Consider the following 49,391-nt stretch of genomic DNA (forward strand, 5'->3'; position numbering starts at 1 on the left):
GCTCGCCCCCGACGGCCACGAGAACCTGCACCTCATGGCGGGCCCGCCGCAGGGCGGCCGAGCGGACGGCGGCCGAGCGGACGGCGGGTGACCGCCTGAACCGCCGCCGGGCGCTCCCGGCGGCTGTTCAGGCCCCGGTGCAGCCGCAGGAACGGCGGACCACCATCCGGGCCGGGAACATCCGGGCCCCGGGGGCCGGCGGCGTCGCGCCGTCCGTGCCCGCACCCAGCACCAGGTCGACGGCGGCGCGGGCCATCTCCGTCTGGGCGGTGGCCACGCTGGTCAGCGGCGGCCCGGCGATCACCGCCTCGGCGATGTCGTCGAAGCCCGCCACCGCGAGGTCCTCCGGTACCCGGATGCCCAGGTCGTCGGCGGCCCGCAGCAGGCCGATCGCCTGGTCGTCGGTCGCGCAGAACACGGCGGCCGGCCGGTCGGCGCGCGCCAGCAGCGCGAGCGCCTCCCGGTGCGCCCGCACGCGGTCGAACGGCGCCGGTGTCAGCCGGCCCTCGGCGGACAGCCCGGCCTCGGCGAGCGCGGCGGCCCAGCCCGCGGTGCGGAAGGTCACCGGGTCGGTCGGGCTGAGGGCGAAGGTGCCGCCGAAGCAGTGCACTTCGGCGTGCCCGTGGCCGAGCAGGTGGCGGACGACGTCGCGGGCGCCGCCCTCGTCGTCCGCGACCACCGCGATCCCGCGCTCCGTCTCGGCGCGGTGGTGCAGCAGCACGACCGACGTCCCCTCGGTGGCGTCCACGCCGGTGAGGCCGGGGGCGGAGGGGTCCTGGGTCACCAGGATCAGGCCGTCCACCTGCATGCCGAGGAAGGCGCGGATGTAGTGGGCCTCGCGCTCGTCCGCGTAGTCGGAGTTGCCGATCAGCAGCAGCCGCCCGCGCTCGGCGGCGGCGCGCTCCACGGTGTGCGCGAGTTCGGCGAAGAAGGGCTGGCGGGCGTCCGGCACGACCATGCCGATGAGGTCGGTGCGCCGCCGGGCCATCGCCTGCGCGACCCGGTTCGGCCGGTACCCCAGCTCCTCGACGACCGCGAGCACCCGGGCCCGCGTCGCGGCCGCCACCGGGCGCGGTCCATCGTTGATCACATAACTCACGACCGCAGTCGACGTTCCCGCCGCCCTCGCCACGTCGTCCCGCGTCACCCTTGCCATGACCGCGAGCCTACACACCGCCACCGACCGTCCTCACGGTCATTTCACCGGATGGACGGGTGGCGTGGTGCCGGGTGCGGTGGCGGTGCGACGGCCGCACGGTGGCCGCACGGTGGCCGTGCGACGGCCGTGCGGCGGGGTGTCGCGGTGGAGGGGAAGGGTGCTTCCGGCCTTCCGGGGTGCGTTGACGGCCCGTCAGTAAGCGTGGTCGGCCGTGACGTCCGCCGACAGCCGCAGGGCGCGCTCGGCCGGTTCGCCGCGCAGGGCGAGCAGGGTCTGGGTGAGCGCGTCCACCACCGTCAGGTGGGCGATCCGGCTGGCGGTGGTCTCCAGGCCGAAGACGAGGTCCTGGCCGCCGGCGACCAGGGTGTGGGCGGCGGCGTCGGCGAGCGGGGAGCGGGCGTAGCTGGTGAGGGCGACCACGGTGGCGCCGTTGTCCCGGGCGAGGCGGGCCGCGTCGACCACGGTGCGGGTGGCACCGGTGTGGCTGACGGCCAGGCACGCGGCGGTGGGCGGCAGTTGGGCGGCGGCCAGCTGGGCGGTGATCGGGTCGGCGGGGGAGTCGGTGCGCAGGCCCAGCGCGCTCAGCCGGTACGCGGCGTCCACGACCACCGCGCCGGACAGGCCCGCGCCGAGGACCAGCACGTGGTCGGCGGCGTTCAGCGCCCCGGCCGCGGCCCGCAAGCGGTCGGGGGTGAGCGTGGTGGCGATCCCGTCGAGCGCCTCGCGGGCGGCGCGCACGGTTTCGGCGAGCGCCCGGGCGGCCGGGTCCCGGGTGTCGGCGGGGTCGGGCCCGGGGGCCGGGGCCTGCCGGACGGCGGCGATCTTCAGCTCCTGGTAACCCCGGAAGCCGAGCCGCTGGCAGGCGCGGACCACCGAGGAGGGCGCCGTCCCGGCCAGTTCGGCGACGTCGCTCACGCTGAGGCCGACCAGATCGGCGCCCCGGGCCAGGACCACCCGGGCGACCCGCGCCTCGCTGCCGCGCAGGTCGCCGAGCCGGGCGCGGATGTGCGCGGCCAGCTGGGACTCCAGCGGGGAAAAATCGGAATGCTCTTCCATGGGCTGAGTGTATCGTGGAATCCGATTCCGAGGGCGGGTGATCCGCCGGTCCCTCGGCCGTCCATCGGAGGGGAGCCCCGTCATGCCCGCCGCCGTCCCCGTGGCCGTCCTGACCGCCGCCGTGCTGCACGCGGTCTGGAACGGGCTGGCGCACCGGATCCAGGACAAGCTGGTCGGCTTCGCGCTGATCAACCTCGCGTACACCGCCTGCGCGCTGGTCCTGGTGGTGCTCAACCCGCTCCCGGCGGCCGCGGCCTGGCCGTACCTGATCACCTCCGTGGTGCTCCAGGTGGCCTCCCAGCTGCTCCTGCTGCGCGCCTACCAGCTGGGGGACTTCGGGCAGATGTACCCGATCGCCCGCGGTTCGGCGCCCCTGCTGGTGGCGGTGCTGTCGGTCACCCTCCTCGGCGACCGGCTCGGCACCGGGGAACTGCTCGGGGTGGCCGTGATCTCCTGCGGACTGGCCGGACTGGCCTTCGCCCACGGGATGCCGGGCCGGGCCCAGCTGCCCGCGCTCATGGCGGCGGCCGGCACCGGGGTGATGATCGCCGCGTACACCGTGTCGGACGGCGGCGGCGTGCGGCACGCGGGCACGGTCGGCGGTTACGTCGCCTGGCTGTTCCTGCTCCAGGGGCCGGTGCTGGCACTGATCGCCTGGGCGCGCCGGGGCCGGGGCCTGCTGGCCGGGGCCGGTCCGGCGGTCCCGTTCGGGCTGATCGGCGGGGTGCTGTCGCTGACCGCCTACGGGCTGGTGGTCTGGGCGCAGTCCCGGGGGAACCTCGCGACGATCGCCGCGCTGCGCGAGACCAGCATCGTGATCGCCGCGCTGATCGCCACCGTGGTCTTCCGCGAGCGCCTCGGGCGGCTGCGGATGGCGGCGAGCGCGACGGTCCTGGCCGGGATAGCCGTCCTGGAGCTGGCCCACCCCTGAGGGCCGGCTCCAGGACGGCGGCGGCCGACGCCGCGTGGCGCGGGCCGGGCTGCGGGCTGCCGGCCTCGGGCCGCAGGACTCAGGGGACGATGACCGTCAGCGAGCTGCTGGTCACCGAGAAACCCATCTCCTCGTAGAGCCGCTGGGCCCGGTTGCCCTCGGTCACCGCCAGCCCGATCTCGGTCCGGCCCCCGGCGACGAGGTCCGCGAGGACGCGCCGCAGCAGGTCGCGGCCGAGGCCGGGGTAGCCGAGCGCCGGATCGCGGAACACATGGGCGATCCAGGGCAGCCCGTCCCAGTCGGTCAGGACGGCTCCGGCCACCACCCGGTCGGCCTCGTCGACGACCAGGGCGCTGACGGGCAGCAGCGGCCCTATGACCTCCCCGGCGAGCAGTTCGGCGAGCCGCCGCACCGCGAGCCGGTCGCCGTCCGCCTCCTCCGGGCGGTGGTCGGGGTGGCCGGGGCCGAAGGCGGCCATCGAGGCCGCGACCAGCGCCTCGGCCGGGCGGTCGCACGGCACGGTCCGGAACCCGTCCCGCAGCGGCGTCCGGGCCCAGGCCTCCCAGCCCTCGGCGGGCGGGGCGCCGGTGAGCTCGCGGTGCATGGTGTGGCCGTGGCGCAGCACCGAGGCGCCCTGCCGCACCAGCTCCTGACCGAGCTCGACCGGTCCGGAGACCACCCAGCCCGCCATCTCCGCCCGCACGTACCCGGCCAGGGCGGGCAGGTCGCCGCGCGGGTCGACCACCTCCAGCTGGTCGGCCCAGGGGCGTCCCTCCCGCTCCCCGAGCCCGTACCGCACGAGGGCGACGCCGTCCGCCCCGTAGCCGTACCGCCAGTCGGTTTCCGTCTCCGCCACGCCGCTCGTCCGATCCTCGCCCGGCGGCACACCCCTCGCGTGCCGTCTACCCGTCATGCTCGGTGAACGATCCGTTCCGATCAACCGATTTGGCCGAGCAGGACCGAGCAGAGCAGAGTAGGACCGCGCGGGGCCGAGTAGGACGCCGGCTGACCTAATCGCGGCCTACCGTCACCGCATGATCAACGACGAGGAAGCCGTCCGCCCCTTCCGGCTCGCCGTTCCGCAGGACGAACTGGACGAGCTGCGCCTGCGGATCGCCCGCACCCGCTGGCCGGACGAACTGCCGGGGGCCGGCTGGTCCTACGGGGTCGCCGCGCCGTACCTGCGCGAACTGGCCGGGTACTGGGCGGACGGCTACGACTGGCGGGTGCACGAGGCGGCGCTCAACGCCTTCCCCCAGTTCACCACCACGATCGACGGGCAGAACCTGCACTTCCTGCACGTCCGTTCGCCCGAGCCGGACGCCGTCCCGCTGGTCCTCACCCACGGCTGGCCCAGCACCGTCCACGACTTCGCCCAGATCCTCGGCCCGCTCACCGACCCCCGGGCGCACGGCGGTGATCCGGCCGACGCCTTCCACGTCGTCGCCCCCTCACTGCCCGGCTTCGCCTACTCCGGGCCGACCACCGCACCGGGCTGGGGCACCCGTCGGATCGCCGCCGCCTGGACCGAACTGATGCGCCGGCTCGGCTACCGGCGGTACGGCGCGCAGGGCGGCGACTTCGGAGCCATCGTCTCGCCCGAACTCGGCCGGGTGGCGCCCGAGGAGGTGATCGGCATCCACCTCAACGCGCCACCGAGTGCCTCGGCCCCGCTCTCCGCCGCCGAGTCCGCCCTGCTCTCCGCCGACGAGCGGGCCAAGGCCGAGGCCAACACCCGGTGGTGGCAGGCGCACTCCGGCTACGCGACGCAGATGTCCACCCGCCCGCAGACGGTGGCCTACGCGCTCAACGACTCGCCGGTCGGCCAACTCGCCTGGAACCTCGAATTCTTCGTCGACCACGACCCGGAGGTGACCGGCCAGACCCTGCCCTCGTGGGACGCCGTGCTGACCGACGTCACCGCCTTCTGGCTGACCGGTACCGCCGGCTCGGCCGCCCGCCTCTACCGGGAGATCGCGGCCGACGGCTGGGGCCGCCCGGAACCCTCGGGCGTGCCCACCGGGGTGGCGCTGTTCCACGGCGACCGGGCGATCCGCGCCCTGGCCGAGCTCTCCAACCGGGTGACCCGCTGGACCGTCCACGACACCGGCGGCCACTTCGCCTCGCTCCAGGCGCCGGAGGCCCTGGTGACGGACGTCCGGGCGTTCTTCCGCACCCTGCGCTGAGCCGGCCCGGGTTGTCGGTGGCGGCGCCTACCGTTCCGGTATGAGCGTCCCCGAGGTCATCCCGATCGTCCACGAGCCCGGCTACCGCACCGACACCATCGGCCGCTTCCGGGGCGGCCAGTTCTTCGCCTCCGTCACCTACGCCGTCCCGGAGGGGGCGGTGAGGCACGAGGGCGGCGGCTGCTTCGCCGTGCTGCACCGGTTCGACGACGCCGGGCGCCACCTGGACTCCCGGATCGAGGCGGTGCCCGGCGCGGTCCCCGGTGCCGCCGAGGCCGCCGCCGAGCTGCTGGGGGAGTGGCTGGCGGCCCTGCCGGAGCGGGAGTTCGGGGACATCGCGGTCGCGCCCTTCGCCGTGCACGTCGACGGCTGCCTCTTCGGCCTGGTCGTCGAACGGCACGGCGAGGACGCGACGGAGGACGACTGGGCCGAGCTCTACCCCGACAACCTCGGTTTCCACGCCCCGTGGGACGGCGAGTACGACACCTGATCCCGCCGCCCCGGTCCGCTCCGGTCCGCCCCGACCGTCCCCCCGCCCCCGACGGTGCGTCAGTCGGCGATCACCGCCGCCCGGACGCAGAGCACGTCCGGCAGGTGGGAGACCAGCAACGCCCAGTGCTCGCCCTCGTCGTGGCTCGCGTAGACGTCACCGGTCCGGTTGCCGAAGTAGATGCCGGCCGGCTCGACGTCGTCGGTGCGCAGCGCGTCACGAAGCACGATGCCGTAGTGGTCCTCGCCCGGCAGGCCCTCGGCGAGCGCCTGCCAGCTCTCCCCGGCGTCGTTGGTGCGGAAGACCCGGCAGCGGCGCCCGGGCGGGATCCGGTCGTCGGCGCCGCCGAGCGGGAACACGTACGCGGTGTCGGCGCGGCGCGGGTGGGCGGCGATCGCGAAGCCGAAGTCGGCGGGCAGCCCGTCGGCGATCGAGCGCCAGCTCGCACCGCCGTCGTCGCTGCGGTACACGCCGCCGTGGTTCTGCAGGTAGAGCCGATCCGGGTTGACGGCGTCCCGGGCGATCTTGTGCACGCACTGGCCGAACTCGGGGTACTGGCTCTCCTGGGGCAGGAACTCGGCCCGCAGGCCGGAGTTGGACGGCTGCCAGCTGCCGCCGCCGTCCTTGCTGCGGTAGACGCCGCCGCTGGAGACGGCGATCAGCAGCCGCTGCGGGTCGCGCGGGTCGGTGAGGATCGTGTGCAGGCCCTGGCCGCCGTACCCGGCGCCCCACTCGCTGCGCTGCGGGTGCTCCCAGAGCGCTTCCACCAGCGCGAAGTTCTCGCCGCCGTCCTCGGAGCGGAACAGCGCGGCGGGCTCGGTGCCCGCGTAGACCACGCCGGGTGCCTCCGGCCCGGCCGGCTGGAGCTGCCAGACCCGGGTGAGCGCGGCGCCGGTGTGCTCGGGGAAGCGGATCGCGGGCGTGGGCGGCTCGAACCAGCTCGCGCCGAGGTCGTCCGAGCGCCAGACCGACGGCCCCCAGTGGCTGCTGTCGGCACCCACCAACAGCCGGACACCGCCGTCCTTCCGGGGCCCGCCGTCCGCGTGGTCCCGGCGGTCGATCGCGACGGAGTAGATCGCGTTCATCCGGAAGTGCGGCCCGCTGAACTCCCAGTCCAACCGGTCGCGGCTGCGTCCGAGGAAGAGGCCCTTCTCGGTTCCGACGGCCAACAGCACTTCGCTCATTGCCACACACCACCTGCTCGGCGAAACGGCCCCGCCCGGACACCCTCCCCGGGCCAGTGTCCCGCCGTCGGACGTCCGCCACATCTCGCCGCGCCGGGTCGCGCCGGGTCGCCGCGCAGGCGCGGGCGCAGGCGCGGGCGAGCAGGGCGGGGCCGGGGACGGCCCCGCCCTGGCGGGGCTCAGCCCCGGCAGCCCTCCAGCAGCCGCAGCCAGACCTCGCTGATCGTCGGATAGGCGGGCACCGCGTGCCAGAGCCGGTCGATCGGCACCTCGCCGACCACCGCGACGGTCGCCGAGTGCAGCAGCTCGGAGACGCCCGGCCCGACGAACGAGACGCCGACCAGCACCTCCCGGTCCAGGTCGAACACCGCACGGGCCCGGCCCCGGTAGCCGTCGCCGTAGAGCGAGGCCCCGGCGACCGCGCCGAGGTCGTGGTCGATGGCCTTGACCCGGAGCCCGGCCCGCTCGGCGGCGTCCAGGGTCAGGCCGACGGCCGCGACCTCCGGGTGCGTGAAGACCACCTGCGGCGCACCCGCGCTGTCGGCGGACGCGGCGTGCGCGCCCCAGCGCGCGGTGTCCAGCGAGTGCCCCTGGGCGCGCGCGACGATCGCCGCACCGGTGATCCGGGCCTGGTACTTGCCCTGGTGGGTGAGCAGCGCCCGGTGGTTGACGTCCCCGGCCGCGTACAGCCAGCCACCGTCGACCCCGAGCACGGTGCAGCTGTCGTCCACGTCGAGCCAGCCGCCGGGGTGCAGGCCGACCTGCTCCAGGCCGATGTCCGCGGTGCGCGGGGCACGCCCGGTGGCGTACAGCACCTCGTCCACGGTCAGCCGCTCGCCGTCGTCCAGCACCAGGGTGACCTCGGAGGGCCCGCCGTCCGCCGCCGGCCGCTCCAGCGAGGCGACCTCCGTCCCGAACCGGAGGTCCACCCCGGCCGCCCGCAGGCCCTCCGCCACCAGCTCGCCGGCGAACGGCTCCATCCGGGGCAGCAGCCCGCTGCCGCGGACCAGCAGCACCACCTCCGAGCCGAGCGCCCGCCAGGCGGTGGCCAGCTCCACGCCGACCACGCCGCCGCCGACCACCGCCAGCCGCCCGGGGACGGTCTGCGAGCCGGTCGCCTCCCGGTTGGTCCACGGGCGCGCGTCGGCCAGCCCGGGAACGCCCTGCGGCAGCACCGGCCGGCTGCCGGTGCAGACCGCCACCGCGTGCCGGGCCACCAGGACCCGCTCGCTGCCGTCCTCCGCCTCGACCGTCACCTGCCGCTCGCCGGCCAGCCGGCCGTGGCCGCGGACCAGGTCGATGCCGGTGTCGCGGAGCCACTGCACCTGGCCGTCGTCCTGCCAGTGCGAGGTGAACGCGTCACGCCGGGCGAGCACCGCGGCCGGGTCCAGGGCACCCTTGCCGACCGCCTCCCGGGAACCGGCCACCGCGCGGGCGTCGGCCAGCGCGGCCACCGGGCGCAGCAGCGCCTTGCTCGGCATGCAGGCCCAGTAGGAGCACTCGCCGCCGACCAGTTCGCTCTCCACGATCACGGTGCGCAACCCGGCGGCGGCCGTCCGGTCGGCGACGTTCTCGCCGGTCGGACCCGCGCCGATCACGATGACGTCGTACTCCTCGGGGGCGGTGGACTGGGGAGTGGTCATCCGTGTTCCTCCGTGCTCTCGCGGGTGTGCCGTGGTGCCGTGCCCATCCTGCGCCGCCCCGCCCACGTTGCGTGGCCGAACACGCGGGCGAGGCGGCGGTCGGCATCACCGTACCGTCGCCCCGCCCGTCGTCCGCCGGGTGCCCGCCGTTTCCCCGGCCGGGGCCCGCGCTACTCGGCCTGCGCCAACTCCGCCAGCACCGCCGCGGTTTCGGCCGGACGGGAGAACATCGGCCAGTGCCCGGTCAGCAGCTCGCGCAGCTCCCACTCCGCCCCGCCGAGCGCCGCGAAGTACGGGTGCCCGGCGGCGATCATCTCCCGGACCTGCGCCAGCGGGATCGAGCAGGAGACCAGGGCCTTCGGCAGCTTGTCGGCGGCGCCGGTCAGCCGCAACGGCTCGTGGAGCGTACGGACCGGCTGGTCGGTCGCCAGCGCGCGGAACCGGGCGAGACCGGCCTCGTCCACCCCGGCCACGGCGGCGCCGCCCGAGGCCAGCACCTCCCAGGAGGGCAGCGGCACCCGCCAGCCGTCGACCAGCGAGGCCTCCAGCGCGGCACGGTAGGCCGGGTCCCAGAGGTCGGCGATCGCGACGTCACCGGCCATCGGGCCGGAGTCGACCCACACCACCCGGCGGATCCGCTCCGGCACCCGGTCGGCCGCGCCGCTCACGGCGAGGGTGCCGCCGCTGTGCGCGACCAGGACCACGTCCCGGAGGTCCTCGCGGACCAGCAGGTCGACCAGGTCGTCGACGTGGGCCTGCGCGCCGGTCTCGGGCGAGGCCTCGCCGGCCCGGTCGGCGAGCCCGGGCAGGGTCACCGCGTGCACGGTGTGGCCGGCGGCGCGCAGCGGTTCGGCCACCGCGTCCCACGCCCAGCCGCCGAGCCAGAAACCGGGAACGAGTACGAAGGTGCTCATGGGGGAGGGTCCTCTCCTGGAGTTTCGTGTCCTGGGGTACCGGGCCGTGCGGCCGGGGGCAGAACGACCGGGGACGGGACGACCGGGGAACTCGCCCGGCTGCCCGTCGTCGGCTCCGAGCCTAGAATCGCATCCGGACAGAACTCGACCGGATTAATCGGCTCGTTGGCCGATCCGTCGATTCGGCCGACCCTCCTCCGGGCGAACCGTCGCCGCCCCGAGGAGCAAAGGACCCGTGGAACACCCGGTCAGCCGCGTGCTCGCCCTGCTCGAACTGCTCCAGGCCCGCCCCGGTCTGACCGGCGCCGAACTCGCCGCGCGGCTGGAGGTCGACGTCCGCACCGTGCGCCGGTACGCGGCCCGGCTCGCCGAGCTCGGCATCCCCGTCAGGGCCGAGCGGGGCCGCTACGGCGGCTACCGGCTGATGCCCGGGTACCGGCTGCCGCCGCTGATGCTCACCGGGGACGAGGCCGCCTCCGTCGTGCTCGGACTGCTGGCCGGCCGGCGGTCCGGGCTGTCGGTGGGGGAGCAGGCCGGCGAGTCGGCGCTCGCCAAGATCCAGCGGGTGCTGCCGCCGCAGCTGCGCGAGCGGGTCGAGGCCGTCGAGCAGACCCTCGGCCTGACCGCCGCGCCCACCGCCGGCCCCAGCCCGGCCGCCCCCGCGCTCTTCGCGCTCGCCGAGGCGGCCCGCCGCCGGCGCCGCGTCCGGCTCGACTACCGGGACCGCGCGGGCGCGCCCAGCGAGCGCGAGTTCGACCCGTACGGGCTGGTCTTCCACTCGGGACGCTGGTACACCACGGGCCTGGACCACCGCAGCGGCGAGCAGCGGACCTTCCGGCTGGACCGGATCCGCTCGGTCGACCCGCGGGAGACCGGCTTCGAACCGCCGGCCGGCGTCGACCCGGTGCAACGGGTGCTGGAGTCGCTCGCCGCGGTGCCGTGGACGCACGAGGTCGAGGTGGTCCTCACCACCACCCTCGCCGAGGCCCGCCACCGCATCCCGCCCACCGCCGGCACGCTCACCGGGACGGACGACGGGCGCGTCCTGTTCCACGCGCGGGCCGAACGGCTCGACGGCATGGCCGTGCTGCTGGCCGGCCTCGGCTGGCCCTTCACCGTGCGCCGACCCGACGCCCTGCGGGACGAACTGCGCGCGCTCGCCGCCCGCCTCACCACCTGGAGCGAGGACTGACCGCCGCGCCCGAACGCACGGCGGCGAGCCCCGCGGGTGGAGGAACCACCCCGGGGCTCGCCGTGACGAACGGGCCGGTCGAGCGGCCGGGCGTCACGCCTCCTTGGGACCGCCGTCCTGCTCCGCCGCGACCTTCCGCTTGACCTCCGCCATGTCCAGCCCGCGGGCCTGGCCGATCAGGTCCTCGAACACCGGCTCGGGCAGCGCGCCCGCCTGCGAGAAGACGAGCACGCCCTCACGGATGATCGCCAGCGTGGGGATCGACTGGATCCCGAAGGCCGCCGCCAGCTCCTGCTGCGCCTCGGTGTCCACCTTGGCGAAGACCAGGTCCGGGTGGCGCTCGGCGGCCTTCTCGTAGACCGGCGCGAACTGGCGGCACGGGCCGCACCAGCCCGCCCAGAAGTCGATGAAGACGAAATCCTTGCCGTCCGGTCCGGGGACGATCTCGTCGAAGTTCTCCTTGGTCAGCTCGACCGTGCTGCTCATGTCGCGGTTCCTGCCCTTCCGGTGGTGGCGGTCAAGGCCATGTGCCCCCGACAACGGCTGCTGTCCGCGCGCTATTCCGGGGACCCGACCGGGTCGCCCGTTGAGCGGACGGCGGCCCCCGTCCGTACCGGAGGGTGTCCGGCACCGATGTGCACCCCCATCGACCGGGGAGCGGTCACCATGCGCACCACCCACCGCACCGACGGCTCGACCGATGACCACACCAGCGGACCGGGCCGGCGACCCGGCCGCCGTCAGGGACGGCTCGCCGTGCTCGCCGCGGGCGGGCTGGCCGCGGCCGCCCTGGTGGCGGGCTGCGGCTCGTCGGGCTCCAGCAGCAGCTCGGCACCCGCCAACCCGCCCGCCGCGTCCAGCGCCCCGGCCTCGCCGGGCATGACCGCGACCACCCTGAGGACCACCGACGACCCGCACCTCGGCACCATCGTCACCGACGGTGCCGGCTTCACCCTCTACCGCTTCGACCACGACAGCGCCAACCCGCCCACCGCCACCTGCAACGGCGGCTGCGCGGCGCTGTGGCCGCCCGTCCCGGCCACCGGCACGACGGTCTCGGCGAGCGGCATCGACGCCAAGCTGGTCGGCACCGTCACCCGCGCCGACGGCAGCAAGCAGGTCACCCTGGCCGGTTGGCCGCTCTACCGCTACGCGCCCGACCAGAAGCCCGGTGACACCAAGGGCCAGGGCATCGACGGCATCTGGTTCGCGGCGACCCCCACCGGCGACCGGGCCGGCATGAGCGGCAGCGGCGGCAGTGGCGGCTCCGGCTACTGAGCCGGCCGTCCGGCCGTCCGTGACGACGTCCGACGATGCCCGATGACGTCCGTCGGCGCTCGACGACGACGCTCGACCCGGAGGCACGCGTGCGCGAGGATGTGATGGTGACCGAGGAGCCTCCCGGTGGCGGCCGCCCGGCCGTCCGGGGCGCGCCGGCACCGGACGAGGAGCTGATGCGCGCGCTCTACCAGGAGCACGCCGGGCCGCTGTTCGGCTTCGTCCTCCACCTCGTCGCCGGCGACCGCCAGCGCGCCGAGGACGTCGTGCAGGAGACGCTGCTGCGCGCCTGGCGGAACCTCCACCGGCTGGACCCGGCGGCCGGATCACTGCGGCCCTGGCTCGCCACCGTCGCCCGCCGGATCGTCATCGACGAGCACCGCGCCGAACTCGCCCGCCCGCGCGAAGTCGACGCCGGCCCCCTGGAGTTGCTGCCCGCCGAGGACGAACTCGACCGCGCGCTGCGGATGATGACGGTCGCCGACGCGCTCGGCGACCTCTCGGCCGCGCACCGTGCGGTCATCGTCGAGACCTACTTCAAGGGCCGCACCGCCAGCGAGGCGGCCGCCGAACTCGGCATCCCCGCGGGCACCGTGCGCTCGCGGGCCTACTACGCGCTGCGCGCGCTCAGGCTCGCGCTGGAGGAACGGGGAGTGACATCGTGACACCGTCCGAACCCGATCCCGCGCGGACCGTGCACCTGGACGTCGGCGCCTACGTCCTCGGCGTCCTGGACCCGGTCGAACGTGCCGCCTTCGACGCCCACCTGGCCGCCGGCTGCCCGCGGTGCGCCGGGCAACTGGCCGAACTCGGCCCGGTCGAGGCGCTGCTCGGCGAGTACACTGCCGCCGCAGACCCGGTCGACCCGGCCCCGGAGCCCGACCCGGCGCTGCTCGACCGGCTGATGGGGGAGGTCCGGGCGCGCCGGCGGCGCGGGCGCGTCCGGAGGCTGGCACTGGTCGCCGCGGCGGCCGCGCTGACGATCGCCGGCCCCGCGGTGACCGCCGCCGTGATCACCGCCGACTCCGCCCCCGGCGTGGTCGCCACCGCGGCCGCCCACCAGTTCGCCGCGACGGACCCGGCCACCGGGGTCCACGCCGTGGTCGGCGTGGACCCCGCACCCTGGGGCAGCCGGGTCACGCTCGAACTGTCCGGTGTCCAGGGCCCGTTGACCTGTGACCTGGTCGCGGTCTCCGCCACCGGCGGCCACCAGACGGTGACCACCTGGAACGTCCCCGCCACCGGCTACGCCCCCACCACCCCGCTCCGCACCACCGGCGGCACGGCCTACCCGCCCACCACCATCACCCACTTCGAGATCCGCACCCTCGACACCGGCGCCCTCCTCCTCACCGTCCCTGCCTGACCCACCCCACCGGCGGATCCTTGAACGCGTTCAACCGCCCCCCGGACGCCGCCCCGGCCGTCTGCTCTGGTGTTCACCGGGGGTACGGCGCACCCTGGAGGAGTAACCGGACGAGAAGCGACCGCCGGAGGTGATCCGCCATGCAGACTCTTGTCGGTTGGCACATCGAGATGGAATTCCGCGAGGAGGGGCCGCGGACGGCCGCCGCCGCCCTGCTGCGGCTGGGGGACGGGACCGAGTTGCGCGCCCACGGCTACACCAGCCGCCACCCCTCCGACCCGGAACAGCTGAGGGTCGGCGAGGAGATCGCGGCCGCGCGGGCGCTCAACGACCTCGCCTCGCAGCTGCTCACCAAGGCCCACGGGGAGATCCAGGAGGTCAGCCCGGTCCCGACCCACCCGCTGTCGTGACGCGACCGGACGCCGCCGCCGGCCCGGGCGCCCCCCGGTCGCGCATCCCGCTGATCTGCCCGCGCTGCGGCCGGGAGCAACGGGTGGTGCCGGGCGGTCCCGGCCGCGCGGTCAAGGTGGTGCACGCCGGGACCGGCCGGGAGGCCTGCGAGCCGGGGGACCTGGCCCGCGCGCCGGACGACGACGTGGGCGGCGACGCCGCCTGAGTCGACGACGGGGGTCGACGACGGGGCCCGGCGACTCAGTTCGGGCAGTACGTGGTCGGCACCTGCCACTCCGGCCCGATCAGCCGCTGCTCCAGCTCGTTGAGCGTGATCCGGATGCCGATCGTCCCGGCCAGTCCGAGCCGCATCCGGCTGCGGGCCAGGGCCAGGAACGCCGCCAGCCCGTACTTGTTGATCAGCGAGGCGCGGTAGCGGGCGGTGTCGTCCGCGTCGCAGACGGCGGCCCGGGCCGGGAGCTGACGCCCGGTCGGCCGCCCGTGCGCGTCGCACGGGCCGACCAGGACCTTGGGGTGGCGGCGGATCCGCTCGGCCTCGCCGGAGTGGGCGGGCGTCCAGATGCCGAGCGCCGTGCCGTCGGCCACGACCCAGCTCTGCGAGCGGACCTGGCGGCCGTCCTCGCCGAAGGTGGTGAGCAGGAGGTATCTGCTGTCGGCCAGCTGGTCGGTACGGTCGTGCACGGTGTCCTCCCTCTCCGTTGCGGCGGGTGGTCGCGGGCGGCGCGCGGCCTCAGTGGCCGCGCCCGCCGCCGTTCTCGTGGTGCTCGGTGACGGCGTGCTGTGCGGCGGGCGGTTGCTGTGCGGCGGTCGGGTGGTGCCCGGTGGCCCCGTGGTGTGCGGCGGCCCGGTGGAACTCCTCGGCGGTGGGCCCGGCGATCCGGGCCCCGTCTCCGTGGAACCCACGGGACAGCCTCGCACGGGCGCGGTCAAGGACCCCGGCCGGGTGGGCCACTCCATTGTCGTCCACGGCGGCGGGCAGTTCGAGGGCTCGCGGCTGCTCGTGCGCGGTGAGCCGGTGCAGTTCGGCCGGCGCGAGCGGGGCGTGCACCTCCACGAACTCGCCGTGCGGCAGCCGCTTGATGACGCCGGTCTCGCGGCCGTGCAGCACCTTCTCCTTGTCCCGCCGCTGCAGGCCCAGGCACCAGCGCTTGGTGATCACGAAGACGGCCACCGGGACGACGAGGAATCCCACCCGGACGGCGTAGGTGATGGTGTTGAGCGACAGGTGCAGATGGGTGGCGATGAGGTCGTTGCCGCCGCCGGCCAGCGTCACCAGGTAGAGCGAGATCCAGGCCGCGCCGAGCGCGGTGCGGACGGGGGCGTTGCGCGGGCGGTCCAGCAGGTGGCGTTCGCGCCGGTCGTTCGTCGCCCAGGCCTCCACGAACGGGTGGACGGCGATCGCGCCGAGGACGAGCGGGAAGAGTGTGAACGGGACCAGCACGCCGAGGTTCAGGGTGTGGCCCCACAGGCCGACCTCCCAGCCGGGCATCACCCGGACGAGCCCTTCGGCGAAGCCCATGTACCAGTCGGGCTGGGCGTCGGTGGACACCTGGTCGGGGCGGTACGGGCCGTACGCCCAGATCGGGTTGATCGTGGCGAGCGCCGAGACGGCGGCGATCAGGCCGAACACCAGGAAGAAGAAGCCACCGGCCTTGGCCATGTAGACCGGCATCAGCGGCATGCCGACGACGTTCTTCTCCGTCCGGCCCGGGCCCGCCCACTGGGTGTGCTTGTGGTGGAAGACCAGGATCAGGTGCGCCACCAGCAGGCCGAGCATGATGCCCGGGATCAGCAGCACGTGGATCGTGAAGAACCGCGGCACGATGTCGGTGCCGGGGAACTCGCCCCCGAACAGGAACATCTGGATGTAGGTGCCGACCAGCGGGACGGCGAGGATCGCGCCCTCGACGAAGCGGATGCCGGTGCCCGAGAGCAGGTCGTCGGGCAGCGAGTAGCCGAAGAAGCCGTCCAGCATGCCGAGGAAGAGCAGCAGGAAGCCGAACAGCCAGTTGATCTCACGGGGCTTGCGGAACGCGCCGGTGAAGAAGACCCGCATCATGTGCACGAACATCGCCGCGATGAAGACGAGCGCCGCCCAGTGGTGGATCTGCCGGATCAGCAGGCCGCCGCGCACCTCGAAGCTGATGTCGACCGTCGAGGCGTAGGCCTCGGACATCGGCACGCCCTTGAGCGGCACGTACGAGCCGTCGTAGACGATCTCGCCCATGCTCGGCTTGAAGAACAGCGTCAGCCAGACGCCGGTCAGGATGATGATGAGGAAGGTGTAGAGGCAGATCTCGCCCAGCATGAAGGACCAGTGGTCCGGGAAGATCTTCCGCAGGTTGGCCCTGGCCAGGGTGTAGATCCCCAGCCGGCCGTCGGTCCAGTCGGCGGCGCGTTGCCCGCGTCCGCCGCCGGTTCCCTGATTCCGGGTCATGTCCACGCACCTCGGTCGAAGTGAAGCGGGGAGTCATCCCCGCTTCGAAGTCCGACCAGAATAAGCGGGGATCATTCCCCAGTTTCATCGGGGGGTGCTCACCGGCGTCCTCGCCGCGTTCGTGCCGCGGTCCTCGCCGGTCCCGGAAACGGCGAACGGCCCGCCCGGCGTCGTGAAGACACCGGACGGGCCGTGGCGCACCGTCGCGCACCCCGCAGGGGTCAGTGCACCAGCACCGGGACCTCGTCGGCGGCCGACGCGTCGGCCGCCGCGCCCTCGCCGGAGCCGGGGCGACCTGCGTTGACCAGGGTGAACGCGGCCACCGACGCCAGCACCAGGATGCCGAAGGACCACCAGATCGCGGTGGAGAAGCCGTGCACCATGCCCTGGAACTGCACCGCCTGCGCGGCGGCCGGGGTGGTGGCGGAAGCCGCGTGGGCCGCCAGCCAGGTGGTGGTGGCGCTGGCCGCGATGGTGTTCAGCAGCGCGGTGCCGATGGCGCCGCCGACCTGCTGCGAGGTGTTGACCATGGCGGACGCCACACCCGCGTCGCGCGGCTGGACGCCGTGCGTGGCCAGGCTCATGGCCGGCATGAACGCGGTGCCCATGCCCAGGCCCATCAGGACCAGGCCGGGCAGGATCAGCGCCGGGTAGGAGCTGTCCAGGTCGATCTGGGTCAGGATGAGCATGCCGAGCGAGGCGACCAGGAAGCCGGGCGCCATCAGGAACCGCGCCGGGACGCGGGTCATCAGCCGGGCGCCGATCTGGGTCGAGCCGGTGATCATGCCCGCCACCATGGGCAAGAAGGCCACGCCGGTCAGGACCGGGCTGTAGTCGAGCACGATCTGCAGGTAGTAGGTCAGGAACAGGAAGAGACCGAACATACCGATCACGGCCATGCCCAGCGCCAGGTAGACGCCGCCGCGGTTGCGGTCCAGCACGACGCGCAGCGGCAGCAGCGGCGCCTTGACCTTCTGCTCGACCACGACGAACGCGGCCAGCAGCACGGCGGCGGCGACGAACAGGCCGATGGTCACGCCCGAGCTCCAGCCGTCCGACTCGGCCCGGGTGAAGGCGTAGACCAGCGAGACCAGACCGGTGGTGACCAGCAGCACGCCCGGGATGTCGAGGCGGTTGCGGTTGCGGCCGACGGCCGGCTCGCGGATCACCATGACCGCGCCGACGGCGGCGATCACGGCGAACGGGATGTTGACGAAGAAGGTCCAGCGCCAGTTCATGTACTCGGTCAGCAGGCCGCCGAGGATCAGACCGATCGCACCGCCACCGCCGGCGATCGCACCGTAGATGCCGAACGCCTTGGCGCGCTCCTTGGCCTCGGTGAACATCACAGCCAGCAGCGAGAGCGCGGCGGGGGCCAGCAGTGCGCCGAAGACGCCCTGCAGGGCGCGCGCGCCGAGCAGCATCGCGGTGTTGGCGGCGGCGCCGCCCAGCGCGGAGGCCAGCGCGAAGCCGGTCAGGCCGACCACGAAGGCCCGCTTGCGCCCCCACAGGTCGGCCACCCGGCCGCCGAAGAGCAGCAGACCGCCGAAGGCGAGCGCGTACGCGGTGATCACCCACTGGCGGTTGCCGTCGGTGATGCCGAGGTCCTTCTGCGCGGACGGCAGCGCGATGTTCACGATGGTGGCGTCGAGGACGACCATCAGCTGCGCGAGGCCGATGAATATCAGGGCCTTCCAGCGCCTCGGATCGGGCTGGAGGGCGGGTTGGGCGTCGGTTTGCGGCATGGAGGTACTCACTTCGGTGCGAGAGGTGCGGACGGTGCTGGGCGTGCGGAAGGTGCGAGAGGTGCGGGGCGGGCGGAACGCGCGGGCGTGCCGAAGGCGCGGCCCGGGGCACGGGCGGCAGCGGTGGGCACGCCGTGGCGGCCGTAGCGCGTCCCCGCGGTGAAGGGTGTTTCGGACGTCAGGTCACGCCGGTCGTCCGGCGCGGTGGCGGTGGGTCAGTGGTCGTCGTGGAAGTCCTCGAAGATCGCTGCCCGGCCGGGCAGGACGGAAGGGGCGGGCGCCCGCATGCCGTCCAGGAACAGTTGCAGGTGCCGGTGGACGAACTCGTCCAGGAGGTGGCACGAGGTGCCCGGCAGCGGACGCGTGAGCTGACTGAGGGCGATGAACAGGTCGCCGTGGCCGACGTCCGCCCGGGCCTCGCCCGCCGCCTGCGCCCGCTCCAGCAGACCGCCGGCGACGGACAGCAGGCGCTCGCGCGCCTCCGCCAGGTCGGGGTCGTGCGGGTCGACGTGGTTGGTGAGCATCGGGCAGAGCGCGCCGACCTTCTCGTCGACGGTCTCGTGGGCGAACCGCTCCAGGGCGTCGAACGGTCCGGCGACCTCGGCGGCCGCCCGTTCGGCGATCGCCACGATGCGGTTCTTGACGAGCAGCGCCACCTCGCGGATCAGCGCCGTCCTGGTGGGGAAGTTCCGGTAGAGCGTAGCGTTTCCGACGCCCGCCCGCTTCGCGATTTCGTCCAGCGGCGCGTCCGCGCCGTGCTCGACGAACGCGTCCCGGGCCGCCAGGACGATCCGTTCACGGTTGCGGCTGGCGTCCGCGCGCAGTCTGGGCGCGCGGGCCGGCCCCGCGGTGCGGGTCGGACGGGGGGCGACGGTGGTCACGGGTGCACTCCTCCCGGGATGCGATTGTGGGGAGTCACTCCCCGCTTAGTCCTACGGAAGGCTAAACGGGGAATCCGTCCCCGGAAATTTCGCACCCCGATGTGACCTGCATCACATTCGGTCGAAGCTCTCGCCGAAGCCCCTGCCGTGCCCCACCATGCCCGCCGCGGCCGTCGGCCGGTGCAGCGGGATCTCGAAGTGGACGGTGGCCACCCCCGGGCCGTGCTCGCCGGTCGGGCGGGCGTCGTAGACCTCCTCGGCGAGGCTGCGCCAGAACGGCTCGGCGCCGGGGATCGCGGTGTTGGTGTGCAGGTAGAGCCGGCGGTAGCCGCCCTCCTCGGCGGCGAACGCGCAGGCGCGGCGCACGAGCTCCCGGGCCAGGCCGTGCCGCCGGTGCTCGGCCCGGACGTAGACCCGGACCAGCTGCGCGGTGGTCCCGGACGGGAAGTGCCGGACGAGCTCGCGCGGGTGCGGCGGATGGGCCGGTCCGGTGGAGTGCAGCGCGGTGGTGGCCACCACCTCCTCGCCGAGCACGGCGACCAGGAGGGCGTGCCGGGGGTGGTCCAGGTAGTGCCCCTGGAGGTCGACGACGTCGGCGTGCCAGTCGGGCACATAGCCGTAGCCGAACTCGCGGTAGAAGGTGTCCAGGATCAGCCGGCGCGCTCCGGGCACGTCCTGCGGGAGTGCATGGCGGACGACGTAAGGAAACTGACGATCCATCAGGCAACTCCGGCGGGGCAGGGTCATGGCGGTCGAGGGCAAGAGTACATGAAAACCACTTTCATCTGACGCTTCGACGGAAACGCGGCCCCGGCGCGTTGAAAATGAAAACGAATGCCGTTACGGTCCTGCCTGTCGAGTCCGTCGAAAGGTCGAAAGGGAGATCCGTGGCACATCTGCTGGTGATCGAGAGCTGGGTCGGCTCCATGAGCAGGCTGTTGCCGCGGGCGTTGGGGGAGGGCGGCCACCGCTTCACCTTCCTCACCCGCGACCTGCACCACTACCTGCGGGCCACCGCCCCGGCCGACGGCCCGCATCCGCTGCTCGCCGCGGAGAACGTGCTCACCGCCGACACCAACGACCCGGAAACGCTGCTGCCGTACGCGCAGCGGCTGCACGCGCTGCTCGGCTTCGACGGCGTGCTCTCCTCCTGCGACTACTACCTTCCGCAGGTCGCCCTGGTGGCCCGCCGGCTCGGCCTGCCCGGACCGGCGCCCGACGCCGTCACCGCCGCCTGCCGCAAGGACCTCACCCGCCGCCGGCTGGCCGAGGCCGGCGTCCCCGGGCCCGCGTACGCGCTCTGCGCCGACCCCGGACGGGCCCGCGCCGCCGCCCGGGCGATCGGATACCCGCTCGTCGTCAAGCCGGTCGACCTGTGCGCCGGCATGTTCGTCCGCGCGGTCCGCGACGAGTCGGAACTCCTCGCGGCGATCCGGGCGTTGGATGCCTTCCCGGTCAACGCCCGCGGCCAGCGGCGGGAGCCGGCGGTGCTGCTGGAGGAGCTGCTCACCGGACCGGAGGTCAGCGTGGAGACGGTGTCCACGGACGGTGTCGCGCACGTCGTCGGGATCACCGACAAGAGCATCGGCGGCGCGCCCGCCTTCGTCGAGACCGGGCACATGTTCCCGGCCGCGCTCGACCCGGCCGAGGCCGCGGCGGCTGCCGGCACCGCCGTCGCCGCGCTGGGCGCGCTCGGCCTCGACCAGGTCGTCGCGCACACCGAGATCAAGCTCACCGCGGCCGGACCCCGGGTGATCGAGGTCAACCCGCGTCCGGCCGGGAACCGGATCACCGAGCTGGTCCGGCGGGTCACCGGGGTCGACCTGGCGGCTGCCGCCGTCGACGTCGCGCTCGGCCGCCGGCCCGACCTGGCCGTCCGCCCGACCGGGGTCGCCAGCGCCGCCATCGCCTTCCTGGTGCCCGACGGCGGGCAGGCCGGCCTGCTGGACGGCTTCGACGGCGAGGACACGGTGCGCCGCGACCCGGCGGTGGTCGAACTCGCGCTCGCCGGGTCCGGCCGCGAGGTGCGGCCCGCGACCAGCAACAACGAGTACCTCGGGCACGTCATGACCGCCGACACCGGCGGGTCCGGGGCGCGCCGAACGGCCGAGCGGCTGCTCACCGGGCTCGCCCCGCGTCTCGCGCCCGCGCCCGCGCCCGAGGCCGAGCCCGACCCTGAGCCCGTACCCGAGTCCGGGCCCGCGCCCGCGCCCGCCGACCGTCGGGACGAAGCCGCGGCGGTGTCCGCATGAGCACCCTCACCGCCACCGCCCCGCCCAGCTGGGCCGCCGACCCCGCCCCGGCCGGCGCCTTCCCCACGAGCCCCGGGATCACCACCCTCCCCGTGCTCGACCTGATCACCGGGCGGGCCCGTACGGGGGCGTACGGGCCCGACCCGGCCGCGCTGCGGATCGCGCTCGCCTTCAGCACGGTGCAGGCCGTGCGGCACAGCGGCCGGGCCCGCGGGTACCGCAACGAGGTGCTCAGCCTCCGGCTCGGCGCCGCCGTCGGCTCCTGCGCCGTCGAGCCCGGCGAACTGCCCGCCGACACGGTCACCGACTGCGTCGGCGCCGCCGTCGCCGACCTGCTCGACCACCCGTGCGGCGCCGTCCGGGTCGCCGCGCTCGACGCCTACCTCGGCCACTGCCTCCCGCACGCGCCGGCCTACGGCGCCCGGCGGTACGGCCTGCCCTCGGGCTCCTCGCTCACCAAGTCGCGGGTCCGCGCCTCCGCCGTGGTGGGGCTGCTGCCGCTCGCCGCCGTCCGCCGGGTCCTGGTCGTCGGCGTCGTCAACTCCCTGCTGGAACAGCTCCGTTCCCACGATGTCGGCTACCTGCCGTGCGACCTCAAGGGCGGTCGCACCGAGTGGGACGAGCCGGTGCACACCGACGCCCTCGCCCACCTCGACGACTGCGACGCGATCCTCGCCTCCGGCATGACCCTCGGCAACGGCACCCTCGATCCGCTGCTCGCCCACGCCCGCGCCACCGGCAAACCCCTGGTGCTGTTCGCGCAGACCGGCAGCTCCGTCCTGCCCCGCCTGCTCGGCGACGGGGTCACCGGCGTCAGCGCCGAGCCCTACCCCTTCTTCTGGCTCGACGGCGGCCCCAGCATCCTCCACCTGTACGGGGGTGCGGCCCGGTGACCGCCCTGCTCGACCCCGGCGCGGCGCCGGCCCGTCCGGTCCTGGGCAACCCGGCCCTGCTGCCGCTGCTCGGCGGCACCCCGCTGGCCCGGATCACCACCCCGCTGCCGGGGCCGCACCCCGGCTTCTGGGCCAAGCTGGAGGGGCTGAGCGCCGGCGGCATGAAGGCCCGCTCGGCCGTCGCCATGCTCCGCGGCGCCCACGCGCGCGGTGAACTGCGCCCCGGCGCCACGGTGGTGGAGTCCACCTCGGGCACCATGGGCGTCGGCCTGGCCTTCGCCGGACAGGCCCTCGGGCACCCCGTCGTGCTGGTCGGCGACAGCGAACTCGAACCGTCCATGCGGCAGTTGCTGCGCTCCTACGGCGCCCGGTTGGAGCTGGTCGAGCGGCCGGCCCGGCACGGCGGCTGGCAGGCCGCCCGGCTCGCCCGGCTGCGGGACGTGCTCGACCGGCTGCCCGACGCCTACTGGCCCGACCAGTACAACAATCCCGACAACGCGGCCGGTTACCGATCGATGGCCCGGGAGATCACCGCCGAACTCGACCACCTGGACGTGCTGGTCTGCAGCGTCGGCACCGGCGGCCACAGTTCCGGGCTCGCCGAGGCGCTGCGCCGCCGCTGGCCCCGGCTGCGGATCATCGGGGTCGACTCGGTCGGCTCCACCATCTTCGGCCAGCCCGCCCGGCCCCGGCTGATGCGCGGCCTCGGCAGCTCCATCCACCCGCGCAACGTCGCCCACCAGGCCTTCGACGAGGTGCACTGGGTCGGCCCGGCCGAGGCGGTCGACGCCTGCCGGCGCCTCGCCCGGGGCGCCTTCGTCAGCGGCGGCTGGTCCACCGGCGCGGTCGCCCTGGTCGCCGCCTGGGCCGCCCGGGCCGATCCGGGCGCGGCCGTCGCCACCGTCTTCCCCGACGGCCCCCACCGCTACCTCGGCACCGTGTACGACGACGCGTTCTGCCGGCGGCACGGCCTGGACGCCGGGCGGGCCGTGTCGCGCCCGGTCGAGGTCCCGTACCCGGCGGCCGTCGAGGTCACCGGCTGGGCGCGCTGCCGCACCGGCCGGTCCGCGCCCGGGGAACCGGCCGCCGCCCCGGTGGCCGCTGCCTTCACCGCCGCCACCGCCACCGCCGCCGCCACCGCCGCCGGGACCGCCGTCGGGACCGCCCCTGTTCGCACCGAGAAGGACCGATGAGACTCGACGTCCGCACCGTCCGGCTCCGCCTGGCCGAGCCGCTGCGCATCTCCCGCTCGGTGACCACGCAACGGGACGCCGTCCAGCTCTCCCTGGGGCACGACGGGGCGACCGGACACGGCGAGGCGGTCAGCAGCGTCCACCTGGACCTGCCCGCCGACCGGATCCGGCGCGAACTCGACGCGCTGCGCCCCGTGTTGGAGAACGGCCCGGACCCGGAGCAGGCGCTCGCCGACCTCCGCGACGGCACGGCCCCCTACGTGACGCTGCCGGCCGGGGTGCTGGCCGCCGTCGAGGCCGCGCTGCTCGACCTGGTCGGCAAACGGGCCGGCGAGCCCGTCCACCGGCTGCTCGGCCGCGCCGATCCGGTCGTCGCCGCCACCGCCCGCACCATCGGCATCGACCCGTCCGCCCATGCCGCCGCCCAAGCCGCCCGGCTCGCCGACGCCGGGTTCACCGTGCTCAAGGTCAAGGCCGGCGCCCCGGACCCCGGCCTCGACCTGGCCCGGGTCCGGGCCGTCCGGGAGGCCGCCCCGGAGGTCCGGCTGCTGCTCGACCCCAACGGCGCCTGGACCCCTGCACAGGCCCTGCGGCTGCTGCCCGCCTTCGCCGCCGCCGGCGTCGAGGCCGTCGAGCAGCCGATCCCGCCGGGCCGCCCCGACGCGCTGGCCGCGGTCGCCGAGCGTTCACCCGTCCCGGTGATCGCCGACGAGGACGCCGTCGACTACGAGGACGCCTGCCGGCTCGCCGGGCGGGTGCAGGGCGTCAACCTCAAGCTCGCCAAGTGCGGCGGCGTCCACCAGGTGCTGCGCATCGCCGAGGCCCTGCGAGGCAGCGGCACCGAGCTGATGCTCGGCTGCCTGGCGGCCAGTTCGCTCGGCATCGCGCCCGCCGTCCACCTCGCCGACCGGGCCCGCTGGCTCGACCTCGACGGCCACCTGCTGCTCGCCCACGACCCCTGGCAGGGCATCGGCGGCGCCGACGGCACCGTCCGCACCCCCGGCCGGGCCGGCCTCGGCGTGCTGCCCGCGCCCGCCGCCGTGCCGCTCCCCGGACAGGACGCCCGCCCCCTCCCCAGCGAGGCCCGATGAACCACCGCCCCCTGGCCGACACCCCCGCCGCGGCCCCCGCCACCGCCCACCGCAACCTGCTCACCGACCGTCCGGAACTCTACGAACTCCGCTTCCCCGACCCCGGGTTCACCGCCGCCCGATGGGCCGGGGCGATGCTCCGCGAACACGGCGCCGGGCCCGAGGTCCTCGACCTCGGCTGCGGCACCGGCCGCGACGCGGGCTGGCTGCACCGGGCGGCCGGGCTCACCGTCACCGGCCTGGACAGCTCCCCGGCGATGATCGCCCACGCCCGGGCCCGCCACCCCGGACCGGCCTACCACGTCGGCGACATGCGCGACTTCACGCTGCCCGGCCGCTTCGACGCCGTGCTCTGCCTGGACAGCGCGCTGCTCTACTGCCACACCAACGCCGATCTCGACGCCCTGTTCGGCCGGCTGCGCCACCACCTGCGCCCCGGCGGCCTGTTGGTCGCCGAGATGCGCAACGGGGCCTTCTTCCTCGGCCGCACCGAACTCCTCGGCACCCCACGCTTCGACAGCGTCACCCACGACGGTGTCACGCACACCTCCCGCACCGTGCTGTGGATCGACCACGCCGCCCAACTGCTGCGCCGCACCCGCAGGTGGACCGGCGACGACGGCGCCCCGCCGATCGAGCAGCACTCCGCCTGGCGGCTGCTCTTCCCCCAGGAGCTGCGCCACCTGCTCGCCGTCCACGGTTTCACCGTGCTCGCCCTCCACGACCGGCCCGGCCCGCGCACCGAACCGCCCTGGACGGACGGCGACCGGCCCGCCGACACCGCCGACGGTGACCGCCTCCACCTGGTCGCCCGGTTGGACCTCCCCGGCCGACGGGGACGTTGACCGCCGGGTCCGTCCCCCTTGTGGGTGAATGGGTTCGGGACCCCACGTCGGCTCACTCGCGCGGGTGACGGCCTGTCGGACCCCTCGGCTAGCGTCTGCGCCATGAACACCACGACCGCAGCCGTCCCCGCCCCCGAGGCGATCACCGCGCTCCTCGACGTGCTGGGCGCCGAGGCGTCGGCGCGCGGCGTCGACGAGCGGGCGGTCCGCCGGGCGTTCGAGGCCGAGCGCCCGGGGCCGCTGCCCGACCACTGGTGGCTGGCCGTCCCGGGCGAGGCGTACGAGGAGGCGTTCACCGCGCTGGGGCTGCACGACCGGATCCCCGTCACCGTCCGCTACGGGCTGGCCGCCCAGGAGGAGGACGAGAAGTCCGTGCCCGAGCGGGTGCACCGGGTGTTCGTCACGCCCGAGTACGCGGGGTGGCGGCTGATCTACGCGGAGTCCCCGCTGCGGGAGACGGCCTGGTGGCCGCACGAGGTGGTCGAGCGCCTCAGCGCCGCCTGCGGCCGGGCCCAGGTGTTCTTCCAGGACCCGTTCGCCGACTCCGTGATCTGGGCCGCCGCCGAGCACGGCAGTCTGGTGCGCGGCTACTGGCGCTACGGCGAGCCGGAGTGGACGGGGGAGCCGCTGCCCTGGGAGCCGCTGCCCCGCGCCGCCGGACCGGACGACGAGTTCGACGAGGAGGAGGGCGACGAGTTCGACGAGGATGGCGTCGAGCCCAACGCCTCCCTGGTCGAGTCGATCGGCCGGGCTGCCGCCGGACTCTCCGTGAACCCCGCCGCGATCACCGCCGACACCCCGGTCCGCGGCCACGGCTGGCTCGCCCTGACCGTCCCGGGCGCCGGCCACGGAGGCTTCGGGGGTGCGCCCGTGCTCTGACTCCGCCTTGCGATGCCCGCACCCGGACGCCGCGTCCTGGTCCGACAAAATCCAGGAGACAGGCCCTAGGCTGAACTCGCCCGGGCGGCCGGACGGCCGTGGGAGTCGGGAGGGGCCCGGCGGCCGGGGTCTCGGAGGTGGTCGCGATGGTCAGCGGTGGGACAACGGCCGAGGTGCGCTGCGTGGCGGCCGTCCCGTGCTGGGTGAGCCTGATGGCACGCGACCTCGATGCCGCCAAGGCCTTCTACGGGCCCTTGCTGGGCTGGGAGTTCGAGCCCGGCCCGGACCGCTTCGGCCCGTACGTGCACGCCGTGGCCGGCGGGGAGGCGGTGGCCGGGCTGGGGGTGGCGAGCGGCGGCTGGGGCATGCCCGTCGCCTGGACCAGCTACTTCGGCACCGAGAGCGCCGACGCCGCCGCCGACGCGGTCCGTGAGCGCGGTGCGACGCTCGCCGTCGGCCCGCTCTCCTTCGACGCGGGCCGGGTGGCCTTCGCCGCGGACCCGGCGGGCGCGGTGTTCGGCATCTGGGAGGGCCCGCTGGGCCGGGCCCGGCGGCTGAACCTCCTCGGCGCGCCGGTCTGGATCGAGCTGCGCACCCCGGACCCGTTCGCCGCCGCGCTCTTCTACGGCGAGGTGTTCCGTTGGGACGGCCGGGACCCGGAGCGGTTCGAGGTCCGCTGGGAGCACGACCGGGTGGTGCTGCGTGCCGAGGGGCACAGCGTCGCCGCGCTCGCCAGGGAGCAGGCGAGCGGCCCGGCGGGGATGCCGCCGCACTGGGAGGTGTCCTTCTCGGTGCCGGACACCGACGCGGCGCTGGCCAGGGCGGCGGAGCTCGGCGGCAGCGCGATCGGCCCGGCGTTCGACTCGCCCTACGGGCGGGTGGCCCGGCTCCAGGACCCGGAGGGCGGCCGGTTCGCGGTGATCAGCGCCAAGCCCTGAGCCACGGACTCACGGTCCGGCCTCGGCGATCTCCGCCCGGTCGGCCCGCAGCCGTTCGGCGAGCGCGTTCCGGGCGGCGGCCGGGAGGGCCTTGCGGGTGGCGGTGAACAGCTGCTTCTCCTCGGTCGCCAGGTGGCGGCGCAGCAGCTCGGCCAGTCCGCGCAGCAGGGTGTCCAGGGCGGGGCCGCCGGGCGGCAGCGCCTGCAGGTCGGCGAGGTACTGGCCGATCGCGAGGTGGTCGTGGATGCACCGGAAGACCAGCGCGCCGCCGTCCGGCACATCGTGCTGGACGACCGGGAACAGGTACTCCTCCTCCGCCGCGCAGTGGCTGAACAGCAGGTCGGTGAGCCGCCCGATCAGCTGATCCAGCTCTGCTGCGCGGCCCGCGCCGCCGTCCTCGCCGGCCCCGTCGCCCGCGGCCGCGCCGGTTCCGCCGGTCCCGGTCCCGCCCTCCGCGCCGGGGTGCGGCCCGGCGGCCTCGATCCGGGCGAGCAGTTCCTCCACCGCGCGGTGCTCCGCGGTGAACTCGCCGAGGATGTCCGGCCTGCGGTTCATGGCGCGCCCGCCTCTCCGGTCTGCTGCGGTTCCGCCCCCGACACCTCCAGTATCCGGCGGCGCGCCCGTTGTCCGGGCGGTGCGGCGGAACGGGAGCCGTCGGCGAGGTCCACTCGCCGGGGAACGGCGCAGGTCAGGGGCGGTCCCGGCGCCCGGTGAGGGCGAGCATGCGGGTCTGCGGCCCGGCGTCGTCCGGGACCGGCAGCGGCGGGTCGAACAGCCCGCTGCCCGAGAGGTCGCCGTAGCCGGTGTACTCGGCGAGCGCGAAGTCCACCAGCGCCTCCGGCAGCCGGGTGAGCCGGCCGGTGCCCTCGGCGAGGTCCCAGGTGTGCACGACGGCGTCGGCGGTGAGCTGGTCCAGGTAGTACTGGCCGGAGACGTCGCCGAAGGACAGGTACACGGTGAGGTCGGTGGCGCCGGGGACGGCGAAGGCGTCACGGGCGGCGTCCGCGGCGGCGGTCCAGGCGGCGACGGGGTCGTCACCGAGGACGTCGCCGTCGAAACGGGCGCCGACCTCGCCGATGGTGGCGCCCATCAGCAGCTCGGGCACCCAGAGCTGCTCGCCGGTGAGGTGGTTGACCAGGTCGCGGACGGTCCAGTCGGCGCACGGGGTGGGCGCGTCCCACTGGTCGGGGGTGATCAGCCGGACCCGTTCTGTGAAGGCTGCGAGGGCCTCGGCGTGCGGGGTGCCCTTGTCCTGCGCGCGCCGGTGTTCGTTGCGATGTGCCATGCCCAGAGCCTGCCCCGCCTGGTGCCTTCGTACGCCGGTCTACACCACTGCTGACTTGATCACGCCAAAATGTCATGCCGCGCCAGTTGTTCAAATTCAAACTTACGGGTACGGTCTCATCACCCCACTGGTTCGAATTTGAACAAATCCGGACCGGAATCGACGAACCCCCCTTTTTTTCCTGGAGACGCGCATGCCGAGCAGCAGCCCGAGCACGACCGCCCCCACCAACCCCATCGCCGCGGCCGGGAGAACTCCCGGATCCGCGGTCACCTCCCCGCACGCCTACGACGCAGGCCTTCTGCTGCTGCGCCTGGCCCTCGGCCTGACCATGGCCGCGCACGGCAGCCAGAAGCTGTTCGGCTGGTTCGGCGGCGGCGGGATCGACGGCACCGGCGCCTTCTTCGACATGAAGGGCTACCCGGCGCCCAAGGCCATGGCCGTCGTGGCCGGCCTCTCCGAGGTCGGCGGCGGACTGGCGCTCGCCGTCGGCCTGCTGGCCCCGCTGGCGGCCGCCGCGATCCTGGGCACCATGCTCAACGCCCTCGCCGTGACGTGGAGCGGCAAGTTCTTCGCCATGAACGGCGGCAGTGAGTACGAACTGATCCTGATCGCCGCCGCGGCGGCGCTCGCGCTGACCGGCCCCGGCCGGTACGCCGTGGATCGCTACCTGCCGGTGGTGCGTTCGCACCGGCTGTCGTACGGCGCGGCCGCCGTCGTGATCGGCCTGGTCACCGCGGGCGCGGTGCTCCTCGTCCGCAACTGACGTGCCGTAACCGCGTGCTGCCACTGGCGCACCACAACTGACGTGCCGTGACCGACCTGCCGCAACACGCGGGTCGCGGAGGCGTCAGTCGCTGTCCGCGAGGGCCGCCGGTCGACCGACCGGCGGCCTTTGCCATTGTGTGGTCGCCCTCTGCCGTTCTGCGGCTGTTCGGTGAAGTTCCTGTGGGGAAGCGACAGTTGTCGGTTCTGGGCCTTCCTAGGCCATGTGATGCGTGCAATTGTACATGTCACACCCCCACCGATGTTCGAGGGCATCGCCCCAACGGTGCCCCTGCAACGGTCCTCACCACCCCACCCGGCCGCGCCCCCACGCGGCCGACGAAGGCCCGGAGGCCCCCACGTGAGAACCGCACGCCCTTTGTACCAACACCCGCATGTCGCGAGGCTGTTGACGCTCGTCGTCGCGATGTTCGTGGCGGTCGGACTGTTCGCCCCGCGCGCCCAGGCCGCCCCCGTCCCGGTCTCGGTGAAGCCCGGCGCCGGCTCGCCCGCCACCTCGGCCGGACCCGCCGGCCTGGCCCCGCAGCCCGCGATCGGAGGCGCGCCGGACACCCCCGGCGCGGAGAAGCCGGCGGCGGCCCGCGACCGCGCCCCCTTCTCCACCGCGGACCCGGCCCGCACCAAGACCCTGTCGAAGCCGGAACAGAAGGCCCAGCGGAAGGCCGAGCTGGCCAAGTCCTTCGGCGAGAGCGCCCCCATGGCTCTCGGCGAACAGGCCTGCAACATCCCGGACTTCAGCCGCACCGGCGCCGCCCTGGTGCAGGCGGTCACGTCGGCCGACCTCGGCTGCGTCAACGACCTGTTCCTGCTGACCGGTGGGGACGCGAGCGCGACGTTCCGCGAGTCCCAGATGGTCACGGTGGCGGACGCCCTGCGCGACAACGCCGCCAACTACCCGGGTGACAACTCCACTTCCACCGCCCAGCTGGTGCTGTTCCTGCGGGCCGGCTACTACGTGCAGTGGTACCACGCCTCCGACGTGGGCACCTACGGCACCGCCCTGCAGACCTCGATCCGCGGCGCGCTGGACTCCTTCTTCAACAGCGCGCACTCCCGTGACGTCTCCGCCGCCAACGCGGGCACGCTCGGGGAGGCGATCACCCTGATCGACAGCGCGCAGGAGAACGTCCGCTACCTGCCGGTGGTCAAGCGCCTGTTGGGCGCGTACGACGCCGCCACCCACAACCCCGTGAACATGGGCAACGCGCTCAACAGCGTGTTCACCGTGCTGTGGCGCGGCCACCAGACGAAGGGCTTCGTCGAGGCGGTGCAGGCCGATCCGAGCGTGCTCGACGCGGTCTACACCTTCGCCACCGCCAACAGCGCGCTGCTCGGCGGCGACTACACCTTCCTGGTCTACAACGCGACCCGCGAGCTGGGCCGCTTCGTGCAGTACACCGCCCTGCAGCCCAAGGTCCGCCCGCTGCTGAAGGGCCTGGCCGACCAGTCCTCGCCGAGCGGCCGCACCTCCTACGAGTGGGCCGCCGTCGCCGAGATGACCGACGCCTACGACACCGGGAACTGCTCCTCCTACGGCACCTGCGACGCCCCGGCCCGACTCAAGTCGGCCGTCCTGACGGTCGACTCCACTTGCAGCCCGAGCATCCGGATCCTCGCCCAGGCGCTGGACTCCGGCCAGCTCGCCACCACCTGCTCCAGCCTCACCGGACAGGACGCCTACTTCCACTCCGTGGCCAAGGACAACGGCCCGGTCGCGGACGACCGCAACACCACCATCGAGGTCGTGGTCTTCCACTCGCGCTTCGACTACGCCGTGTTCGCGGCCGGCATCTACAAGATCGACACCAACAACGGCGGCATGTACCTGGAGGGCAAGCCGAACGAGGCCGGCAACCAGCCGCGCTTCCTGGCCTACGAGGCCGACTGGGCCCGCCCGGACTTCCAGATCTGGAACCTCAACCACGAGTACACCCACTACCTCGACGGCCGGTTCGACATGTACGGCGACTTCGACGCCGGCATGACCACCCCGACCGTCTGGTGGGTCGAGGGCTTCGCCGAGTACGTCTCGTACGGGTACCGCAAGGCGACCAACGACGGTGCGATCGCCGCCGCCGGCCGCCACACCTACCGGCTCTCCGACCTCTTCGACACCGTGTACGGTGACCAGGACCGCGTCTACCGCTGGGGCTACCTGGCCGTCCGCTACATGCTGGAGCAGCACCGCTCCGACCTGGACGCGGTGCTCGCCAAGTACCGCGTCGGCGACTGGGACGGCGCCCGCACCATCCTCAAGACCACCATCGGCACCCGCTACGACGCGGACTTCGACAGCTGGCTGACCGCCTGCGCCGGCGGCGCCTGCGGCGGCAGCACCAACCCGCCCGGCAACCAGCCGCCGACCGCCGCCTTCACCACCGCGGTCTCCGGCCAGTCGGTGAACTTCACCGACCGCTCGACCGACCCGGACGGCACGATCGCCTCCCGCGTCTGGGACTTCGGTGACGGCACCACCGACACCGCGGCCAACCCGGCCAAGACGTACGCCAAGGCCGGCACCTTCACCGTCACGCTCACGGTGACCGACGACAAGGGCGCCACCGCGAGCACCCGCCAGGACGTCACCGTCGGATCCGGCTCCGGGGGCGAGTGCACCGGCACCGACACCCGTCAGCTGGACCGCAACTGCGGGCGGACCAGTGTGGCGGCGACCACCGGCAACTACGCGCACTTCTACCTGTTCCTGCCGGCCGGGGTGACGCAGCTCAAGCTCACCAGCGCGGGCGGCACCGGCAACGCCGACCTCTACTACAACGGCGGCGGCTGGGCGTACACCAACGCCTACACGGCCAAGTCCACCAACGCCGACAACAGCGAGACCCTGACCATCACCAACCCGCCGGCCGGCTACGTCTTCCTGAGCCTCTACGCCCAGCAGGGCTTCTCCGGCGCGACCGTCAAGGCCGAGTACTGACCGAGGAGTTGACCGACCAGCACTGAACGAGGGCCCCGGCGGCGAACCGCCGGGGCCCTCCCGCGTCGCCACGGCTACGCCGCGATCCGCACCAGCGCGAGCGTGATGTTGTCCGGCCCGCCGGCCTCGATCGCGGCCTTCCAGAGCTCGAACGCCGCCCGTCCGTCGGCCCGTTCGCCCTCCTCCGGTGGGCGGGCGAGCAGCGCCGAGAGCTCCTCGTCCGGCACCGGGTCGGTCAGCCCGTCGCTGCACACCAGGTACCGGTCGCCGACGGCCAGCGGCGCGCTGCGGACGTGCGGCTCGACGAAGGTCAGCCCGAGCGAGCCGCCGAGGGTCTGGGTGACCACCGAGGTGGTGCGCCGTCCGGGCGGCAGCGGCGGGCTGTCGTCCACGCTGACCCGGCGCAGCGCGTCCTCGCCGTCGTCCTCACCGCCGCCCCCGCCGATGCGGTAGACGCGGCTGTCGCCGACGTTGAAGACCACGGCCCGCTCCTCCAGCAGCACCAGGCCCGCCACCGTGGTGCCCATCGCGGCCAGCCCGGGATCCCCACCGGCCGCCGCGTACACGTCCTGGTTGCAGTCCTGGAGGGCTTCGCGGACGCTCTCCTCGCCGTCGAGCGCCGGTCCGCTCGCGGCCAGCCGCCGGGCGACCAGGGCGCTGGCGATCTCGCCGCCGGGGTGACCGCCGAGCCCGTCGGCGACCGCGACCACGCAGGGCGGGCCGAGCGGGAAGAGCAGGGTCTGCGGGTTGCTGGTGACGGTCGCGCAGAGCGTCCACGGCCCGACGGTGAGGCTGTCCTCGTTCTGCTCGCGCACCAGCCCCTCGTGGCTCAGCGCGCTCACCGCGATGTACGCCGCCATCGGTTCGCCGCCCTTCGGGTGCTCCGGCCGGCCGCTTCCGGCTCCTCCCATTGTCCCGCGCCGCCGCCGTGCCGGCCGGGGGAGCGGGACGGGAGCGGGGGCGGCGCGGTATTGCACCGAGCGATCCAAAACAGCTACGGTGCTGCCATGGCGAGACCGCGCACCTTCGACGAGGACCGGGCGCTGGACGCGGCGATGCGGGCGTTCTGGGCGAACGGCTACGAGGCCACCTCCACCCAGGACCTCTGTGAGGCGACCGGCCTCGGGCGGAGCAGCATCTACAACACGTTCAGCAGCAAGCGCGACCTCTTCAGGAGGTCGCTGGACCGCTACAACGAGCTGATGACCGTCCCGCAGGTCGCGTTGCTGGAGGACGTGGAACGGCCCCCGCTGGAGCGGATCCGGCTGCTGCTCGCCCGGGTCGTCGACGGGGAGTTCGCGTACCGCCCGGACGGGCGCAGCGTCGGCTGCCTGACCGTGAACACCGTCGTCGAGCCGGCCGGGCGCGACCCGGAGGCGGCCGCGGCGCTGGCCCGGGACCAGGAGGTGCGGCTCGCCGCACTGGAGGCCGCGATCGGCGCCGGGCAGCGTGCCGGTGAGATCGCCGGGCGCCGCGGGGCGGGCGAGCTGGCCCGGTTCGTGAACGCGATGATCGCCGGGATGCGGGTCGCCGCCAAGGGCGGGGCCGACCGGGCCGCCGTCGAGGCCGTCGCGGCCACCGCGATGGACGCGCTCACGCCCTGAGCCGCGAGCCGCTCGCCCCGCCGCCCGTCCGTTCCCTCGCCCGTCCTCCTGCCTTCGCCTGCCCAAATTTTGAACCGATCAATCCAAAACTACCGGGGGAGCACTTCCATGCCACCTGCCGTGTACGTCCTCGCCCTCGGCATCTTCGCGATGGTGACCAGTGAGTTCGCCGTCGCCGGGCTGATGCCGCAGCTGGCGGAGGGCCTCGACGCGACGGTCCCGCAGATCGGCTACCTGATCACCGCCTTTTCCGCCGCGATGTGCCTCGGCGGCCCCTTCCTCACCGTCTCGCTCCTGCGCATGCGCCAGAAGCGGGCGCTGACGCTGCTGTTCGCGATCTTCCTGGTCGGCAACCTGCTCGCCGCGACCGCCTCCGGCTATCCGGTGATGCTGGCCGCCCGGGTGGTCAGCGGGATCGCCGCGCAGGCCTTCTTCGGCATCTCGATCTCGCTCTGCGCCCAGCTCGCCCGCCCCGAGCTGCGCGGCCGCTCGATCGCCGTGCTGATGAACGGCCTGATGCTCGGCACCCTGCTCGGCCTGCCGCTGGCCACCGTCGTCGGGGAGCACCTCGGCTGGCGGGCGGCGTTCTGGGCGGTGGCCGTGCTCACCGTGGCGGTCGCGCTGGCCACCCTGGCCGGGGTGCCGGACGCCGACCACGCCGAGGGCGGCGGCTCGCTGCGCGCGGAGTTCGGCGTGCTGCGCAACGGGCGGCTCTGGCTGGCGTTCGTCACCAGCACCCTGATCATCGGCGCCACCTTCTCGCTGTTCAGCTACGTCAACCCGGTCCTGACCGAGATCACCGGCTTCTCGGCCGGCTCCGTTCCGCTGCTGCTCGTCGCCTACGGTGCGGCGACCGTGGTCGGCAACACCGTGGTCGGCCGGCTCGCCGACCGGTACGCGCTGCCGGTGCTCGCCGTCGGTCTGGCGCTGAACACGGCCTTCCTGGCCGGTCTCGCGCTCTTCGCCCAGCTCCGGGTGCCGGCGGTCGGCCTGCTGCTCGGCGTCGGCCTGGTCGGCGTCACCATGAACCCGGCGATGGCCTCGCGGGTCCAGCGGATCGGCAACGCCCGTCCGCTGGTGAACACCCTCCACAACTCCTTCATCACGCTGGGCGTCCTCCTCAGTTCCCTGCTCGGCGGGCTCGCCATCGACGCCCGGGGCCTGCGCGCCGCCCTCTGGCTGGGGGTGGCGCTGGCCGTCGCCGGCCTGCTGACCCTGCTCCCGGACGCGCTGCACGCCCGTCGCGCGGTTCCGGCGGTTCCGGCGGTTCCGGGCACAGTGCGGCCTCGGAACAGGGGCCGGGCGCGGAGGGGAATAACACCCGGGTGGCGGATGCTAAAGTGGTTGAAACTTTGACGATCGGATCCTGAACCAGGTTTCACCTGCGGGATTCAACCTGGAGTGTGGTGAGCAACATGCAGTTCGGAATCTTCACCGTCGGCGATGTCACCCCCGACCCGACGACCGGCCGCACCCCGACCGAGCACGAGCGGATCAAGGCCACGGTGGCCATCGCCCGCAAGGCGGAGGAGGTCGGCCTGGACGTCTTCGCGACCGGCGAGCACCACAACCCGCCGTTCGTGCCGTCCTCGCCGACCACCCTGCTCGGCTACATCGCCGCGCAGACCGAGCGCATCATCCTCTCCACCTCGACCACGCTGATCACCACCAACGACCCGGTGAAGATCGCCGAGGACTACGCGGTGCTCCAGCACCTCGCCGAGGGCCGGGTGGACCTCATGATGGGCCGCGGCAACACCGGTCCGGTCTACCCGTGGTTCGGCAAGGACATCCGCCAGGGCATCCCGCTCGCGATCGAGAACTACGCGCTGCTGCACCAGCTGTGGCGCGAGGACGTGGTGGACTGGTCGGGCCGCTTCCGCACCCCGCTGCAGTCCTTCACCGCCACCCCGCGCCCGCTCGACGGCATCCCGCCGTTCGTCTGGCACGGCTCGATCCGCAGCCCGGAGATCGCCGAGCAGGCCGCCTACTACGGTGACGGCTTCTTCGCGAACAACATCTTCTGGCCCAAGGAGCACTTCAAGAAGCTGATCAACCTCTACCGCGAGCGCTACGCCCACTACGGGCACGGCACCCCCGAGCAGGCCATCGTCGGCCTCGGCGGCCAGGTGTTCATGCGCAGGAACTCGCAGGACGCGGTGCGCGAGTTCCGCCCCTACTTCGACAACGCGCCGGTGTACGGACACGGGCCGTCGCTGGAGGAGTTCACCGCGGAGACCCCGCTCACCGTCGGCAGCCCGCAGGAGGTCATCGAGAAGACCCTGACCTTCCGCGAGACCTTCGGCGACTACCAGCGCCAGCTGTTCCTGATGGACCACGCCGGCCTGCCGCTGAAGACCGTGCTGGAGCAGCTGGACCTGCTCGGCGAGGAGGTCGTGCCGGTGCTGCGCGAGGAGTTCGCCAAGGGCCGCCCGGCCGAGGTCCCGGACGCGCCGACCCACGCCTCGCTGGTCGCGGCCGACCGCGTCCGCCGGGAGCAGGAGCAGAACACCGAGGAGAACACGGAGGCGACCAAGTGACCGCGTACCGGCTGGTGGTGATCAGCGCCGGACTGAGCAAGCCGTCCTCGACGCGCCTGCTCGCGGACCGGCTGGCCGAGTCGACGGTGCGCCGGCTCGCCCTCGACGGGCGGGAGGCGGACGTCACGGTGGTCGAACTGCGCGACCTCGCTACGGAGATCGCGAACAACTTCGTCACCGGCTTCCCCGGCCCCGCGCTGCGCGAGGCGATCGAGGCGGTCACCCGGGCCGACGGGCTGATCACCGTGACGCCGATCTTCGCGGCCTCCTACAGCGGGCTGTTCAAGTCGTTCTTCGACGTGCTCGACCCCGACGCGCTCACCGGCAAGCCGGTGCTGATCGCGGCCACCGGAGGCACGCCCCGGCACTCGCTGGCGCTGGAGCACGCCGTCCGGCCGCTCTTCAGCTACCTGCGCTCGGTGGTCGTCCCGACCTCGGTCTACGCGGCCACCGACGACTGGGGCAGCACGGGCGACCGGCTCACCGACGGGCTCCCGGGCCGGATCGAGCGGGCCGCCGGCGAACTCGCCGGGCTGCTCGCCGGCCGCGCCCCCAGCGGGCCGGCGGCGGACGGCGGGGAGCCGGAGGAGACCGTGGTGCCGTTCGCCGAGCAGCTGGCGGCCCTGCGGGTCTGACGGCGGCGGTGGATGCATGACGAGGGGCGGGCCCGGGAGACCGGGCCCGCCCCTCGTCGTCGTGCGTTGTCGTGCGTCGTCGTGCGCGTCGCCGTGGGTTCAGCTCACCCGGGCGTCGTACGAGGCGCGGGCCGCCGCGATCTCGTGCTGGTGCGTCTCGGTCCAGGCGATCAGCGAGCGGACGGTCTCGTGCAGCGTCCGCCCCAGCGGCGTCAGCGCGTAGTCCACCCGCGGCGGCACCACCGGGTGCACCGTGCGCTCGACCAGGCCGTCCCGCTCCAGCTGCCGCAGCGTGACGGTCAGCATCCGCTGGCTGACCCCGTCGATCTCGCGCCGCAGCTCGGTGAAGCGCAGCGAGCCGCGGTCCAGCAGCGCGATCACCAGCAGCGACCACTTGTCGGCGATCCGGTCGAGGATCTGCCGCACCTCGCAGTCCTCCCGGGTGTCCCACTGGAACACGTCGTAGTCGCCGCCGGTATCCGCGCAGTGCGTCGGTGACTTCAAAGTGCCTTCTTCCACAGCTCCTGATGCTGCCTCAGGATGGCCGGTGGTTACAAGAGGGAACAGACCGGCCGAAGGGGAACCGCCCCGTCCGGTGTCCCCGCCTCCCCGCGCACTCCCAGGAGACCTCCGTGTCCGCGTCCTCAGCCGTGCCCGAAACCGGCACGCCCGCCCGCACTTCCGCCGCCCCGCCCCCGTCGCCCTCGCCGTCCTCGCCGTCCTCGCCCCCGAAGGCCTCCGCGCGCCTCACCGGCCGGGAGACCGCCGTCCTCCTCGTCCTGTGCGGCGCGATCTTCCTGGAGGGCATCGACGTCGCCATGCTCAATGTCGCGCTCCCCTCGATCCGCGCCGACCTCGGCATGGACACCGGCTCGCTCAGCTGGGTGCTGAGCGCCTACGTGCTCGGCTACGGCGGCTTCATGCTGCTCGGCGGCCGCACCGCCGACCTGCTCGGACGACGCCGGATGTTCCTGTTCTGGCTCACCGTCTTCGTCCTCTTCTCCGGTCTCGGCGGCCTCGCCGGCGCCCCCTGGGTGCTCATCCTGGCCCGCTTCGCCACCGGCCTCGCGGCCGCCTTCATGACCCCCGCCGGTCTGGCGATCATCACCACCGCCTTCGCCGAGGGTCCCCGCCGCAACCGCGCCCTGCTGCTCTACGCGGGCACCGCCGCCGCCGGCTTCTCGCTCGGCCTGGTCGCCGGCGGCCTGCTCACCACGATCAGCTGGCGCTGGGTCTTCTTCGCCCCGGTCCTGCTCGCCGGCGCCCTGCTGCTCACCGCCCTGCCGCTGCTCCCGCGCGACCAGGCGCCCGCCCGCCGCCCCGGCGAGCGCTTCGACCTGGCCGGCGCGGCCACCGTCACCGGGGCCGCGCTGCTGCTGGTCCACACGGTGGTGCGGATCGGGGAACCGGGCGCCGCAGGTTGGACGCTCGCCGAACTGGCCGGCGGCCTGGCCCTGCTGGCCGCCTTCGCCGCCGTCGAGCGGCGCTCCGCCGCCCCGCTGGTCCGCCTCGGCCTGCTGCGTTCCGGCCCGCTGCTGCGCGCCAACCTCGGCGCGCTGCTGTTCGCCGGCTCCTTCTTCGGCTTCCAGTTCACCGTCACCCTCTACCTGCAGGACCTGCGCGGCTGGACCCCGCTGCAGACCGGCCTGGCGCTGCTCGCCGTCGGGGTGGACGCGGTGCTCGCGCCGACCCTCACGCCCCGGCTGGTGGAACGGTTCGGCCTCGTCCGGGTGATCCTCGGCGGCTTCTGCCTGGCGACGGTGTCCTACGCGCTGTTCCTGCCGGTCGGCCCGCACTGGAGCTACCCGATGATGTTCCCGACCATGATCCTCGCCGGTCTGGCCTTCGCCCTCGCCTACGGGCCGCTGACCATCGCCGCCACCGACGGCGTCGCCGAGGAGGAGCAGGGGCTGGCCGGCGGGCTGCTCAACACCGCCTTCCAGTTCGGCGCGGCGCTCGGCCTCTCCGCGGTCACCGCCGTGCACCTGGCCGCCACCGGCGCCGGGCGCTCCGGGCTGGACGCCTTCCGGGTGGCCCTGGTGGTCCCGGTCGCGGCGGTCGCCCTCGGCGCCGTCGTCACCGCGCTCGGCGTGCGCCGCGACCGCACCCCGGCCTGATCGTCCGCGCCACCGCGTCCTGTCCCCGCGCGGCTTCCCTTCCCCCCTCCTCTCCTCCCCGTCCCGTCAAGCCCCTCACCGGAGCCTTCCGGTGAGGGGCCGTCCCCGTTCCCCTCCTCGGCCCGCCGACCGCGCCGAAATGTCCGCTCTGGGGTGTAATCGTACGGATGATCAGACCCCGGAGACCGGAGTCCGCCGATGCCGCAGCCCGTCCTCACCCCGCTCACCACCGCCGCGATCTTCCTCGTCCTCACCATCGACCCCGGCGGCGAACCCGCCGTCCGGTCCCTGCTGCCCGACCTCGCGGGCCTGCGCCGCGCGGTCGGCTTCCGCGCCCCCGACGCCGGTCTCAGCTGTGTCACCGGCATCGGCTCGGATGCCTGGGACCGGCTCTTCGACGGCCCCCGCCCGGCCGAGCTGCACCCTTTCCGGGAGGTCTCCGGCGCCCGCCACCGTGCCCCGGCCACCCCCGGTGACCTGCTGTTCCACCTCCGTGCCGGCCGGATGGACCTCTGCTTCGAACTTGCCGGCCAGCTCACCGGGCGCCTCGCCGGCGCCGCCACCGTGGTCGACTCCGTCCACGGCTTCCGCTACTTCGACGACCGCGACCTGCTGGGCTTCGTCGACGGCACCGAGAACCCGGAGGGCGGGGCGGCGGCGGCCGCCGTCCTGATCGGCGACGAGGATCCGGAGTTCGCGGGCGGCAGCTATGTGATCGTCCAGAAGTACCTGCACGACCTGGACGCCTGGAACCGCCTCCCGGTCGAGGCGCAGGAGCGCGCGGTCGGCCGCACCAAGCTGACCGACATCGAGCTCGCCGACGACGTCAAACCCGCCGACTCGCACGTCGCGCTGACCACCGTCACCGGTCCGGACGGCGAGCAGCGGCAGATCATGCGCTTCAACATGGCGTTCGGCTCGTTCGGCGGGGGAGGGGAGTTCGGGACGTACTTCATCGGCTACTCGCGCACGCCGGCGGTGACCGAGGAGATGCTGGAGAACATGTTCGTCGGCCGCCCGCCGGGCGCCCACGACCGCCTGCTCGACTTCTCCGTGGCGGCCACCGGAACCCTGTTCCACGTCCCGACCGCCGACTTCCTGGACGACCCGCCGCCCGCGCCGGCCGCCGTCTCCGTGGCCTCCGCCGCAACCGCCCGCGTTCCCTCGTCCGCCGCCGCCCCCTCCTCCGACGGCTCCCTCGCCATCGGCAGCCTGAAAGGCATCCCCGCGTCATGAACAACCTGCACCGCGAACTCGCCCCCGTCTCCGCCGCGGCCTGGGCGGAGATCGAGGAGGAGGCCCGGCAGACCTTCAAGCTCCACCTGGCGGGCCGCCGGGTCGTCGACCTCAGCGGCCCCGACGGCCCCACCCTCGCCGCGGTCGGCACCGGCCACCTCACCGCGATCGAGCCGCCCAACCCGGGCGTCCAGGCCCACGCCCGCGAGGTGCGGCCGCTCGTCGAACTCCGGGTGCCCTTCTCGGTCGACCGCTCCGCCGTGGACGACGTCGAACGCGGCTCCCGGGACAGCGACTGGGGCCCGGTCAAGGCGGCCGCCCGCACCCTCGCCCTCACCGAGGACCGCGCCGTCTTCGACGGCTACCCCGCCGCCGCCATCGAGGGCATCCGCACGGCCGCCACCAACCCCGCCGTCCCGCTCCCCGCCGACGTCCGCGAATACCCGGAGGCCGTGAGCAGGGCCCTCACCACCCTCCGGCTGGCCGGAGTGGGCGGCCCCTACGCCCTCCTCCTCGGCGCCGACGCCTACACCGCCGTCAACGAGACCTCGGACCACGGCTACCCCGTCGCCAGTCACATCGCCCGCCTCCTCGACGGCGAACTCATCTGGGCCCCCGCCCTCGAAGGCGCCCTCCTCCTCTCCACCCGAGGCGGCGACTTCGAACTCCACCTCGGCCAGGACGTCAGCGTCGGCTACCTCTCCCACACCCCCGACAGCATCGCCCTGTACCTCCAGGAGAGCTTGACGGCCCGCCTCCACACCCCCGAAGCCGCCGTCCCCCTCACCGCGAGCTGACCCCACCAAGGACGGCGGGGCCGGTGCGAACCGCACCGGCCCCGCGCCGCTGTTCCGGCCTTCAGCACCAGATGGCGATGCCCGCGATCGATGTCCCGTCGAAACCGGCGGCGAGGACGAGCGGAAGGGCAGCTGCGATGATCATCTTGAACAAGTCGAACCACGCATTCCTACGGTAGTCACTAAGTCGATCTCTTGCGCGAGCAGTTAAGCAGCTCGGATGCGCTGGAACAAATCGGCCTTGAGTTCGTAGATGGTGGAATGATAAACATACTAGTTTGCACTGGATCCTTCGTTTGCGGAGCAGGCCCGTGCGAGTGCCCGGCGAGCCAGTGCGGCCTCGTCGGCGGCCTTGATGTGGTCCGCGAGTGCGACCGCTTCGCTCAGCAGCGCGACGGCCCGGTCCGCAGCGCCGAGGGTCAGTTCGCAGTCCGCGAGGCCGCGCAGGGCGGTGGTCTCCTCACGGGCCGCTCCGACCGATCGGGCCAACTCCCTGGCTATCGCGTACTGGTCGCGTGCCTCGGTCGCGCAGCCGGTGGTCACGAGCGCGCCGGCCAGGCTGTTCAGGGCATGCGCCTCGTGCCGGATGCTCCCGGTCGCGCGGAACGTCGCCAGTGCCGACCGGTACAGGGTGACGGCCCGGTCGAACTGCTCGGGGGGAAGGGAGGCCGCCAGGTTCACGCGCGCCACGGCCAGGTCGAACGGCGGGGTCGAATCGTCCGCGATATTGAGTACGCGTTCGAAATATGCGCGCGCGGCCGAGCGGTCATTGATTCCCAGGTGGAGATCCCCGAGATTGTTCCGGATTCTGAATTCGAGCGTCCGGTCCCGGAATCGTACGGCCAGCGGCAGGGCCGCTTCATAGGCGGCCAGCGCTTTTTCCCGATTTCCCAGGGAGCTCTCCACGGTGCCGATGTTGGCGAGGCAGCGTGCGGTGTTCCAGAGGTCGCCGCTCTCTCTTCGGATCCGCAGTGCCTCCTCCTGGTGTGCCAGGGCCTCGGGCAGGGAGCTCTGGTGCCACAGCAGGCTTCCCAGCAGGCTCAGGGCCTCCGCCGTGGCGTCCGCGTCCTGTTCGGTGCGGGCGAGGGTGAGGGCGCGGTCGAGGGACTCGAAGGCGGCGGGGTAGCGGGAGGCGTTGGCGAGGGTGGCGCCGAGGTCGATCAGGGCGCGGGCCTCGCGGCGGTCGTTCGCCACCGAACGCCAGTACTCGGCGGCGGCCCGGTGCAGGTCGTGGGCCTCGCTCCAGTAGGCCTGGGCGTCCAGGCGGCCGGCCAGGACGTGGGCCAGCCAGGCGGCGGCCTCGGGGTGGCCGGTGGCGCGGGCGTGGGAGGCGAGGGTGGTCAGGGCGGCCTGTTCGGTGTCCAGCCAGTCCCGTGCCGACTCATGCGAATCCAGGTCAAGATCGTACAACAACGTTTCCATTCCCGGTAATTGACTGAACGTCGGGAGTGGAAGACGTGAACGGCGCGGATACAGGAGCCGGTCCGCCTGGTCGGCCGCGTGCAGCATGAATCCGAGCAGTCGCCGCAGTGCGGCGTCGGCCTCTTCCTCGGCGCCTTCGTCGCGCATCAGGGCGAGCGCGTATTCCCGGAGCAGGTCGTGGAGTTGATACCTTTCGGGTGAATTCTCCTGCAAGAGGTGGCAGTGCAGCAAAGCCTCCAGCAGGTGGTCCGTCTCGTCGACCGGGCGGCCGAGCAGTGCCGCCGCCGCGTGCAGGCCGATGTCCGGTCCGGGGTGGGCGCCGAGCAGCCGGAAGGCCTCCTGCTGATCGGCCGGCAGCGACCGGTAGGACATCTCGAAGGCGCGGGCGACGCTCTCCGTGTCGTGCCGGATCTCGGCGAGCCGGCCGGTCTTGCGGGAGAGCCGCAGCGCGAGGTGCCCCAGGGTCCAGGACGGCCGGGCCTTGAACCGGCTGGCGGCGATCTCGATGGCGAGCGGCAGCAGTCCGCAGCGGTCGACGATCTCGACGATCCGGCTCCGGTCGTCGGCGCGTTCCCGCCCGACCACCGAGGTGAACAGCGCGACCGCGTCGTCCACCGAGAGGATGTCCAGGAAGACCGGTCTGGAGCCCGGGAGTTCGGCGAGCCGCCGGCGGCTCGTGACGAGGATCAGCGCGGCCGGCACCGGCGGCAGCAGCGGCCGCAGCTGGGCCGCGGCGGCGGCGTCGTCGAGGACGACGACCGCGCGCCGGGTGGCGAGCACCTCGGCGCAGAGGGCGAACAGTTCCTCGTTGTCGAGCGGGATGGTGGTGGCCGGCACCCCGAGCCGGCGCAGCAGCGCGGTGGCGACCGCCTGTGGCGAGAGCGGGCTCTGATTCACGGTGTGGGCGCCGAGGTTGAGGTGGACGTACCCCTCGGGGAAGCGGCCGCGCATCAGGTGGGCGGCGTGCAGGGCGAGGGTGGTCTTGCCGACCCCCGCCATGCCGAGGATCGCCGAGACGGTCACCACGCCGCCGTGCTCGGCCGCCTCCTCGGAGCCCCCGAGCAGGCGCCGCAGGTCGTCCCGGCGGCCGATCAGGCGGCGCCCGGAGGACGCGGGCGGTGTCGCGCCGGCGCGCGGGGCGGGGGAGGGGCGCACGGTGGCGGACGTGCGGCCGGCCGGCGCGGTGAGCGGGTCCCCGGCCAGCACCCGCTCGTGCAGCCGGGTCAGGGCCTCGCCGGGCCCGGTGCCGAGGTCGGCGCGCAGCCGGCGGACGATGATCGGGTAGACGGCGAGCGCCTCCGCCGGACGGCCCGCGCCGTGCAGGGCGACCAGCAGGTGGGCCGCGACCCGTTCGTCGGTGGGGCGTTCCTCGCGCAGGGCGGTGAGTTCGGGGACGGTCTCGCCGAAGCGGCCGAGCCGGAGGTCGATCTCGATCCGCAGCAGGGTGGTGGCGAGGCGCTGGTCGGCCATCGTGGCGCGGGTGGACTGGGCCCAGCTGCCGGGCAGTCCCGCGAGCGGTTCGCCGCGCCAGATTTCCTCCGCCCGGCCCAGGACGGTCCGGGCCTGGATGTCCTCGCCGTTCTCGGCGAGTTGGCGGGCATGGCGGGAGAGGTCGACGAAGCGCCAATAGTCGATCAATTGACGATCGGCATGAAGCGTATATGTGTGCGATCGGCCCTTGATGTCCGGGGAGTCGCGGGACGTGCCGAGACCCTCGTCGGCGACGGCCTTTCGCAACTGTTTCCGCATGCGAGAGACGAGGGTGTAGATGCTGGCCACCGCGCTGGGCGGGGGCTCCTCGTCCCACAGTCGGTTGGCCAGCGTCTCGTGGTTGAGCGGGCGGCCGACGTCCAGTGCCAGGGCGGCCAGCAGCCGTCGCCCCTGGTCCGAGGGTATTGCCGACAACTCGCCGTTCACCGAAAGTTCAACCGAACCCAGAAGGTGGAACTCCATTGCGACGCCCCCCGCCGGTTGGCTACCAGCTTGCCGTGCAGGGAGCATCCCACGATTCCGGGGGAGACATCCATACCGCACCCTTCTGTGCGGCAAGGCGTTATTGACACATAACTCAGTCCGGAAGAGCCTCATGTGATATGGGGGTGCGGCCGATTGACCGGTCACACCGGCCGCTCCCGTCACTTCTGTCCATCGTTCTACGGGTAGGGGGAACCAGTGGAGCCGGATCGGTTCGGAGTACCGGGAGTTCGGCAACGGCGGCCCGGCGGGAGCGGCCGATGAGGGAGGGGGACGGCACCCAAGGACCGCACCAACCGGGGCCCGGGACAAGCAACTCGGTCTCCGACACCCGGGTCGGCGGCTCGGTCGTCCAGGCCGGGGAGATCCATCACCTCACCGTCTACGGCCAGGCCGCCGCGCCCCCCGCCCCACCCGCACTGCCCGTCCCGCGCCAACTTCCCCCGACACCAAGATGGTTGGTGGGCAGGGATGACGATCTCGCCGCCCTGGACCGCGAGTTGGAGGAAGCCCCGGACGGCGCGGCCGACGTCACCGTGGTGGTCACCGGCCCGGCCGGGGTGGGCAAGACCGCCCTCGCCGCCCAGTGGCTGCGCCGCCTCGCCGGCCGCTTCCCGGACGGCCAGCTCTACGCCGACCTGCGCGGTCACGCCCCGGGCGGCCCCGCCGACCCCGCCGAGACGCTCGGCGGCTTCCTGCGTGCCTTCGGCATCGCGCCCGTGCCGCGCAGCCTCGCCGAGGGCGCCGCGCTCTGGCGCTCGCTCGCCGCCGAACGCCGGATCGCCGTCCTGCTCGACAACGCCTCCACCGCCGCCCAGGTCCGCCCGCTGCTGCCGGGCTCGGAGCACGCCGTGGTCGTGGTCACCAGTCGCCGCCGGCTCACCGGGCTCGGCATAGACGGCGCCGTGTTCCGGCCGGTCGACGTGCTGTCCGACGACGCCTCGGTGCAACTGCTCGCCCAACGGGTCGGCGCCGAGCGGGTGAACCGCGAACTGGACGCCGCCACCGAGGTGGTGGAGCGCTGCGGCCGGCTGCCGCTCGCCGTCTGCCTGGCCGCCGCCCGGATCGCCGCCCGCCCCGTCCAGCCGCTCGCCGCCACCGCCGAGGCGCTCCACCAGGAGTCCGAGGGTCTCGCCGCGCTCGACATCGAAGGGGAAGCCGTGCGACACGCCCTGGACGCGTCCTTCGAGGTGCTCGGGGCGGACACGGTCCGGCTCTACCGGCTGCTCGGCCTGCTGCCGTTCCCCGTCTTCACCCTCGACGTGGTCTGCGCGGTCGGCGCCCTGGAAGCGGCCGAGGCCGACCGGCTGCTCGGCGGACTCATCGACGTCCACCTACTGGAGGAGATGGAGAACGGCTTCCGCTTCCACGACCTGGTGAAGCTGCACGCCCGGGCGCGCGCCGACGAGGTGCGCGAGCAGTCGGAGGGGCGGGCCGCCGTCGACCGCGTCCTCGACTGGTACCTCGCCACCGCCACCGCCGCCGAGGCGCTGCTGAGCCCCAGCCACCGCACCCTGCGCCGCGACTACGCGGCCCAACCGGTGCCCAGTGTCCGGGAGTTCGAGGACGAGCCGGCGGCCGTCCACTGGCTGGACGCGGAGACCGGCCGACTCGCCGACGCCGTCCGCTGGGCCGCCGCCACCGGCCGGGCCGCCACCGCCTGGCAACTGGTCGACGCCATGTGGCCGCTGTTCCTGCGACTGCGCCCGGCCCGGCTGTGGATCGACGCCCACCGGATCGGCCGCACCGCCGCCCGCGAGGCCGGCGACCACGAGGGCCTGCTGCGGATGCTCACCTCCGGCGGCACCGGCCTGCGCAACGCGGGCCAGGGGGAGGAGGCCGCCACCTGGTTCGCCGAGGCCCTCCAACTGGCCCGCGCCACCGGTCGGCCGCTCGCCGAGGCCGACGCCCTCTACGGCCTGAGTCAGACCCACCGCCCGGCGGGACGCCTCGCCGAGGCGGCCGAGTGCCTGCGCCGCACGGCCGATCTGAGGGAAGCCGGGGGCGACCCGCGCGGCACCGCGCTCGCCCGGCTGGCGCTCGGCGACGTCCTGCTCGCGGACGGCCGCCCCGCCGAGGCCGTCCCCGTCATCACCGACGCCCACCGCGACCTGGTCGCCGTCCCCGCCGCGTACGAGGCGGCCCGGGCGCTCGCCTTCCTCGGCCAGGCCCACGCGGCCCTCGGCGCCCACGACCAGGCCGATCGGTGCTACGCGGAGGCGCTCGCCGAGTTCCGCACCGGACGCGCCCGCCACTGGGAGGCCCGGGTCCTCGAACTCACCGGCGACCTCGCCCGCGCACGCGGCGACCTCACCGGAGCGGCCGCCCGCTACGGCGAGTCCCTCGCCCGTTACGAGGCCCTCTCCGCCCCCGACGCCACCCGCCTCACCGCCGCCCTCGCCGCCCTCGCCGCCCTCGGCACCCCGCCGGGGGAGCCGTAGGGCACGGTCGAGGTCGGTCGCCGGGGGCGTCGCGCCACGGCCGTCGGGTGATGTCCGCCCGCTCGGTCGGTTTCGCCCCTGCCAGCACCTGGTGAGGTGCCGGGCGATCGGACGGCGGCGGCCGGTTGTCGGGTCCGGTCGGTGTGGGGCTGGGGTTCCGTACGGGCTGTCGGGTGGCAGCCGTGGCGCCGGCGAAGCGCCGCTGTCCCCCCGGCCCGCACGCTCGGGGCAATGGGCGGCCGGTCCCGCCGTCCCACCCCGAGGGGGCGGGACGGCGGGCCGCTTCAGCCGGCCAGGGGGCAGCCCGGGCAGGCGGGGTGGGAGGTGTAGGCGGAGGCGGTCAGGGTGGTGATCTCGGCGAGGGTGCGGCCGGCGGCGAGCCAGGTGTGCGCGAGCGAGCCGACGGCCAGCCGCTGTGCGGCCGAGGGCGGGCCGCTGCTCCCCGGTCGGGGCCGGAGCACCAGGCGTCCGCCCGTCCGGGCGAGGACGAGCAGCGTGCCGTCCTCGCCGTCGGCGGTGGCGACCGCGCAGCCGGGGTGGGCCCGCAGGACGGCGGCGAGCCGTAGGCGGGCCGGTCCGGGGGCGGCGGCACCGAGGTGGAGCACGTCGGCGTGGTGGCGCCAGCGGGCGGCGTCGGGGTCGGCGAGGTCGAGCGCCAGGTGCTCGTCGACGAACGCGCGGGTCAGCGGCCCGCCGGACCGGCCGGCCGGCAGCCGGCTGGCGAGCTGTCCGTGGCAGACCCCGGCGGGGGAGTGGATGCGGGCCTCGAAGTGCGTGCCGGGAGCCCCGGCCGACGGCGCGGGGCCGTCGGCCGGGGCGAGCCGCACGGTGTGCAGCGCGGTCACCCGTCCTCCCGTCCGGCCCGGTCGGCCCACCCGGCGTGTCCGGTCCACCCGGCCCGCCCGACCCCGTCACCCGCCGGCCACAGCGGGGCGGGCAGCGGCAGTGCGGGCGGCTCTGGCAGGTGGGCGGGTTCGCCCAGACCGAGGACGCGGTAGAGCAGCCGCCGCATCCGCCGGTCGAAGCAGCCCGGCTGGGAGCTGATCCGCGCCGCGATCGCCGCGTACTCCTCCCGCCGGTACTGCTCGGCGGCGTAGTCGAGTTGGGCGGTGAGCGGGTGGGAGGGGCTGAGCGCCGGGGCGGTGCGGGCCAGCAGCGCCCCGGGCGAGCGCGGGTTGACGTCCCGGTGCGGGTACTCGGCGAGCAGGATCGGCGCGCGGGTCATGGTGCCGTAGAGGGTGACCGAGCCGTGGTCGCCGATGACGAAGTCGGCGGCGACCAGCAGCGGGCGCCAGTCCTCCTCGGGCGCGAGCACCGTGACCGCCCCGCGCGCGGTGGCCGTCGCCCACGACCGGACCGCCCACGGGCCGTGCGCGGCGGCCACGTTGGGGTGGACCAGCAGCGCGGTGCGGTAGCCGTGCCGGGGCAGTTCGGCGGCCAGCCGCGGCAGGACGGCGTCGAGCCGGGTGAACAGCGAGCCGCTGCCCCAGGTGGAGCAGACCAGCACCAGCCGTTCGCCGGGCCGCAGTCCGAGCGCGGCGCGGTAGCGCGCGCGGTCGGGGAGCGCGGCGGCGATCCGGTCGTAGCAGCCGTCGCCGACCACCTCGGTGATCGGCAGCGCCTCGGGGCAGCCGCGGCCGAGTTCGGCGCGCTCGTCCTCGTGGGCGAGCGCGTAGGCGGCGGGCACCAGGCGACCGTGCCAGGTGACGTACTCGGGTCCCAGCCCGGCCACCGTGCGTCCGGCCCCGGCCCCCGCCGGGGACAGCTTGATGTGCCCGGCCCCGTGCGGCAGCCGGACCAGCGGTCCGCGCAGCCGCTCCAGGCCCTGCGAACCGGCGGCCAGCACCAGGTCGAACTCCCGCCGGACGGCCTCCGCCCAGGGCAGCACCGTGCCCCCGAGCCGCCGGAGGTGGGCCGCCGCGCCCCCGTTGAACGCGTGCGGCGCCACCGTGAACTGGACGTGCACCCGCAGGTCCGCGGCGAGCAGCGGATAGATGTCCTGCAGCCGCTGGCCGTAGACCATCGAGTGGACGACGACCAGCACCTCCTTGCAGTCGGTGAGCGTGGCCCACGGACGTCCCGGGCGCGCCGCGCCCCCGCCGGTCCTGTCGCTCCCGTTGATCGCGACGGCCCCGTCGGACCGTTCCCCGTGGTTGACTTCGTCGACTTCCCCGTGCACCAAGGTCATGTCGTTCCCCCTCCTTGATCCCGGACCGGGGCCCCGGGTCTCGGCGGCCCCGGCGGGTGTGTGCCCGGGTGGTCTGGCGGATTCCATGACGGTTCCATGACGGGTCCTGGCCGGTCTTGCACAAACCTTGCGGCGCCCCCGTCCCCACTGCCCGTCCCACGTCCCGGAGCCCCGGACGGCCGAGAAGGGTACTGAGTTCCTTTACGAGGGGTACTGAGTGCCGTATTCTCTCGGGAGAGCCTCGCAGGCTGTCGCGGAGAGTCGACGGGCCAGATCCGGTCAAGGGCCGTTCTGGCACTCAGTACCCTCGCCGTGGCCGAGGCCGTGGACCAGTGCATCCGACCAGTGCACCCGTACCAGGAGAACCGCTCATGAGCTTGAGGATCGTTGTCTGTGTGAAGTACGTGCCGGACGCGACGGGTGACCGTCGTTTCTCGGACGATCACACCACCGACCGGGAGGGCGTG

Annotated in this window: 46 protein-coding genes and 1 pseudogene (1 of these 47 only partly in view); 28 read left to right on the plus strand and 19 right to left on the minus strand. The window is 74.1% G+C overall.

Features of this window, described 5'->3' with window-relative positions; genetic code table 11:
- On the plus strand, positions 1-91 hold the end of the coding sequence (locus tag ACFU9E_RS09990; RefSeq protein WP_380684170.1) for an FAD-dependent oxidoreductase. It extends 1,244 nt beyond the left edge of the window; the window shows 91 of its 1,335 coding nt (coding positions 1,245-1,335); the start codon falls outside the window, past its left edge; its stop codon occupies positions 89-91.
- A 36-nt stretch (positions 92-127) separates the two neighbouring features.
- On the opposite strand, the gene ACFU9E_RS09995 is transcribed toward ACFU9E_RS09990, so the two are convergent.
- Together ACFU9E_RS09995 and ACFU9E_RS10000 are read right to left on the minus strand one after the other, a co-directional pair.
- Complete coding sequence (locus ACFU9E_RS09995; protein ID WP_380685113.1) at positions 128-1,156, minus strand: LacI family DNA-binding transcriptional regulator; 1,029 nt, start codon at positions 1,154-1,156, stop codon at positions 128-130.
- A gap of 195 nt (positions 1,157-1,351) precedes the next feature.
- Positions 1,352-2,215, minus strand: a complete 864-nt coding sequence (locus tag ACFU9E_RS10000) for a MurR/RpiR family transcriptional regulator (RefSeq protein ID WP_380685114.1) — start codon at positions 2,213-2,215, stop codon at positions 1,352-1,354.
- Positions 2,216-2,297: 82 nt separating this feature from the next.
- Between ACFU9E_RS10000 and ACFU9E_RS10005 the strand changes: the two genes are divergently transcribed.
- On the plus strand, positions 2,298-3,146 hold the full coding sequence (locus ACFU9E_RS10005; protein WP_380685115.1) for an EamA family transporter: 849 nt from the start codon (positions 2,298-2,300) through the stop codon (positions 3,144-3,146).
- A gap of 79 nt (positions 3,147-3,225) precedes the next feature.
- On the opposite strand, the gene ACFU9E_RS10010 is transcribed toward ACFU9E_RS10005, so the two are convergent.
- Positions 3,226-4,002, minus strand: coding sequence for a GNAT family N-acetyltransferase (locus ACFU9E_RS10010; protein WP_380685116.1), 777 nt, complete (start codon positions 4,000-4,002; stop codon positions 3,226-3,228).
- A gap of 178 nt (positions 4,003-4,180) precedes the next feature.
- Here ACFU9E_RS10010 and ACFU9E_RS10015 point away from each other — a divergent pair, with 178 nt between their 5' ends.
- Both ACFU9E_RS10015 and ACFU9E_RS10020 read left to right on the plus strand, forming a co-directional pair.
- Positions 4,181-5,332 carry an epoxide hydrolase family protein gene (locus ACFU9E_RS10015; RefSeq protein WP_380685117.1) on the plus strand — a complete coding sequence of 384 codons (1,152 nt, stop codon included), beginning with the start codon at positions 4,181-4,183 and terminating at the stop codon, positions 5,330-5,332.
- A 40-nt stretch (positions 5,333-5,372) separates the two neighbouring features.
- The gene (locus ACFU9E_RS10020) at positions 5,373-5,822 is read left to right on the plus strand and encodes a hypothetical protein (RefSeq protein WP_380685118.1); all 450 of its coding nucleotides are present in this window, start codon (positions 5,373-5,375) and stop codon (positions 5,820-5,822) included.
- Positions 5,823-5,881: 59 nt separating this feature from the next.
- On the opposite strand, the gene ACFU9E_RS10025 is transcribed toward ACFU9E_RS10020, so the two are convergent.
- The 3 genes from ACFU9E_RS10025 to ACFU9E_RS10035 all read right to left on the minus strand — a co-directional run bounded on the left by ACFU9E_RS10025 (position 5,882) and on the right by ACFU9E_RS10035 (position 9,563).
- Entirely contained in the window at positions 5,882-7,006 is a 1,125-nt protein-coding gene (locus tag ACFU9E_RS10025; protein WP_380685119.1) for a WD40/YVTN/BNR-like repeat-containing protein, read from the minus strand.
- Positions 7,007-7,185: 179 nt separating this feature from the next.
- Positions 7,186-8,649 carry a dihydrolipoyl dehydrogenase family protein gene (locus ACFU9E_RS10030; RefSeq protein ID WP_380685120.1) on the minus strand — a complete coding sequence of 488 codons (1,464 nt, stop codon included), beginning with the start codon at positions 8,647-8,649 and terminating at the stop codon, positions 7,186-7,188.
- A gap of 170 nt (positions 8,650-8,819) precedes the next feature.
- Positions 8,820-9,563: an alpha/beta fold hydrolase gene (locus ACFU9E_RS10035; protein WP_380685121.1), complete on the minus strand. Its 744-nt coding sequence runs from the start codon at positions 9,561-9,563 to the stop codon at positions 8,820-8,822.
- A gap of 235 nt (positions 9,564-9,798) precedes the next feature.
- Here ACFU9E_RS10035 and ACFU9E_RS10040 point away from each other — a divergent pair, with 235 nt between their 5' ends.
- Entirely contained in the window at positions 9,799-10,755 is a 957-nt protein-coding gene (locus ACFU9E_RS10040; protein WP_380685122.1) for a helix-turn-helix transcriptional regulator, read from the plus strand.
- Between the two features lie 93 nt (positions 10,756-10,848).
- Here ACFU9E_RS10040 and ACFU9E_RS10045 read toward each other — a convergent pair whose 3' ends face one another.
- Positions 10,849-11,241 carry a thioredoxin family protein gene (locus tag ACFU9E_RS10045; RefSeq protein ID WP_380690033.1) on the minus strand — a complete coding sequence of 131 codons (393 nt, stop codon included), beginning with the start codon at positions 11,239-11,241 and terminating at the stop codon, positions 10,849-10,851.
- A 147-nt stretch (positions 11,242-11,388) separates the two neighbouring features.
- Between ACFU9E_RS10045 and ACFU9E_RS10050 the strand changes: the two genes are divergently transcribed.
- The 5 genes from ACFU9E_RS10050 to ACFU9E_RS10070 all read left to right on the plus strand — a co-directional run bounded on the left by ACFU9E_RS10050 (position 11,389) and on the right by ACFU9E_RS10070 (position 14,015).
- Complete coding sequence (locus tag ACFU9E_RS10050; protein ID WP_380690034.1) at positions 11,389-12,033, plus strand: hypothetical protein; 645 nt, start codon at positions 11,389-11,391, stop codon at positions 12,031-12,033.
- A gap of 104 nt (positions 12,034-12,137) precedes the next feature.
- Positions 12,138-12,698, plus strand: a complete 561-nt coding sequence (locus ACFU9E_RS10055) for a sigma-70 family RNA polymerase sigma factor (protein WP_380690036.1) — start codon at positions 12,138-12,140, stop codon at positions 12,696-12,698.
- Positions 12,695-13,399, plus strand: a complete 705-nt coding sequence (locus ACFU9E_RS10060) for an anti-sigma factor family protein (protein ID WP_380714889.1) — start codon at positions 12,695-12,697, stop codon at positions 13,397-13,399. Before ACFU9E_RS10055 ends, ACFU9E_RS10060 begins: the two co-directional genes overlap by 4 nt.
- Positions 13,400-13,539: 140 nt before the next feature.
- The gene (locus ACFU9E_RS10065) at positions 13,540-13,809 is read left to right on the plus strand and encodes a DUF1876 domain-containing protein (protein WP_350545708.1); all 270 of its coding nucleotides are present in this window, start codon (positions 13,540-13,542) and stop codon (positions 13,807-13,809) included.
- On the plus strand, positions 13,806-14,015 hold the full coding sequence (locus ACFU9E_RS10070) for a hypothetical protein (protein WP_380689626.1): 210 nt from the start codon (positions 13,806-13,808) through the stop codon (positions 14,013-14,015). Before ACFU9E_RS10065 ends, ACFU9E_RS10070 begins: the two co-directional genes overlap by 4 nt.
- Positions 14,016-14,050: 35 nt before the next feature.
- Here ACFU9E_RS10070 and ACFU9E_RS10075 read toward each other — a convergent pair whose 3' ends face one another.
- From ACFU9E_RS10075 to ACFU9E_RS10095, 5 genes are all read right to left on the minus strand, one after another.
- Positions 14,051-14,491 (minus strand): PPOX class F420-dependent oxidoreductase, encoded by a 441-nt coding sequence (locus tag ACFU9E_RS10075; RefSeq protein ID WP_380689624.1) that lies wholly within the window; start codon positions 14,489-14,491, stop codon positions 14,051-14,053.
- A 49-nt stretch (positions 14,492-14,540) separates the two neighbouring features.
- Positions 14,541-16,247: a cytochrome bc complex cytochrome b subunit gene (locus tag ACFU9E_RS10080; RefSeq protein ID WP_380689622.1), complete on the minus strand. Its 1,707-nt coding sequence runs from the start codon at positions 16,245-16,247 to the stop codon at positions 14,541-14,543.
- A gap of 221 nt (positions 16,248-16,468) precedes the next feature.
- Entirely contained in the window at positions 16,469-17,992 is a 1,524-nt protein-coding gene (locus ACFU9E_RS10085; protein WP_355368656.1) for an MFS transporter, read from the minus strand.
- Positions 17,993-18,207: 215 nt separating this feature from the next.
- Positions 18,208-18,873 (minus strand): TetR/AcrR family transcriptional regulator, encoded by a 666-nt coding sequence (locus ACFU9E_RS10090; RefSeq protein ID WP_380684540.1) that lies wholly within the window; start codon positions 18,871-18,873, stop codon positions 18,208-18,210.
- Between the two features lie 111 nt (positions 18,874-18,984).
- Entirely contained in the window at positions 18,985-19,593 is a 609-nt protein-coding gene (locus ACFU9E_RS10095; protein ID WP_380684541.1) for a GNAT family N-acetyltransferase, read from the minus strand.
- Positions 19,594-19,760: 167 nt separating this feature from the next.
- On the opposite strand from ACFU9E_RS10095, the gene ACFU9E_RS10100 reads away from it, so the two are divergent.
- The 7 genes from ACFU9E_RS10100 (at position 19,761) to ACFU9E_RS10130 (ending at position 26,964) form a co-directional block, all read left to right on the plus strand.
- Entirely contained in the window at positions 19,761-21,125 is a 1,365-nt protein-coding gene (locus ACFU9E_RS10100; protein ID WP_380684542.1) for an ATP-grasp domain-containing protein, read from the plus strand.
- Positions 21,122-22,018, plus strand: coding sequence for a Rossmann-like domain-containing protein (locus ACFU9E_RS10105; RefSeq protein WP_380684543.1), 897 nt, complete (start codon positions 21,122-21,124; stop codon positions 22,016-22,018). The genes ACFU9E_RS10100 and ACFU9E_RS10105 overlap by 4 nt, the downstream gene beginning before the upstream one ends.
- Complete coding sequence (locus tag ACFU9E_RS10110; RefSeq protein ID WP_380684544.1) at positions 22,015-23,211, plus strand: PLP-dependent cysteine synthase family protein; 1,197 nt, start codon at positions 22,015-22,017, stop codon at positions 23,209-23,211. The genes ACFU9E_RS10105 and ACFU9E_RS10110 overlap by 4 nt, the downstream gene beginning before the upstream one ends.
- Positions 23,208-24,302 (plus strand): dipeptide epimerase, encoded by a 1,095-nt coding sequence (locus ACFU9E_RS10115; protein WP_380684545.1) that lies wholly within the window; start codon positions 23,208-23,210, stop codon positions 24,300-24,302. The genes ACFU9E_RS10110 and ACFU9E_RS10115 overlap by 4 nt, the downstream gene beginning before the upstream one ends.
- Complete coding sequence (locus ACFU9E_RS10120; RefSeq protein WP_380684546.1) at positions 24,299-25,147, plus strand: class I SAM-dependent methyltransferase; 849 nt, start codon at positions 24,299-24,301, stop codon at positions 25,145-25,147. The genes ACFU9E_RS10115 and ACFU9E_RS10120 overlap by 4 nt, the downstream gene beginning before the upstream one ends.
- A gap of 102 nt (positions 25,148-25,249) precedes the next feature.
- Positions 25,250-26,026 carry a hypothetical protein gene (locus ACFU9E_RS10125; RefSeq protein ID WP_380684547.1) on the plus strand — a complete coding sequence of 259 codons (777 nt, stop codon included), beginning with the start codon at positions 25,250-25,252 and terminating at the stop codon, positions 26,024-26,026.
- Positions 26,027-26,208: 182 nt separating this feature from the next.
- Positions 26,209-26,964, plus strand: coding sequence for a VOC family protein (locus ACFU9E_RS10130; RefSeq protein WP_380684548.1), 756 nt, complete (start codon positions 26,209-26,211; stop codon positions 26,962-26,964).
- 9 nt (positions 26,965-26,973) lie between these two features.
- Here ACFU9E_RS10130 and ACFU9E_RS10135 read toward each other — a convergent pair whose 3' ends face one another.
- The gene (locus ACFU9E_RS10135) at positions 26,974-27,519 is read right to left on the minus strand and encodes a hemerythrin domain-containing protein (RefSeq protein WP_380684549.1); all 546 of its coding nucleotides are present in this window, start codon (positions 27,517-27,519) and stop codon (positions 26,974-26,976) included.
- A gap of 133 nt (positions 27,520-27,652) precedes the next feature.
- Positions 27,653-28,249 carry a TIGR03086 family metal-binding protein gene (locus tag ACFU9E_RS10140; protein ID WP_380684550.1) on the minus strand — a complete coding sequence of 199 codons (597 nt, stop codon included), beginning with the start codon at positions 28,247-28,249 and terminating at the stop codon, positions 27,653-27,655.
- Between the two features lie 193 nt (positions 28,250-28,442).
- Here ACFU9E_RS10140 and ACFU9E_RS10145 point away from each other — a divergent pair, with 193 nt between their 5' ends.
- On the plus strand, positions 28,443-29,015 hold the full coding sequence (locus tag ACFU9E_RS10145) for a DoxX family membrane protein (protein WP_380684551.1): 573 nt from the start codon (positions 28,443-28,445) through the stop codon (positions 29,013-29,015).
- Between the two features lie 426 nt (positions 29,016-29,441).
- Positions 29,442-31,970 (plus strand): collagenase, encoded by a 2,529-nt coding sequence (locus tag ACFU9E_RS10150; RefSeq protein ID WP_380686893.1) that lies wholly within the window; start codon positions 29,442-29,444, stop codon positions 31,968-31,970.
- A gap of 74 nt (positions 31,971-32,044) precedes the next feature.
- Here ACFU9E_RS10150 and ACFU9E_RS10155 read toward each other — a convergent pair whose 3' ends face one another.
- Entirely contained in the window at positions 32,045-32,830 is a 786-nt protein-coding gene (locus tag ACFU9E_RS10155; protein WP_380686883.1) for a PP2C family protein-serine/threonine phosphatase, read from the minus strand.
- Positions 32,831-32,977: 147 nt separating this feature from the next.
- Here ACFU9E_RS10155 and ACFU9E_RS10160 point away from each other — a divergent pair, with 147 nt between their 5' ends.
- From ACFU9E_RS10160 to ACFU9E_RS10175, 4 genes are all read left to right on the plus strand, one after another.
- Positions 32,978-33,574, plus strand: coding sequence for a TetR/AcrR family transcriptional regulator (locus tag ACFU9E_RS10160; protein WP_380686885.1), 597 nt, complete (start codon positions 32,978-32,980; stop codon positions 33,572-33,574).
- A 108-nt stretch (positions 33,575-33,682) separates the two neighbouring features.
- Positions 33,683-34,930, plus strand: a complete 1,248-nt coding sequence (locus tag ACFU9E_RS10165; protein WP_380686887.1) for an MFS transporter — start codon at positions 33,683-33,685, stop codon at positions 34,928-34,930.
- A 59-nt stretch (positions 34,931-34,989) separates the two neighbouring features.
- Entirely contained in the window at positions 34,990-36,114 is a 1,125-nt protein-coding gene (locus ACFU9E_RS10170; RefSeq protein WP_380686889.1) for an LLM class flavin-dependent oxidoreductase, read from the plus strand.
- Positions 36,111-36,749, plus strand: a complete 639-nt coding sequence (locus ACFU9E_RS10175; protein WP_380686891.1) for an FMN reductase — start codon at positions 36,111-36,113, stop codon at positions 36,747-36,749. The genes ACFU9E_RS10170 and ACFU9E_RS10175 overlap by 4 nt, the downstream gene beginning before the upstream one ends.
- 99 nt (positions 36,750-36,848) lie before the next feature.
- Here ACFU9E_RS10175 and ACFU9E_RS10180 read toward each other — a convergent pair whose 3' ends face one another.
- The gene (locus ACFU9E_RS10180; protein WP_380689060.1) at positions 36,849-37,268 is read right to left on the minus strand and encodes a winged helix-turn-helix transcriptional regulator; all 420 of its coding nucleotides are present in this window, start codon (positions 37,266-37,268) and stop codon (positions 36,849-36,851) included.
- Positions 37,269-37,528: 260 nt separating this feature from the next.
- Between ACFU9E_RS10180 and ACFU9E_RS10185 the strand changes: the two genes are divergently transcribed.
- From ACFU9E_RS10185 to ACFU9E_RS10195, 3 genes are all read left to right on the plus strand, one after another.
- Positions 37,529-38,866: an MFS transporter gene (locus ACFU9E_RS10185; protein WP_380689062.1), complete on the plus strand. Its 1,338-nt coding sequence runs from the start codon at positions 37,529-37,531 to the stop codon at positions 38,864-38,866.
- 198 nt (positions 38,867-39,064) lie between these two features.
- On the plus strand, positions 39,065-40,102 hold the full coding sequence (locus tag ACFU9E_RS10190) for a Dyp-type peroxidase (RefSeq protein WP_380689058.1): 1,038 nt from the start codon (positions 39,065-39,067) through the stop codon (positions 40,100-40,102).
- Complete coding sequence (locus ACFU9E_RS10195) at positions 40,099-40,899, plus strand: family 1 encapsulin nanocompartment shell protein (protein WP_380689056.1); 801 nt, start codon at positions 40,099-40,101, stop codon at positions 40,897-40,899. Before ACFU9E_RS10190 ends, ACFU9E_RS10195 begins: the two co-directional genes overlap by 4 nt.
- A 273-nt stretch (positions 40,900-41,172) precedes the next feature.
- On the opposite strand, the gene ACFU9E_RS10200 is transcribed toward ACFU9E_RS10195, so the two are convergent.
- Positions 41,173-44,226 carry a BTAD domain-containing putative transcriptional regulator gene (locus tag ACFU9E_RS10200; protein WP_380687893.1) on the minus strand — a complete coding sequence of 1,018 codons (3,054 nt, stop codon included), beginning with the start codon at positions 44,224-44,226 and terminating at the stop codon, positions 41,173-41,175.
- A gap of 530 nt (positions 44,227-44,756) precedes the next feature.
- Between ACFU9E_RS10200 and ACFU9E_RS10205 the strand changes: the two genes are divergently transcribed.
- Positions 44,757-46,736 carry an ATP-binding protein gene (locus tag ACFU9E_RS10205; protein ID WP_380687891.1) on the plus strand — a complete coding sequence of 660 codons (1,980 nt, stop codon included), beginning with the start codon at positions 44,757-44,759 and terminating at the stop codon, positions 46,734-46,736.
- Between the two features lie 284 nt (positions 46,737-47,020).
- Here ACFU9E_RS10205 and ACFU9E_RS10210 read toward each other — a convergent pair whose 3' ends face one another.
- Both ACFU9E_RS10210 and ACFU9E_RS10215 read right to left on the minus strand, forming a co-directional pair.
- On the minus strand, positions 47,021-47,581 hold the full coding sequence (locus tag ACFU9E_RS10210; protein ID WP_380714891.1) for a hypothetical protein: 561 nt from the start codon (positions 47,579-47,581) through the stop codon (positions 47,021-47,023).
- Positions 47,578-48,924 (minus strand): hypothetical protein, encoded by a 1,347-nt coding sequence (locus ACFU9E_RS10215; RefSeq protein ID WP_380690204.1) that lies wholly within the window; start codon positions 48,922-48,924, stop codon positions 47,578-47,580. The genes ACFU9E_RS10210 and ACFU9E_RS10215 overlap by 4 nt, the downstream gene beginning before the upstream one ends.
- A gap of 371 nt (positions 48,925-49,295) precedes the next feature.
- Between ACFU9E_RS10215 and ACFU9E_RS10220 the strand changes: the two are divergent.
- Positions 49,296-49,391: pseudogene (locus ACFU9E_RS10220) on the plus strand (electron transfer flavoprotein subunit beta); the annotation flags it as partial.

Origin of the sequence: Kitasatospora sp. NPDC057595 (genome assembly GCF_042800875.1) — a bacterium.
Lineage (GTDB): Bacteria > Actinomycetota > Actinomycetes > Streptomycetales > Streptomycetaceae > Kitasatospora.

Coding starts and splice junctions, on each gene's coding strand:
- ACFU9E_RS10105 (WP_380684543.1), top strand. CDS start 21,122: ATGAGCACCCTCACCGCCACCGCCCCGCCCAGCTGGGCCGCCGACCCC.
- ACFU9E_RS10155 (WP_380686883.1), bottom strand. CDS start 32,830: ATGGCGGCGTACATCGCGGTGAGCGCGCTGAGCCACGAGGGGCTGGTG.
- ACFU9E_RS10170 (WP_380686889.1), top strand. CDS start 34,990: ATGCAGTTCGGAATCTTCACCGTCGGCGATGTCACCCCCGACCCGACG.
- ACFU9E_RS10095 (WP_380684541.1), bottom strand. CDS start 19,593: ATGGATCGTCAGTTTCCTTACGTCGTCCGCCATGCACTCCCGCAGGAC.
- ACFU9E_RS10030 (WP_380685120.1), bottom strand. CDS start 8,649: ATGACCACTCCCCAGTCCACCGCCCCCGAGGAGTACGACGTCATCGTG.
- ACFU9E_RS10055 (WP_380690036.1), top strand. CDS start 12,138: ATGGTGACCGAGGAGCCTCCCGGTGGCGGCCGCCCGGCCGTCCGGGGC.
- ACFU9E_RS10150 (WP_380686893.1), top strand. CDS start 29,442: ATGTTCGTGGCGGTCGGACTGTTCGCCCCGCGCGCCCAGGCCGCCCCC.
- ACFU9E_RS10140 (WP_380684550.1), bottom strand. CDS start 28,249: ATGGCACATCGCAACGAACACCGGCGCGCGCAGGACAAGGGCACCCCG.
- ACFU9E_RS10215 (WP_380690204.1), bottom strand. CDS start 48,924: ATGACCTTGGTGCACGGGGAAGTCGACGAAGTCAACCACGGGGAACGG.
- ACFU9E_RS10125 (WP_380684547.1), top strand. CDS start 25,250: ATGAACACCACGACCGCAGCCGTCCCCGCCCCCGAGGCGATCACCGCG.
- ACFU9E_RS10020 (WP_380685118.1), top strand. CDS start 5,373: ATGAGCGTCCCCGAGGTCATCCCGATCGTCCACGAGCCCGGCTACCGC.
- ACFU9E_RS10135 (WP_380684549.1), bottom strand. CDS start 27,519: ATGAACCGCAGGCCGGACATCCTCGGCGAGTTCACCGCGGAGCACCGC.
- ACFU9E_RS10000 (WP_380685114.1), bottom strand. CDS start 2,215: ATGGAAGAGCATTCCGATTTTTCCCCGCTGGAGTCCCAGCTGGCCGCG.
- ACFU9E_RS10050 (WP_380690034.1), top strand. CDS start 11,389: ATGTGCACCCCCATCGACCGGGGAGCGGTCACCATGCGCACCACCCAC.
- ACFU9E_RS10165 (WP_380686887.1), top strand. CDS start 33,683: ATGCCACCTGCCGTGTACGTCCTCGCCCTCGGCATCTTCGCGATGGTG.
- ACFU9E_RS10160 (WP_380686885.1), top strand. CDS start 32,978: ATGGCGAGACCGCGCACCTTCGACGAGGACCGGGCGCTGGACGCGGCG.
- ACFU9E_RS10195 (WP_380689056.1), top strand. CDS start 40,099: ATGAACAACCTGCACCGCGAACTCGCCCCCGTCTCCGCCGCGGCCTGG.
- ACFU9E_RS10080 (WP_380689622.1), bottom strand. CDS start 16,247: ATGACCCGGAATCAGGGAACCGGCGGCGGACGCGGGCAACGCGCCGCC.
- ACFU9E_RS10085 (WP_355368656.1), bottom strand. CDS start 17,992: ATGCCGCAAACCGACGCCCAACCCGCCCTCCAGCCCGATCCGAGGCGC.
- ACFU9E_RS10145 (WP_380684551.1), top strand. CDS start 28,443: ATGCCGAGCAGCAGCCCGAGCACGACCGCCCCCACCAACCCCATCGCC.
- ACFU9E_RS10115 (WP_380684545.1), top strand. CDS start 23,208: ATGAGACTCGACGTCCGCACCGTCCGGCTCCGCCTGGCCGAGCCGCTG.
- ACFU9E_RS10190 (WP_380689058.1), top strand. CDS start 39,065: ATGCCGCAGCCCGTCCTCACCCCGCTCACCACCGCCGCGATCTTCCTC.
- ACFU9E_RS10120 (WP_380684546.1), top strand. CDS start 24,299: ATGAACCACCGCCCCCTGGCCGACACCCCCGCCGCGGCCCCCGCCACC.
- ACFU9E_RS10035 (WP_380685121.1), bottom strand. CDS start 9,563: ATGAGCACCTTCGTACTCGTTCCCGGTTTCTGGCTCGGCGGCTGGGCG.
- ACFU9E_RS10045 (WP_380690033.1), bottom strand. CDS start 11,241: ATGAGCAGCACGGTCGAGCTGACCAAGGAGAACTTCGACGAGATCGTC.
- ACFU9E_RS10005 (WP_380685115.1), top strand. CDS start 2,298: ATGCCCGCCGCCGTCCCCGTGGCCGTCCTGACCGCCGCCGTGCTGCAC.
- ACFU9E_RS10065 (WP_350545708.1), top strand. CDS start 13,540: ATGCAGACTCTTGTCGGTTGGCACATCGAGATGGAATTCCGCGAGGAG.
- ACFU9E_RS09995 (WP_380685113.1), bottom strand. CDS start 1,156: ATGGCAAGGGTGACGCGGGACGACGTGGCGAGGGCGGCGGGAACGTCG.
- ACFU9E_RS10015 (WP_380685117.1), top strand. CDS start 4,181: ATGATCAACGACGAGGAAGCCGTCCGCCCCTTCCGGCTCGCCGTTCCG.
- ACFU9E_RS10025 (WP_380685119.1), bottom strand. CDS start 7,006: ATGAGCGAAGTGCTGTTGGCCGTCGGAACCGAGAAGGGCCTCTTCCTC.